The sequence below is a fragment of the Mycobacterium helveticum genome, assembly GCF_007714205.1.
GTDB classification, from domain to species: Bacteria; Actinomycetota; Actinomycetes; order Mycobacteriales; family Mycobacteriaceae; genus Mycobacterium; species Mycobacterium helveticum.
Map to the genome: position 1 here is coordinate 1 of NZ_VMQU01000018.1, position 56,949 is coordinate 56,949.

A 56,949-nucleotide genomic window follows, 5' to 3' on the forward strand; every position below is an offset into this window, starting at 1 on the left:
CACCCAGAAACAGGCGGCTACCAGGAAAAACGCCAAACTCGTCAGCAGGGAGCCGACTCTATGTCGGGAGTCCTGGGGCTACGGACAGAAAAGGTTGGTCGTGTTAGGTAACAGGACCTGCGTGGCGGCAGGGTCGGTCGTTGACGGTTCTCCGTACCTGTGTGCGTCACGAAGGTCGACCGAACCACTCCCCCAAAGTGGGGTTGTCCTATAGGGCTTTGGGGCAAGGTTGTTGCGTTAAATGACAACATTTTTCGGTATCACGCTGGGTTTGAACCCGTATCGGGGCATGCCGTAATTGAGCACCGCGCCGCGTTCTCCCGCAGCGGGCATCGGCATCCCTGGCATGCCGGGAATTCCGGGTGAGGCCTCCGGCGCGGCGCCCGCGCTAGCGGCGGGAATTGCGGCGGTGGATGGACCCGTCGCATTCGCGGAGGTGATTGCAGACCAACTCTGAGGCACCGACAAGGTCCCCACCAAGTCAGCGCGGTTGATCGCCGCCGACACCGCCCCCCCTACTGGCGACGGCGCAACCGTCGACACCACCGTCGATGATGGTCCCGGAACAGCCCCGCCCTGAACTGCCGAGGTGAAGCCAGCCGCATGACCCAACGAAGCAACCGCGCCGGCTCCGATCGGACCGACAAGTCCCACGTCGGCGCCCGATTCGACACCACCCAAAACCGCAGCCGGAAATCCGGTGTCTCCGAAGTCGGTGACGAAGGCGCCAAAGGCGTCGTGTGTAGAGCCGTCCAGCGTGTTCAGTAGCCCGGGAAGCCCCGTCGTGGCGGTGTCGGAATTCGGCGCGGTGACGCTCGACGAACCGGTCGACGTCGACGACGCGGGCCTGAGGGGCGATGCGAGTTGGTGCAGCGCTGCTGACAGCTCGGACATCTTGTTACCCACGCTGCCGGTGGCGTTGCTCGAGGCCTGGGTTGTTGCGGCGGCTTGGTTTGCTTGACCGGCCGGGTCGGTGGTTTGCGGGGGTCGGCTAAAGGGCCTGGGCTCCGAAGCTGCTGCGGACGAGCCTGCGTACTGGTACATCGCTGCTGCGTCTTGGGCCCACATTTCCTCGTACTGGGCCTCGGTGGCGGTGATGGCAGGCGTGTTTTGACCCAAAACGTTCGTCGCGACCAACGACGCCAGTTGGGTACGGTTGGCCGCGATCACCGTCGGTGGAACGTGCTCCGCAAACGCGGTCTCGTAGGCAGCCGCGGCAGACGTGGCCTGGTCGGCGATCTGCTCCGCCTGAGCGGCCGTGTCAGACATCCACTCGATGTAGGGGGTGACCGCGGCCGCCAGGGAACTGGAGGCGGCGCCCAGCCATTCTTCGCTGGTCAGGTAGGAGATAATTGATTCATAAGAACTTGCCGTCGAATATAACTCGCTGGCTAGCCCGTCCCAAGCCGAGGCGGCGGCCAACATTGGTCCCGATCTGGGACCAGCGTAAATGCGCGCGGAGTTGATTTCTGGCGGTAGCTCCCCGTACTCCACGATTCCGATCATTGCTCAACCCCTCCTGTCTTTACGCTGTTGCGCTAATTCCGATTGTCTGGGTAAAACCGCATACCTTCACGTCAAGACGACAGCGCTGATTGCAAGGATGGTCTCAAGCCGCCGGCTTGGAGCCCCGCGGTCCTTACCGTGTCTACCGACTGTAGGCCATCGGCCCGGGACGCGATCAGGCGTCGTTGTGGCAGTCGGTCACCGAGCCCGTCGGGAAATCACGGCCAGCAAACCTGGGTTCGCCTGATGCGGCACAGCGCCCCTACAGCCGGCGGGTTGCACGCATAAAGGTGTGTGCATAAGTTACACGGTGTGATCGCGGTGGGAGCGGGTCGGTGAGCGCGGGCCATTCGCACGCGCACGGGCATGCCTCGGCCGACGGCGATCGGCGGTGGCTGCTCGGTGCGCTGCTGGTGATCGTGGCCTACATGGTCGGCGAGGTCGCGGTCGGTGTGGTCGCGCGGTCGCTGGCGTTGATCTCCGATGCCGCGCACATGCTCACCGATGCCGGCTCGATCGCGTTGGCGCTGTGCACGATTCGGTTGGCGGCGCGTCCCGCGTCCGGGTTCATGACCTACGGGTGGAAGCGTGCCGAGATTCTTTCGGCGCAGGTGAACGGGCTGACGCTGTTGCTGTTGGCGGCATGGTTGGCAGACGAGGCGATCCGCCGGCTCATCCACCCGCCCCAGGTCACCGGCAGCCTGGTGTTGATCACCGCGCTGGTCGGCATCGTGGTGAACGTGGCGGCGACATTGATGATCGGCCGCGCCAACCGCACCAGCCTCAACGTCGAGGGAGCGTTCCAGCACATCCTCAACGACCTGTTCGCATTCGTCGCCACCGCCGTCGCGGGCGCGATCATGTTGCTGACCAGGTTCTGGCGGGCGGACGCCATCGCGACCCTGTTCGTGGTCGCGTTGATGGCGCGCGCCGGATTCGGTCTGATCGCCGCCTCCGTGCGGGTCTTCATGGAGGCCGCGCCGAAAGATCTCGACCCGGCCGCGATCGGCCGGGCCATGGCCGGCTGCGACGCGGTGGTCGAGGTGCACGATCTGCACATCTGGGAGATCACCGCGGGCTCCTCCGCCCTGTCCGCGCACGTGTTGGTCGAATGCGGAAGGGACTGCCACTCGGTGCGCGCCGACTTGGCGCGGCTGCTCGACGAGCAGTACGGCATCCACCACACCACCCTGCAGCTCGACCATGCCGGCAGCGACGACGCGGAGCGCGACCGGTCGGCGGCGCCGCACTGCGAGGAACCGCACGGCCCGGTGCACCGATCGTCCACCGCCTACTGACCCCGTGCGGCGGCCGTCACGCCGTGTCGAACAGGGTCATCAAGCCGTAGTCCATGTGGATCTGCTGATGGCAGTGCATCAGCGACCGGCCGGGCTGGTCGGCGACGAAGTCGACCTCCATGCTCTGGTAGCCGCCGAGCATCGCGACGTCCTTGCGTATCCCGGTGGTCGACGTCCCCGCAAAGCGGGTGATTTCGAAGATGTGACGGTGCAGATGCATGGGGTGCAGGTCGTCGCTGGCATTGCGGAAGCGGAGCCGATAGCGCTTGCCGCGTTGCAGGTCCAGCACGGGTGTCTCGGTGTCCATGGAAAACGGCGTGCCGTTGAGCGTCCATTCGTTGAAGCCGCCGTCGGCGGCGTTGCGCTTCTCGATCAGCATCTCGATGACCTGATCGGGCGGCGCGGCGGCCGGCGGGTTGGGCGCCGCGAACATGCGGTAGTCCCACGTGAACGGCGACGGTGGTGGCGTCCATTGCGGATCCCCGCCGCGCCCCGCGTATTCCACGACGATGCCCATGCCGTGGGCGCGGTCGTCGTCGGAGTGGTCCCCCAGCACCCACACACCGGGGTTGGTCATGGTCACGATCGCCGACACCCGCTCCCCCGCACCCAGCCACAACACCGGCACCGCCGCGGGATTGGGCACCGGATTGCCGTCCAGCGCGGTCACGGTGAACGTGTGGCCGGGTAGGGCCAGGCTGCGGTTCTCGGTTGCGCTGCCGTTGAGGACGTGCAGCAGCACCCGCTGCCCCGTCCGCACCCGGATCGGGTCGCCGTGGCCGAGCATGCGCCCATTGACGGCGAACGCCCCGTAGCCGACCTCATACCCGCGGGGGTCCCCGCGGCGGAGGGAGGCGTTCATCGCCGACTCGCCCCGGGCTTTGAGGTCCGGGTCCTGTGCGCCGGCCAGAAAATCCGCGGCCATGTCGCCGCCGCGGCCGAACGTGGGCTCGAACTCCTTGAGCGTCAGGAAGATTTCCTGGTCGTAGGCGCCCGGATGCTGCCGCGGTTCGATGTAGACCGGGCCCACCTGGCCGGTGTAGAGACCGGCCGACAGGTCGGCGCGCGGCACCACGTGGGTGTGATAGAAGCGGAAACCCGCCGGGCCGGGCACGAACGAGATGCGCCGCATCCCGTGCGGGGGGATGTAGGGGGTGCCTTCCTCGGCGGCGCCGTCGACGTCGGCGCCCACCACCTGGCCGTGCCAGTGCAGCTGCTCGGGGGTGTCGGTGTCGTTGTGAACGTCGACCCAGGTGCGCCGGCCCTCCGTCAACCGCACCAGCGGACCGGGGAACTGGCCGTTGTAGAGGCTGGTGGACACGATGCGGTCGGGGGCCAGCTCGACCGTACCGGTCCCGATTCGCAGCGTGTGGTCAGCCTTGCCGTTGGGTGGGGCGAGCGCCGCGGGCTGCGAACACCCCGCCGCCACTCCCGCGGCCGACACCGCCGTCCACCGCAGGAAGGCGCGTCGGTCAACGGCCATTTGCAATCTCCTCGATCCGTCCGCCGAACGGGTTGGCCCACGCCGCTCCCAGGGTCAAGGGGCGAGCGGCTTCGGCCTCTCCTCGGCGGTCCCCCAGGTATGCGTGCGCGAGTCCGACGACCCTCGTTTGCAATCGTGCCAAAAGGGAACTATCAGCAGCGGCAGAACTTGCCCGCCACACTGCTGATAGTTCCCTCAGGAAGGCCCACCATGGCCACGTCAGGCCGTCACCGTGCGCCGGTGCGTCCCCGACACCACGGCGGTGACGACGTGTCGGTCCAGCCGGCCCCGTACCGCCGCCATGAACTGATTGCCGCCGCGAGCGGGACCATGTTGCTGGTGGCCATCGGGGTTTTGTCCGGATGGGCCCACTACAGCCTGTCCGGTGCGCGCACGCTGTCGCCTCGCATCGCCGCGGCCGTACCGGCGACCGGCTCCGCCGCGCCGCTGACGTCCCCGCCGTCCCCGCACGCGGACGGGAAACTGCAGGCATGGCTGGCGCAGGCCGAGCCGACGCTCGACGCGCTGATCGCGGCCCGGCACGCGGTTACCGTCGCCGCGGCCGCCGATGACATCACCGCGACCGGGTCGGCCTGCCGGAGCGCCGACGGCGCCGTCGCCGGCGCTCAGCGTCACCTGCCGAGCCCGGATCCCGAACTGAACCTCGCTCTGCAGCAGGCCATCGAGAACTACCGCGTCGGACTGCGCCACTGCGTCGTGGGCGTGCAGAACCACGACGGCGGCGAGATCGCGCACGCGGCCAGTTACCTTGATCAGGGGAATGCGGAACTTCGGGCGGGACTGGCGATCATCGAGCGGGACCTGCGCGACGCGCGACCGCAGGACACCGGCGTGCTGACCGTGTAGCCGCGCGAGATCCAATCAGCCAAAAACGCTTACTCTGGCGATTGAGTTGGGCAATAGTTTGACACTGCGGCAGTTACCACCGACGTGGCTTCGGGAAACGTGATGGATTTAGGTCCCAGCGCGGAACGAATGTCGTGGCCAATAGAATCCGGCGTTCTGCCGTCCTTGCGATCGGCGCAGATTTGCCGCCCCAGCGCAACGATGGGCGCGTCATCGCCCGCCGGCCACGTGAAGCCCAGCGCGTGCATCTCCGCCAGGAAGGTGCCGTCGGGATCGCTCGCGTCGGCCAGTGCCGGCGCGGGATTGATCAGTAGCCCCGCACCCACCAGCGCGGGCGCAAGGAATGCAGTCAACCGGCCGAGTGAAATCATCGTCCTGAACTTTCTTTGCGGGTTAACAAAAGGATACCCGGTCCGGCGCCCGGGGGTGGCCCCAGTGTGAGCGACTGCACACTCGTGTAACTTTGCTGTAATATGCGGCATCAGTGCGTTTATCAGATTTAACACGGGAAAGTCGCTCTGGATCGTGGTGGCGGTCTTTGCCAGTCGGGCGGATCGAGAGCCCAATCGGTGGAAGAACGGCCTGCGGTCACCGGTGATGCAAGGTGGCGGGCGGGTAGCGAAGAGATGAATTTCGCGTGTCCGCGGATGTCTCGGTCAGCCGCCGGCCGGGGACCAGATCACCGGGTCGCCGGGGACGATGACGCCCGGCCCGACGACCTCGAGGTACGCCCCCGTGCAGGGCCGCCGCGCGTCGGAACCGCTTGTCCGGAAACGATTCTCGGCCCCCGGAGTGCGAAGCGCCTGCGGGGCGGGAGGGAGCGCCCCGTGCTCGAGCGTGGGAACCACGCACCGGGGCGTCGCCTCGATGACACGAAGTTGCGCCTCGCCGACGGTCAACACTGCTCCGGCCCAAACGTTTTCGTCATACGGCGGGTAGTCCGGTGGCGTTGCGATCACCAGATTCGGCCGGTAGCGCAGCGCCTCGACACCGATGTGCTGCAGCGTCGCGGTGGTGATTGCGTGTAGCGGAGCGTCGTCGGTGAACGACTCCCCCGGGGTCGCCTTGCCGATCTCCAGGACGATGCCCGCGACCTCGGCGTCGAGCCCCAGGTCGAGCAGTTGCTCGGGGTCGGGGCGTTCCACCGTGGCGCCGGGCCCGCGCCGGCTGATCAGCCGGACCGCCCGCCCCAACAGCCGCGAGAGCAATTCGTCGGCCGCCGGATCGTCGGCCGCGACCCGGGTCCCGTCGGGCAACGCGATGCTCACTCCCCCGCCTTCGCCGCGGGCCGTGCACTGCAGCAGCCCGCGCCAGAGCCGGGCCTGCTTGGCGCTGGCCACATGCCCCGTCGCCGTATCGAGCAGCGCCAGCCGCCGGTCCCCCTCGGCGCCGCGCTCGTCGACGAACAGCCTGTCCACGGTCTCCCCGAGCATCGACTTCACCGGGTAGCGGCACAGGGTCTCGACCCGCATCCGCCCCGGTGCGCGGCCCCCGCAGGTCGTCGGATCGGCCATGAGAACAACTCTAAGCGGGCACGCCCGGTCGGCAGGCCGCCGCCGCAGAGCAGCGGTTCGGCGGACGCGTTTCCGGCGCTGAGGCGAGCTCCCGCCGCCCCGGTGTGCGACCGCGAAGCCGGTCCTGTAGAAGAGTCTCGTGGAGGAGCCGAACCCCCGATCCTTCGACGCGCGGGCCCTGCGCGACGCGGTGGCCCGGCGGTTGCATCGCCGGACCGTCGCCCAGGGCCAGCTCACGCTGCCGGCCGTGCCGGCCCTCATCGACGAGTACGTCAGGATGTGCGGCCAGGTATTCGCCGGTGCGGGCGTTCAGTACACGGCCGAACAGTCCGCTCAACTCAGGAGTGTGCTGGAATCCGAGCTGGCAAAGGGCTATCGGGCCTCGCCCCGGTCCAACGTCGTCATCACCTTTCACACCCCGTTCGGCACGACGCTGAACTACCGCGTCAAGGCGCAATGGTGGACGCTCGAAGCCGACTACGACCACTGGGTCGAGACCCGCCCGGCGCCGCTGTTCGGCAGCGAACCCGACGCGCGGGTGTGGACACTGGCCGCCGAGGTGGCCGAGCCGGCGGCCTGCCGGGTGCTCGACCTCGGCGCGGGAACCGGGCGCAACGCCCTGGCTCTGGCGCGACGGGGCCACCCGGTGGACGCGGTCGAGATGACGCCCAAGTTCGCCGACATCATCCGCATCGAGGCCGACAAGGAATCGCTGGGCGTGCGCGTGATCCAGCAGGACGTCTTCGCGGCCATGGAGGATGTCGACTCGGAGTATCAGCTGATCATCGTCTCCGAGGTGGTGCCCGACTTCCGGACCACGTCCCAGCTGCGCGAGGTGTTCGAACTGGCCGCCCGGCTCCTGGCGCCCGGCGGGCGCCTGGTGCTCAACACCTTCCTGGCCCGCCCCGGCTACACCCCCGACGACGCGGCGCGGGAAATGGGCCAGCAGTGCAACACCATGATCTTCACCCGCGACGAGGTGGCGACCGCGACGGCCGGGCTACCCCTCGATCTCGCCTCGGACGACCCCGCCTACGACTTCGAGAAAGGCCATCTGCCCGAGACCGCCTGGCCGCCCACGGGGTGGTTCGAGGGGTGGGCGCGCGGATTGGACGTCTTCGACGTCGAGCCCGCGGACTCCCCGATCGACCTGCGCTGGCTGGTCTACCAGAAGACGGGTTAGCGCCGGGACACCGGCGACCCCCGGTGTTCGGTGCCGTCGACCCGGCATCGGGCTTCCAGGTGCCGCGGGGGTGATCCATCCACCCGCCGGTATGCGGCTCGGCAGACCCCTACAATTCGTCGGGCCCGTCGCCGGCCCACGAAGCCATGCTTCACCGGCCGGTCGGGCCCGGCTGCGGCCCGGACCGGTTTCGGAAGGCGCGTCCGCGGATACCTGAGGGACGACCTCGGTGGTGGGTGTCGGCGCGACCCGTAACCACGACCAGCAAGGATTCGGCACTCATGACATCCGACGACAGCGAACGGCTCGTTCGCCGCATCCTCGGCATCGACTGGCCGCGCCGATTCATGCTTGCGGTGTTCGTCTTGGTCGCCGTCGTGGGCGCGGTGCGGCTCACGTCGTCGCCGGTGGCCTGCCCGAGTGGCGGCTGCACCCGCCACGAAGCCGCCGTGAAGCCCACCGAGCCGGCGCGGGTGACCATCACCCCGCGCGACGGCGCGCGCGACGTCGACCCGGTCGGGCATGTGATGGTCAAAGCCGAAGCCGGGACCCTGACCGGGGTGCGCATGGTCAACGACGCCGGCAAGCCGATCCCGGGCATCACGACCCCGGACGACGTCGCCTGGAAGCCGACCGTGCCCCTGGGCTACGGACGCACCTACACGCTCACCGTCACCGCCCGCGGATCCGACGGCACCGACACCACGCAGGTGTCGTCGTTCTCCACCCTGCGACCCTCCAACCAGACCAAGGTGTACTTCGAGATGACCTCCGAGGCGCCCCTGCACGAGGGCGGCACCTACGGGGTCGGGACGGTCGTCGTCGCCCACTTCGACGAGCAGATCGCCGATCGGGCGGCCGCCGAGCGGCACCTGACGGTGACCACCGATCCCCCGGTCACGGGTTCGTGGTTCTGGATCGACGGCCAGAACGCCCATTGGCGTCCCGAGCACTACTACGCGCCGGGGACGACGGTCACCGCCGCCGCCGACATCTACGGAATCGCCATGGGCAACGGTATCTTCGGGCAGGAGGACGAGCGGGTGTCGTTCCGGATCGGCGACGCCCACGTGTCCATCGCCGACGATGCCACCAAACAGGTCAGCGTCTACGACAACGGCAACCTGGTGCGGACGATGCCCACCTCGATGGGCATGGGCGGCACCGAGGACGTCGGGGGCAAGACCATCTATTTGTGGACTCCCCCCGGGATCTACACCGTGCTCGGCAAGGGCAACCCCGTCATCATGGACTCCTCGACGTTCGGGCTGCCCAAGAATTCCCGTCTGGGTTACCGCGAGACCATCCACTACGCCACCAAGATCAGCATCGACGGGATCTATCTGCATCAGCTCGACGCGACCGTGTGGGCCCAAGGGCACCGCGACACCTCACACGGATGCCTCAACCTCAACGCCGACAACGCGAAATGGTTCTACGACTTCTCCGTGCCGGGCGACGTCGTCGAGGTCCGCAACACCGGTGGACCGCCACTGACCCTGGCGCAGAACGGCGACTGGTCCCTCGACTGGGATCAGTGGCGCAAGGGCAGTGCCCTGAACCCCAGGTAGCGGAGGTGACGCGTCAGCGGGCGAGATCCCACTGGCCGTAATCGGCCGCGAGGACGTCGTCGACGTCGACGTTGATGCCGCCCAGCAACGGGCCCGGGCTCGACGGGCTGTTGACCACGGCCTGATAGAGCACCGCCATGGGCTCGCGTTGCCCGCGCGACCACGCCTTCGTCTGCCAGGCCCACCGGTGCCCCGCAGTGCTCGAACTACCGATCACGCCGTCGCGGATCGCCCAGCCGCACACCTGGAAACTGCCGTAGACACCGGTGCGCCCGACGCCCATCACCGAGTTGAGACCGCGAAACCAGTTGAGCGCCAAGTCGTTCCAGGTGTTGGGGTTGATGTCCTCGTCGACGCTGAAGAAGATCGGGGCCGACGCGGGTCCGCCCGCCGCGGTGTGCAGCCGCAGCGCGGTCTGCGCGTCGGCCACGCCGCCGTCGTAACCGCGGGTGAAGTCCGACGGGGCGCCGGGCCAATTGGGCTTGCCGTACTGGTAATTGCTGACGATGTGCAGACCCGTCGCGCGCAGCGCGTCGGCGTACTCGCGAGTCAACGGCTTGGCTTGGAAGTTCGCGCCGGGCCGCGGCTCGGACACGTAGTTGATCACGCCGTCATAGCCGGCGGCCTTGATCTCCTCCGGGGCAATCCTGCGCTCGGCGAAATCGATCAGCTTGAGGTCGCCGGCCGACGCGGTCGGCGCGCCCGGCGTGGCGGTAGCCACCCCCGCACCCAGCAGGACCGGGGCGACGGCGAACTTGAGGACCTCGCGTCGTGAGAACGGCCGCGCGTCACCCGGTCCGCGGGGCGCGGCCGAATCGTGCATCGCGCGATGGTAACAAAGCCGGCCGCGCCGGCGGGGCCCCGAGACCGGCGGCCGGGAGGGCCCGCGTGCGCGCTACGGCTTGTGGGTCGGCCGCGCATCGTTTTGAATTCACTTGTGGCTGTCCGGCTCGCCCGTAGATCGGTGGCCGTCGCGTTGGCGGCGGCCGCGCTGGCGGCCGCGATGGTGCTGCCGTCCGAGACGCCCGGGGCCGCGTGGCCGGCCGCGGCGGCCGGTTGCCCCCCGGTGCAGGTCGTGTTCGCCCGCGGACGTCTGGAATCGCCGGGCGTGGGCGCCGTCGGCAACGCGTTCGTCGACGCGCTCAGGTCCAAGACGGGCAAGGACATCGGCGTGTACGCCGTGAACTATCCCGCCAACACGGAGGTGGCCATCGGGGCCAACGACATGAGCAAGCACGTCCGCTACATGATCGACAACTGCCCGAACACCAGACTGGTGCTGGGCGGCTATTCCCTCGGCGCGGCGGTCACCGACGTCGTGCTCGCGGTGCCTTTCTCCGCGTTCGGGTTCGACGACCCGCTCCCGTCGGACGCCGACCAGCACATCGCCGCAGTCGCCTTGTTCGGCAACGGGACCCAGTGGATCGGTCCGTTCACGAACCTGAACCCGGCGTACGGCGCCAAGACCATCGAGCTGTGCCACGGCGACGACCCCATCTGCAACCCGGCCGACCCCCACACCTGGAACGACAACTGGCCCCAGCACCTCGCGGGGGCATACATCCAGGCCGGCATGCCCAACCAGGCTGCCGACTTCGTCGCGGGCAAACTCTGAACCCGCACGTCGGCGGGCGCGCCGGCGCCGACCCGGGTGCGCGTTGCGTCGTTTAGCTGTTCGAACTATAGTCTGGACACATGTCCAGTTTGCTGTCGCGGAGTTCTCGGGTGCGTTGATGGGAACGGAGTGGGGGCCGCTCGTCCGTGGTGTTCCAGCAGCGGATAAGAGTTGAGTATGCGAATCGCCCTGCTGTCCTATCGCAGTAAGGACCATTGCGGCGGACAGGGCGTCTACGTGCGCCACCTGAGCCGCGGTCTGGTCGACCTCGGGCACGACGTCGAGGTGTTCTCCGGCCAGCCCTATCCCGAGCTGCTCGATCCGCGGGTGCGGCTGACCAAGGTGCCCAGCCTGGACTTATACCGCGAGCCCGACCCGTTCCGGGTGCCCCGTCCGAGTGAGATCCGGAGCTCGATCGATCTGCTGGAACTGCTCACCGTGTGGACGGCCGGCTTCCCCGAACCGCGGACATTCACCCTGCGCGTGGCGCGGCTGCTGGCCGACCGGGTCAACGATTTCGACCTCGTCCACGACAACCAGAGCCTGGGCACCGGGCTGCTCACCATCGCCGAGTCGGGTTTGCCGGTGGTGGCCACCGTGCACCACCCGATCACCCGCGACCGGATGCTCGACCTGGCCGCCGCGCGCTGGTGGCGCAAACCGCTGGTGCGTCGCTGGTACGGCTTCCTGGACATGCAGCAGGAGGTGTCGCGCCAGATCCCCGACCTGCTGACCGTCTCGTCATCGTCGGCGGCGGACATCGTCGCCGACTTCGGGGTCGCCCCCGAGCAGCTGCATGTGGTGCCGCTCGGCGTGAACACCGAACTGTTCATGCCGGGGTCCTCCCCGCGGCAACCCGGGCGCGTCATCGCCATCGCCAGCGCCGACACCCCGCTGAAGGGGGTCCGCACCCTGCTGCACGCGGTGGCCAGGCTCCGGGTGAACCGCGACCTCGAGCTGCGGCTGGTCGCCAGGGTGGAGCCCAACGGCCCCACCCACAAACTCATCGCCGAGCTCGGCATCTCCGACATCGTCCACATCACCAGCGGGCTGTCCGACGCCGCGCTGGCCGCCTTGTTCGCGTCGGCCGAGGTCGCCTGCATTCCCTCCCTCTACGAAGGGTTTTCGCTGCCCGCGGTGGAGGCGATGGCCAGCGGCACCCCGGTGGTCGCGAGCCGGGTGGGCGCGCTTCCCGAAGTCGTCGGGACCGACGGTGCCTGCGCCGAGCTGGTGCCGCCGGCCGACGTCGAGGCGCTCACCCGGGCGCTCGGCGGTCTGCTCGACTCACCCGAAAAGCGCCGCAGCATGGGGCGGGCGGGCCGCGAACGTGCGGTCAACGTGTTCAGCTGGGACGCCGTGGCGGCTCAGACCGTGGCGGTCTACGAGCGGGCGATCGCGCGCCGGGCCTCCGCCGGGGGCGAAGCCCGATGCTGACGGTGGACTTCGACCGGCTCGGCGTCGGGCCGGGCAGCAGGGTGATCGATGTGGGGTGCGGGGCGGGCCGGCACGCCTTCGAGGCATACCGGCGCGGCGCCGACGTCGTCGCGTTCGACCGCGACGAGTCCGAACTGCGCGGTGTGGAAACCATGTTGCGGGCGATGGGCGAGACCGGTGAGGCGCCTCCGGATGCATCGGCGAAGGCCGTTGCCGGCGACGCGCTCAGCCTGCCCTACGCCGACGAGACGTTCGACTGCGTCATCGCCTCGGAAATCCTGGAGCACGTGCCGCAGGACGACGCCGCGATCGCCGAGCTGATCAGGGTGCTCAAAGTCGGTGGCACGCTGGCGGTCAGCGTCCCGCGGTGGTTGCCCGAACGGGTGTGCTGGCTGCTTTCCGACGAGTACCACGCCAACGAGGGCGGCCACGTGCGGATCTACCGGGCCAGCCGGTTACGCGACAAGATCACCGGCGGCGGAGTGCACTGGACGCACGCGCACCACGCGCACGCGCTGCATTCGCCGTTCTGGTGGCTGAAATGCGCCGTCGGCGTGTCGAACGCCGACCATCCCGCGGTGACCGCCTATCACAAGCTGCTGGTGTGGGACCTGATGCAGCGGCCGAAGCTGACGCGGATCGCCGAATCGCTGCTCAACCCGCTGGTGGGCAAGAGCGTGGCGATGTACTTCACCAAGCCGCGGGCGACGGAAAGCGGAGTCACTCCGGGGTTTTCAGTTGCGTCGCGCTGAGCCGCCGGCGGTCGTGGGCGTCCTGACCGCCGAGCAGTGCCGCCAAACCGCGCAATCCATCGCCGATGCGCAGGAATCGTCGGGCGCCATCCCCTGGTTCCCGGGTGGCCACACCGACCCGTGGGATCACGTGGAGTGTGCGATGGCGCTCACCGCGGCCGGACTGCTGGAGCCCGCCCGCGCGGCGTTCGAATGGTGTCGCCGCATGCAGCGGCCCGACGGCTCCTGGCCCATCCAGGTTCGTGAGGGGATCGTCGAGGACGCCAACAGCGACAGCAACTTCTGCGCCTACATCGCGGCCGGCGTCTGGCACCACGTGCTGGTCACCGGGGACAAGGCCTTCGCCGAGGCCATGTGGCCGGTGGTGCACACGGCGATCGACTTCGTCATCGACCTGCAGATCGGCTACGGCGAGATCTGTTGGGCGCGAAGCGAAGCCGGTCCCCTGCCGGAAGCGTTGCTGACGGGCTGCGCCAGCGTCTTCCACAGCATCCGCTGCGCGCTGGCGCTCGCCGGCCTCATCGGTGAGCCGCAGCCCGAGTGGGAACTGGCGCTGGGGCGGCTGGGCCACGCAATCGTCGCGCACCCGGAGGCGTTCACCGGGAAAGACCGCTACTCGATGGAGTGGTACTACCCCATCCTCGGCGGCGCGCTGCGGGGCCCGGCGGCGGCCGAGCGGATCAAGCAGCGCTGGGACGACTTCGTGGTCGGCGGTCTGGGCATCCGTTGCGTCGACGACCGCCCCTGGGTGACCGGCGCGGAAACGTGCGAACTGGTGATGGCGCTCGACGCCATCGGTCAGCGGTCGACCGCGCTGCGGCAGTTCGCCGCGATGCAGCACCTGCGCGAGGGAGACGGCTCGTATTGGACGGGCTTGGTGTTCGCGGACGGCAAGCGGTGGCCCGAGGAACGCACCACCTGGACCGGGGCGGCGATGATCCTGGCCGCCGATGCGCTGTCGGACACGACCGGGGCCGGCGGCATCTTCCGCGGCGACGGCCTGCCGATGGGGCTGCAGACCGACTTCGACTGCGAATGCGTGGTTACCGGCCCGGGCCGCTGACGACCTGTCCGCCCGCCGCCCCGCCGGTGCGTTCGAGCACCCGCAGCGACCCGGTGGCCGAGACCTCCCGGAACTGGCCGGAATCCAGCGCGCGGCAATAGATGTGGTAGGGCGGTCGCCCGCCGTCGGCGGGGTCCGGGAACACGTCGTGGATCACGAGGGCACCCCCGGCGTCCACCCACTTGGCCCATCCGTCGAAATCCTGGTTCGCGGCGGCCTCGGAATGGCCGCCGTCGATGAACAGCAACTGCAGCGGTGAACGCCACCCCCGGGCCACCACCGGCGATTTGCCCACGACGGCGACGACGTTGTCGTCCAGTCCCGCCGCGTCGAGGGTGCGGCGGAACGTCGGCAGCGTGTCGAAGAGCCCGGTGGCCGCGTCGACCATCGACGCGTCGTGGAACTCCCAGCCGCGTTGATGTTCCTCGGAGCCGTGGTGGTGGTCGATCGTGTAGAGCACGCCGGCGGTCTGTTGCGCCGCCGCGCCCAGCAACAACGTCGACTTGCCGCAGTAGGTGCCGATCTCGACGCCCACGCCGCCGTCGAGGTACCGCAGCGCCGCCTCGTAGAGGGCGCGCCCCTCGTCGGCCGGCATGAAACCCTGCACCTGTTCGGACAGCGCGAACAGGCGCTCGGTCGAGGGGGCGTCGGTGCGGTTCATCAACCGAATTTATCGGTCGTCCCGGTTGGTGCGTCCGGCGGGCCGGCCAATCGGGGACGGCCGCGCCGCCGGTTGGCCCGAACCCCGCCGCGACAAGGCTTGCGGCCCACGGTGGCCGGTCGGGCGTCGCAACGTTCGATCCGCGAATGGGGACGAACGACCCTGCCCGGCGCGCGGTCCGGCTGCCTATTCTGCTCGTGGTCGCGGCGCCAGCCGGGTCGAGGGTGTGGCAGCAGAAGGGATCGGGCTGTGGGCTTCTTTCGGGTGGTGGCCCTGGACGTGGACGGCACCCTGACCTCGGCGGGCAGGATTCCGAAGGAGGCGTTGCAGGCCATCGAGCAGGTGCGTCGCGACGGTCTGCTGGTGGTGCTGGCCACTGGCCGGATCGGGGCCGAGCTGGCGGCAAGCTTCCCGCAGATCGCCAACCGTGTCGATGCGTTGGTGCTGGAAAACGGGGCGGTGGCCCGGATCGGCGGGAAGACCTATCCGCTGTCGACGCCGGTCGACCGGGCCCTGGACGCGGCACTGGATGAGCACGGCGTGGTAAGCCGGCGTGGCGAGGTCATCCTGGCCACCCAGGGTGAGTACGCCGCGACGGTCCTCGAGGTGATCGGCGAGCTGGGACTGGACTGTCAGATCGTGCGGAACCGGGCCGAGCTGATGGTGGTGCCCGCCGGGTTCACCAAGGGGACCGGCCTGGCCGCGGTGCTGGCACGGTTGCACCTGTCCCCCCACAACACGATCGCCGTCGGGGACGCCGAAAACGACCTCTCACTGTTCGGGTCGGCTGAGATCGGCGCCGCCGTGGCCGACGCGGTCCCGTCGTTGCGCGAACACGCCGATCTGGTGCTCGACCAGCCGGACGGTGCCGGGGTGGCCGAGCTGCTCGGCGGCGCATACCTCAGCGGGGCGCGGCGGTGGTGCCCGCCGCGGCGGTGGGTGCAGATCGGCATCTTCGACGACGGGACACCGGCGAAGGTGCCCGGTAGCCAGGCGCGCATGGTGGTGACCGGGCCGGCCGGGTCGGGCAAGAGCTACCTGGTCGGGTTGCTGGCGGAGGAATGGATGGACGCCGGCTACTGCGTGCTGCTCGTCGACCCCGAAGGGGACCATCGACAACTCGAGCAGCTCAACCGCGTCCAGGTCGTCGACGTCGAGGCGGGGCTGCCCGAACCGGTGGAACTGGTCGGATTGCTGCAGCCGCACACGGGGCTGGTCGTGGACCTCTCGGCGCTGCCCACCGCCGACAAGATCGACTATCTGCAACGACTGCGGCCGGCGGCCGAAGCCCAGCGGGAGGCCCGCGGATTTCCCCACTGGGTCATCTACGACGAGGCCCACCTGCTGGGCGCGGACCAGCCGCCGCACTGGACGCGGCGCGGTGGATACCTGCTGTCGTCGTTCATGCCCGCCTTGCTACCCGAGGGTGAAGTCGGCGAGACTGACATCGTGCTCACCGTCGGCGGCATCGACCCGGTGAGCAGCGTTGCGCCCGAACCGGTTCGGCGGGCATCGATCCAGTTCGGCACGGCTGCGCCCCGTGCGTTCACGATCGCGGCACGTCGCACCGGCCATGTGCGGCACAGCCACAAGTACGCCGACGTGTTGCTGCCCAAGGAGCGCCGGTTCTACTTCCGCCCGACCGACGGGCGCGCCATCCCGGCGGCGGGGACCATGCACGAGTTCCGCACCGCGCTGGGGAATCTCGATCCGCGGGCGCTGCAGTATCACCTCGAACGCGGCGACTTTTCCCGCTGGCTCGGCGACACCATCGCCGACATGGACCTCGCCGCGCAGGTCAGCGCCTGGGAAGATGAGTTGGCGGCGCGTCGCGCCGCCGACGTGCAACGCGTACGGCGCCAGTTGATCCACGCCATCGAAGACCGCTATTCCGCCTCCACGGAGCGCGGCTGACGAAAGACGGAACCATGCGCTCGCATGTCCGGATAACCACAACTGAAAGAGGAGCCACTATGTCATCGACTGCGTCATCGACTGCGTCATCGACGTCACCGCTACCGCACACCGCCACGCCCCCGGCGTACCCCGGCACCGCGCGACGAGGCGGGCACCGACTGCGGCCGGCCATCGTCGCCGCGAGCCTCCTGGTGACCGCCGTGACCGGTGCGGCCGCCCTCACCGACACGGTTCGCCCGTCAGAACGGACCCCGCCCGCGACCACAACGGCGCGCGGCATGGCGATCGCGCTCACCTCGGCCGAACCGATCGTCATCGACCAGGGCATCTCCATCACGCCCGCACCCGGCTGGGATCTCGTGGATCGGGGCACGAACTGGGTCACGCTGGCCGACACCGACGCCGGCACGCGGATGCGGGTCACGGTCAAGCCCGCCGCCGGGACCGACGTCGTCGCCGCGCTGCAGGCCGACGTCGCCAATGAGGTGGCCAACACCGTCCTGACCAATCTTGCGCCGTCGAGCGGGATCGATACCAAGACCGTGCAGGGCAGGAACTTTCAGCAGGCAGCCCGGATGGACTACACCGCGGACAACACGGTGGGAATCGACACCACCCCCATCCTCGGCGTGTTCATGGAGTTGCTGAACCCCTCGAACCGGATGTCCGCGTTCATCGACGACCGGGAAGCGAGCGTCTCGCCCGCCTATATAGGCAGCGCCGCCCAGGCGATGATCAACTCCATGCTGTGACGGTTCGCGGATCCGGGTGAAAAACCACGCGGCCCGGGTCAGCAGTTGACGCCGGGGATGCAGCCCGTGTCCCCCGGCGAGTCGCTGTCCGGTGGCGGCGCCGACGGCGGGCTGGAGGAAGGGGTCGACGAAGGAGTCGTGGTGGGCGAGTCGAGGGGGCCGCCCGCAAACCCGAATCCCGAAACGGCCAACGCCGCAGCGACCATAGCCGCACCGGCGAGGAGCCTGACCGCCTGCCGTGCCTGTGAACCCATCAGCATCTCCGTTTCATCCTGGTTGCCAACCTTTCACCCCGCAAGCACCTCCGTGCGCGCGTCCATGAGGTAAACTGCGCCTTAACGTTTCATCGCCCGGCGGCGCCAGAGGTAGGGCCATTGGTCCCGGCAGGTGAGGACTTTAGGTTCCGGCGTCGGCGATTCTGGCGGCTGTACGGTCGGGCTCAGCGGTTCCGGCGCGCTCGGCCGCACGTGGTTGGTCATCGTCGTGCCTGTGACGGGCGGGAAAGCTTGGTGCGCAATGCGTTCAGTGCATCTCGTGCATTCGGGGGCCGGGTACCGGAGGATATGATGGAGTGTCCTGTCTGCTCGACCCCGCAACCAGACGCGGCCCGCTTCTGCGCCCGTTGTGGCACGCCGTTGCATCCGGCGATCGACCGGTCCGGGCATTTCGCCGCCCATCCCGAGGAACCGGTACGGGCGCTGGCGGTGATGAGCACGTTGATGCCGCACCTCGCCGGTGGTCGGCACCACATCTACCGCACCGCGATCGCGGTGACGTTGCTGGTGGCGTTGGTCGCCGCGGCGTTCGGGGTGCTGTCGGTGGCGTTGGTGCTGGCGGCGATCGCGCTGCCGGCGGCGGTGCTGACCTACGTGTACGACCACGATGTGTGGCCCCGGGAATCCGTCACCGTCATCGGTGTGGCGGTCGTGCTCCCGGTGCTGTTCGGCGTGGGCGTGGGGGTGCTCGAAAGCCACTTCACGGCGCCGGTGCTGCTGGCCGCGCCGGACCACCGGATACCCGCGCTCACCCACGTTCTCGAGTTGGGCGTGCTCGTCCCGGTTGTGGGCTTTGTCGCGGTGCTGATCGCGCCGATGGCGATCACCGCTCGCGCAGCATTCAAGCACCCCGTCGACGCCGTGGTCGTCTGCTCACTCAGTGGGGCCGCACTGTCACTGGGGCTGAGCGTTGTCGTGCAGCGCGGGGCGTTCAGCCGCATCGAGGCGACCGCCGGGGATCCGGCGCACGTGGCGTTCATCGCCCTGACGCTCGGCTTCTTGCAGCCCATCATCTTCGCCACGGCGGCAGCCATGGCCGTGGTTCCGCTGCGCGGCGCCGGGGTCGGTGTCGCAGCGGGAGTCGCCAAAGGTCTGGGTTTGGTGGTGCTGTACGAGTTGGCCACCGTCTTGCTGACGCCCTACGGCACCAGGGGCATCGTGCTCACCACGCTGGCGGCGCTGGTGCTGGCCGCGGCCGGAATTCTCGGCACGCGCGCGGTGTTGCACACCTCGCTTCTGGCGGAAGCCCGGGCGGCCCTGACCGGAGAGGCCGCGTTGGCAGGTGCCCCGGCCGCCGGTCAGATTTGCGCGCACTGCGGCGCGGCACTGGGTGCCGGCGCCGCGTTCTGCCAGGTCTGCGGGACGGCCACGGCCGCAATGGCACGCCATCCGGACGCGCCGGCGGGCCCCACGGGTGCCGCGCCGACGGCCTGACCACGACAGCAAACGGGAGCCAGAGCCATGATGTCATCCACGCCACCGAAAGCGCCTCCGCCCGTGCGGTACCCGGGCGGCAGCGCACGCGTCGGCCGCCGGCCGCGCCCGTTCGTCGTCGCCGCGACCGCCGCGATCGTTCTGAGCGGCACCACCAACGCGCCCGAACTGCCGCGAACGGTGCCCCGCGGCCATGCCGTCACAGCGGAAGCGACTGCACCAGAGACGATTTCATCGACATCAGGGAGAGAGCGGGGCGCGGCGATCAGGCTGATGTCGGCCGGCCCGATCGTCATCGCCAACGGCATCTCGCTCACCCCGGCACCGGGCTGGACGCTCACGAACCGGGGCCCGAACTGGGTCACGCTCTACAACGCCGATTCCACCGCGCGCATCCAGGTGGAGGTCAAACCGGCCGGCGGGGCGGATATCCTCGCCGAGCTGCAGGCCGACATCAACAGGTTGACCAGTACGCCGACCACCGGATTGACCAATGTGACGAACTTGACCGGGCCTTCCGTAAAAGCGCGGCACGGCGCCAACTTCCAGCAGCAGGCCTCCATCGACTACACCGCCGACATATCGACACAGCAGGGCACCATTCCCGTCCTCGGTGTCTTCGACGAGCTGTTGAACACCTCGACCCTGCTGTCGGCCTTCATCGACTACAGGGAGGACGGCGAGGCCTCCACCCATTCCGCCGACTCCGGAGGAATGATGATCAACTCGATGCTCTGAGGGCGCACCCGTCCTCTGGGATCGCATGGCGCACAGGACTTCCGCCCCTTATCTGCGGATGCGGTGCTGCGCTGGAGGGCGTGTCGAGGAGAAGACCATGAGCACCCGGAACAGCTAGGCGCGCTGCGGGTTCGGGTGTTCGCGGCGCGGCTGATGGTCGAGCCACCAATAGGCGGCCAGCTTGACCCGGTCGTTGAACAGGAACCAGCCCACCGCGTAGGCCCACACCAGACCGGCCCAGCGCCACCCCAGCGGTGTCATCGCCACCCCGTCGACCGCGATCAGCGTCGCGACGGTTTGCGCCGTGATCACCGCGCCCAGCAGCAGCGGTGCGGGAGCGGGCCGGGACCAGAAGGGGCCGCGGGAGCGGGTGAGGAAGATGGTCAGCTGTCCGGCGACCGACAGCTTCAAATAGATCATGGTGCGGATGAAGTCGTGGTTCAGTCCGAAAACCCGGGCCGCGAGGAAGAACAGGACGAAGGTGGCAACGACGCCGATCACGCCCAGCACGGTGGCGATGGTCAGCACGGCGCGCATGTCCCACTTGACCGGCATGGCGGAACCGCGCACGTGGTCGTAGGCGATCGACAGGATCGCGCCGTCGTTGAGCAGCGCCAGGAACACGATCATCGCGGCGGTGACCGGGCGGAAGTTCATGAAAACCACGGCCAGGGTGATCAGCAGCAACACCCGGATGGTTTCGGCGATACGGTAGGTGGCGTAGCTGGTGAGCCGGGCGAAGATCTCCCGGGCCAGCCCGATCGCGGTCACGATCACCGACAAGCCGGGTGCCAGCAGGACCACGTCGGCGGCCGCGCGGGCCGCGTCGGTGGATCCGGCCACCGCGATACCGGCGTCGGCCTGTTTGAGCGCGGGGGCGTCGTTGACGCCGTCGCCGGTCATCCCGACGATGTGCCCGCGGGCCTGCAACAGCCGCACGATGCGGTACTTGTGCTCGGGAAACACTTGGGCGAACCCGTCTGTTGCCTCCACCCGGGCGCCCAGATCGTCGCCGTCAGCGGCGTCGTCGAGCATGCCGGCATCGAGGATCTGCTCCCCCAGGCCGACCTGACGGGCGATCTCGCGGCCGATGGCGACCTGGTCGCCGGTGACCATCTTGACGTCGATGCCGAGGTCTCTTGCGGCGCTGATGGTCGCCGCGGAGTCGTCGCGCGGCGGGTCCGCCAGAGCCAGGACACCCAGCAGCCGCCAGCAGCCGTCGCCGTCCGTCTTGGCGACCCCCAGGGACCGGTACCCGTGGCCTGCGAATCGTTCGACCACACCGTCGATTTCGGCGGTGGCGCCGTCGTCGTCGCCGTCGCACAGGGCGGCGATGACCTGGGGCGCACCCTTGCTGACCCGAAAAGTCCGGCCGTCGGGGTCGCGCACCGTCGCCTCGGTGCGTTTGCTGACCGGGTCGAACGGGACGAACTTGTCCACCCGGGCCACGGGTAGCGGGCCCGCGGCGGCCACCACCGCCAAGTCGATGAGGTCGTTGTCTTCGACGCGTGAGGCCAGCGCCGCCGCCGTGAGCAGTTCGTCGTCGCCGCCGGCGGTGGTGCTCCAGCGGGCGGCGAGCGCGAGACGGTTCTGGGTCAACGTGCCGGTCTTGTCCGAGCACAACAGGTCGATGCCGCCGAGCTCCTCGACCGCCGGGAGATGACTCACCACGGCCTCGTGACGCGCCAGTTGGCGGGCGCCGATGGCCATCGTCACCGACAGCACCGCCGGCAGCGCCACCGGAATCGAGGCGATCGTGACCACCAGCGCGAACTCCAGGGTCTCCAGCACGGGATTGCCCCGGATCAGCGAGACCACCACCGTCAGGGTGACCAGGACCAGCGCGATCACGATCAGGTAGTTCGCGATGCGCAGCACCGCGCGCTGAAAATGGCTGACCGTGCCCGCGGCCTCCACCAGCGCGGCGGTCTTGCCCATGTACGACGACACTCCGGTGGCGCATACCAGCGCGTCGGCCTCGCCGCGCACCACCACCGACCCAGAGAACACGGCGTCGCCCTGTCCGCGGCTCACTGCCAGCGACTCGCCGGTCAGCGCGGACTGGTCCACGTCGAGGGTGACGTCGTCGAGAATCCGCAGATCGGCGGGCACCACATCGCCGAGGCGCACCCGCAAGACGTCGCCGGGCACCAGGTCGCGCACGGCCACCGTCGCCCATGCGCCGTCGCGCAGCACCCGCGCCTCTGACACCAGCCGCCGCTTGAGCGCGGCGATCGCGTTGGCCGCCTGGTGTTCCTCGAAATACGCCACCAGGCCGTTCATCGCCAGCAGCACCCCGATGATCACCGCGTCGGTCCAGTGTCGGGCGGCCACCGACAACACCAGCGCGACCTCGATCATCCAGGGGATCGGCGCCCAAAAATAACCCAGAAACTCCAGCACCGGATTGCGATGCCGTTCGCCGATCTCGTTGGGCCCGTAGCGCTCCAGTCTTTGCCGGGCCTGGGCTGTCGTCAAACCCGCTGCGGAGCTGTCCAGTTCGGCGAGCAGCTGCGGCAGCGGTAACTCGGTCAGCTTGTCGGTGGCCTGCGTCAACCCCGTCTCCCCTCACGGTCCATCGCGTGTCGAGTTCACACTCGCATCGTCGTCGCAGACCAGATAGGGCCGAACGCCCCCTATCGGATGGACCGTGTTCGGCCGCCGGCGTCGTGTGTCAACCGACGGCGTCCCGTGTGGACCCTTCGACGGCGATCGGCAGGCCGACCAGCGACGGGCGGCGCGATCGCAGGCCTCCGCGAGCACGCCGACCGCGGCCGAACTCAAATCGACGAAGAGCGGCTTGGCGCCGGCGCGGCTGTGCCGGAAGGCAAAGCCCGCCAGGGCGGTATCGCATTGCGTCAACGCAGCAGAGCGTCAACGTAGCAGAGCGTCAACGGTGCAGAGTTTTTCGTTCACGGGCCAGGTGGGTGCGGTAACTCGTCGTCGCGGGCGGCGAATTCGTCGGGTTCAGGCCGGTGTGTCGGAGCTGGAACAGCCGCCGAAAGCGCGAAGTCCGGACGCGCCGTCGCGGGAGGTTCCGCCTCGTCGTCGGACCCGCGCGGAGGGATGGCGCAGCATCGCCGCACCACGCTCGCGTGCACGTCGCTGAGCCGCGATCCACACCGGGTGGGAGTCAAGGAAAATAATCGTCGCCTCTGAAGTGTTCGCCACGATTGTCAACTCCTTCCGAAGCAATGCGAAAGCAATGCGAATCGGCTTGTGAGATGTGGGGCAGATGTGGTTATTGAATCGTGATTCCAGGATGCCCGACCGACCCTGAGACCAAACCCCTCCCAACATGAGAATCAGCCATGAATTTGCGGCAAATCCCGAGCCACTGCTGTCGCCGCCGGTTGTCCGACCGGCCACGAGTCTGGATCGTAGCGGCGGCCACCGACACAATTTTCGACTCGGCATGAACGGCTGGCGCCGGCTCGGGCCGTGATCGGACTGCTATCGTCCCTTGCTTATGCCGGAGATGGACCGCCGCCGCATGATGTTGACGACCGGGATCGGCGTGCTGGCAGCCGCGCTGCCCGGCCCCGAGGCCCGTGCGGACCGATTGCGAGGGGGCCGCGCCGCGGGCCGCATCCCACCGCCAACCGCGCCCAGCGGGCAGTCCGGCAGCTACGTCTTCCAGGACGAATTCGACGGGCCGGCGGGCTCGGCGCCCGATTCGTCCAAGTGGGCGGTGGCGCAGGCCCGCGAAACCATCAAGGACCCGACGTACTGGGAGCGGCCCGAGAACATCGGCCAATACCGCGACAACCGGCAGAATGTCGTCGTCGACGGCAAGTCCAACCTCGTCCTGCGTGCCGCCAAAGACGGCCCGACGTACTACAGCGGCAAGGTGCAAAGCCTGTGGCGGGGCGGCGTCGGCCACACCTGGGAAGCGCGAATCAAGCTGAACTGCCTGACGCCGGGCGCCTGGCCCGCCTACTGGCTGGGCAATCAGGACGAAGGCGAGATCGACGTCATGGAATGGTACGGCAACGGCAAGTGGCCCTCGGCCACCACGGTGCACGCGAAAGCCAACGGCGGCGAGTGGAAGACCCACAACATCGCGGTGGACAGCGCCTGGCACACGTGGCGAACCCAGTGGGACCAGACCGGGATCCGCTTCTGGAAGGACTACGCCGACGGCGCGCAGCCCTACTTCGACGTCCCGGCGAACTCGCTGCCGGACTGGCCGTTCAACGCGCCCGGCTACACGGTGTTCACGGTGTTCAACCTCGCGGTCGCCGGTTCCGGCGGCGGCGACCCGGGACCGGGGACCTACCCCGCGGACATGCTCGTCGACTGGATACGCGTCTGGTGAGTCAGCCGAACTCGAGCAACGTGTAGGCGCCGCGGAACGGCCGCATCGGCGCACACCGCCAGAACGCGGGGAACAACGTCCCGAAGAACACACCCCGTCCCCTGGGCATCGGCAGGTCGTGCACCGCCTGGATCCCGGGCATGGTGTCGGCCAGATCCGCGAGCTGGCGCGACGAAAGGCTGAACGGCATCGGCGGCACCCGGTAGCGCCTGGAGGACCGCATCCCCCGCGGCGCGAGCTTCTTGACCAGGATCGGCGGCAGGTCGAAGAACATCTGCCCGCCGGGAAACCGCTTTGCGCACTCGGCGATCAGGCCCAGCGACTCGTGCGGTTGCAGGTACATCAGCAGGCCCTCGGCGGTGATGAAAACGCCGTGGGTGGCGTCGATCTCATCCATCCAGCTGTAGTCCAGCGCGGATTGCGCCAGGTACGTGATGCGCTCCGAATGCGGCAACAGCCGCCGTCGCAGTTCGATGACCGGCGGCAGGTCCACCGACACCCAACGAAATCGCGCGTCGGCCAGTGCGCTGCTGACGCGCCAGAAGCTGGTCTGGAAGCCTTCCGCCAGGGCGACGACCGTCGCCCGGGGCCGCGCCGTGAGGTACTCGATCGCGCACCGGTCCACCGCCAGGGACCGCAGCGCCATCTCCTGGCCTCTGCGCCGGAACTTCTCGAAGTCGAAGTCGATGGATTGGACGAGTTCGATCGCCATCGGGTCGTCCAGGATCGCATCCGGGCGCCCGGCCTGGTAGGCCCTGCCGTACAGGGTCAGCAGCGCCGTTTCCGAGACGCCGGTCAACTGCCCGGCGTCCACTTTCTCCACTTTGTCGTCTTTGTCGTCTTTGTCGTCTTTGTCGTCTGTGTGACGACTCATCAGCTCTCCCCGATCAACGACGGAGCAGGCGTCCCACGACCGCGAGCAACAACGTCGCCGCGAGCGAGACCAGCAGCATCGACACCAACGGAATGTAGACGTGCACGTTACCGCGTTCGATCCGGATATCGCCGGGAAGCCGGCCGAACCAGGAGAAGCCGCCCGCCCAGATGAGAACGCCGGCCACGACGACCAGGATCCCGGCCACCACGACGACGGGGCCGATGCTGCGTCCCATCACGACTCGACGGGGATCGCCACCTCGTTGCGGCGCCGGCACGGCAGCGTCCACGGCGGATCATAAAACCAGGCATCGGCCCCGCCGGTCGGTGTGATGTCGTTGTCGCGCAGGACCTTTCTGAGCTCAGCGGTGCGGTCGGCAACGGCCCGTGGGCTCCGGTCACCGCTGAATTTCAGCACAGCCACCGTCTGGGGCGGCACGGTCACCAAGCGGACCTGGTCGTCATTGGGTGTGGGCAGGGTGTCCATGGTCCACTTCGACGGCATGAAGAAGCGGATCACCCAGCCGCCTTCGGCGTCGGCCGCCTGGGCGACGGGCGCGGTCATCGCGATCTGTTGGCCCGCGGCCGCGTGCTGGCTGACCGGCGCCGTCATCGCGATCGCCTGGCCACCGCGGTTGCCGCCGAAGATGTAGCCCGCGACCCGGCGGAAGCCCACATTGCGGGCTCGCTCCTGGTCACCCGGCACCGTCGTCTCGGCGGCAATGCGCGGTCCGTAGCTCCGGATCTCGACGGTGTCGGTGAGCTCCTGGCGCGTGTAGCCGGGCTCCTCGGTGCCCAGGCGGATGCCGACGACCGCAACCAGCGATTCGGCGACCTGTTCGGCGAGCTTGGTCAGTTTCATCACAATGCCATTCCCTCAGTGTCGATTGAGAAACCACAGGTGGCCGGCCAACGCCGTCGCGAACGCGCACCACAGCGGGTACAGGAGCAGCGGAGCGGCTCGGCCGCCCTGCGCGTCTACGGCCCGGCGCGCCAGGTCGGCGCTGCTGACGGTGAGCGCCGCGGCGGCCGCCGCGGACAGGCCCAGCCCGCGGCGCTGAAAGAACAGCCATGACCAGCCGGCGTTCAATGCGAGGTTGAGCGCAAGGGCCCTGACGTATTGGCGACGTTCCGGCTTTCGCCCGCGGCGCTCCAGTTCGTCGAGTGTGTTGGACGAGACGACCGCGATGTCTGCGTAGAGCACCGGCCACACGATCGGAAAGACTTGCTGTGGAGGCTGGTACGGCGGCTTGCGCAGCGATCGGTACCACGGCGACGCGGCCGGACGGCTCGCCAGCCCACCGACGACGGCGGCCGAGGTAACGGCCGTGGCGGCGGGGATCAGAGTTCGTGCCTGCATGTCACACTCCCGGTGAAAGTGATCGGTAGGTGGATTCACCCATTTTCGTCGGCCGTTCGGCAAGGGGCAATATCCTTCGATTGCGATGTCACCCGCCTCTTGTCCCGGGCATGCGATGCGGGTAACCGCAAAATGACTCTTCCGGCCACGACTCTTCCGGCCACCGATTGGCCGTCCGGGTCCATCGTCGGTTCGGTACCAGTCGGCGCGATTGGCGGGTGCGGGTGTCGACCCCTCGGCCTCGTGCCGGACTGCACCGTAGCCGAAGTCGCGGCGCCCACCGGATTCGGTTGTGTCACAAACGAACAAAACGCCCGATCCGGTTCCGCCCCGTCAGCGCGGCCATGGCGGCCGGCGGGCTGGTCCTCCGGCCGGCGGGCCACTACGAGAGCTGTTGGAAAACGGAGCCTTTCGGGTTTGCGGCCATCGGTCTCCGACCCGCCCGGACCGGAGCCCCTTACCCTTCGCGACCCGTGATCGACCGGCCGGCGCGCAGAGGTTCGAGGGGACACGGCATTCCCGCTATGGACAATGCGCGTCACTATGCGGCGCGTTCGTTGTCAACACGCAAAGTAATTAAGCGTTGACGAATTCGGATTAGTGGCGAAATCCCGTTCAACCGCTTACCGGGTTTCCGCGGTTGCCCGCGCAGGCCCCAAGCACCTGGCGCCACCGAAAAGCCACCTCCAGGATTACGGCGCCAGTTGTGGCTCGTGGCACGGGCCCATTCGTCTCGTGCCACGAGTCAACACGCAGACGATGCGAAAGGTCCTGTCCGAATGCATGAAAGCAATCGGCACCCAACCGCGGCGGTCCGGGTGCCGGTTGCCGATGCTTGAGCCGACGATGCGGACACCGGAAGGTGCGTGGAACCTGGAGCGCCACCGCGTGCTTCCGCCACGTGGCTGCGGGGTCCGTGCCCGGAGGGCCACCGTCGCGGCACCGGCCCGCCCTGCAACTCTGGCGTACCTGAGCCACCTTTGATTTTGAGCCGGCCAGCGGATAACCGTCGACCCGGATTTGTGAGGTAACCATGAGATTTTGCACCAATTTATCGAAACGGTATGTGCATGAGGCCGAAGTGATTTACCGTCGTGATCGGGCCGTGATCGAACTGTGATGGCGGCGTGATACGTTAGTCAAAGGATTGTGCATGCCATATATGGTTTCCACGCCGGACGCACTAGTGGCGACGGCAGCAAACATCGCCGAGACCGGTTTCAGCCTGAGCGTGGCCAGCGCGGCAGCGGCCGGTTCGATAACCCGGGTGATACCAGCGGCTGCCGACGAGGTGTCTGCGGCCATCGCGACGCTCTTCGGCTCGTACGGTCATGAATATAGAGCCCTGATGGCCCAAGCGGCGGCATTTCACGCGCAATTTGCGCGTGAAATCACTGCCGGCGCCGCGTTGTATGCGAACGCCGAGGCGGCCAACGCGTCGCGTTTGCAGAGCGTGGCGCAGGAGGCGCGCAGCATGGTGACCGTTCTGACCGGTGCCTCCGGTGCCCAGGCGGCGGCCAAGGGCGGTGCCAGCGGTCACAGCGGCTCCGCAGGGGCGAGGGTCAACGGCACCGGGTTTCGAGCGGAGGGGGTCCTCGCGAGGACCGGCCTGTCTTCAACCGGTGGTAGCGGCGGCCAGGTCCGCACCAGCGCGGCGGCCCTGAATGTGAACGGCGCCACGACAAGCACCGCCACTTCCGCGTCCACGGCGATCGCGGCCAGCGGGGTGGCGTCGTCCGCCGGCACCGGCGGGACCGGCTTGGGTGCGACGTATACGGTGTCGTCGCAGTGGGCCAACGGGTTCACCGGCGACTACACGATCACCAACAACGGTTCGACTCCGCTAACCAACTGGCAGGCCCAATTCAGCCTGCCCGCAAACGAATCCATCACCAATGCGTGGAATGCGCAGGTGGTGCACTCGGGCACCCAGTACACGCTGACCCCCGAGAGCTACAACACCACGATCGCCCCCGGCCAGTCGGTCTCCATCGGTTTCCAGGCCAGCCAAACCGGCTCCTACTCCCCGCCCACGCACTTGCTGGTCGACGGGCACTCAATCGGAACCGGCAGCACGGGCACCGGAACCGGCAGCACGGGCACCGGAACCGGCAGCACCGGCACGGGCACAGGCACGGGAACCGGCGCCGGCAGCGCGGGCACCGGAACCGGCACAGGGGGCACGGGCACGGGAACCGGCGCCGGCAGCGCGGGTACCGGTACGGGTGGCGCCGGAACCGGAGCCGGAAGCACGGGCACGGGCAGCACCGGCGCCATCGGCACGGGAACCGACGCCGGCGGCACGGGCAGTGCGGGCGGGACCGGCTTGGGTGCGACGTATACGGTGTCGTCGCAGTGGGCCAACGGGTTCACCGGCGACTACACGATCGCCAACAACGGGTCGACTCCGCTAACCAACTGGCAGGCCCAATTCAGCCTGCCCGCAGACGAATCCATCACCAATGCGTGGAATGCGCAGGTGGTGCACTCGGGCACCCAGTACACGCTGACCCCCGAGAGCTACAACACCACGATTGCCCCCGGCCAGTCGGTCTCCATCGGTTTCCAGGCCAGCCAAACCGGCTCCTACTCCCCGCCGGCGCATTTGCTGGTCGACGGGCACTCAATCGGAACCGGCAGCACGGGCACCGGAACCGGCAGCACCGGCACGGGCACGGGCACCGGAACCGGCAGCACGGGCACCGGAACTGGTAGCGCGGGTACCGGAAGCGGCAGCACGGGTACGGGTACGGGCAGCGCCGGAACCGGCAGCACGGACACCGGAACCGGAACCGGCAGCGTGGGCACGGGAAGCGGCAGCGCCGGAACCGACGGCACGGGCACCGGAACCGGCAGCGCGGACACCGGAACCGGCAGCACGGGCACCGGCACGGGCAGCGGCACGGGCAGTGCGGGCGGGACCGGCTTGGGTGCGACGTACACGGTGTCGTCGCAGTGGGCCAACGGGTTCACCGGCGACTACACGATCACCAACAACGGGTCGACTCCGCTAACCAACTGGCAGGCCCAATTCAGCCTGCCCGCAAACGAATCCATCACCAATGCGTGGAATGCGCAGGTGGTGCACTCGGGCACCCAGTACACGCTGACCCCCGAGAGCTACAACACCACGATCGCCCCGGGTCAGTCGGTCTCCATCGGTTTCCAGGCCAGCCAAACCGGCTCCTACTCCCCGCCCACGCATTTGCTGGTCGACGGGCACTCAATCGGAACCGGCAGCACGGGCACCGGAACCGGCAGCACCGGCACGGGCACAGGCACGGGAACCGGCGCCGGCAGCACGGGCACCGGAACCGGCACGGGCAGCACCGGAACCGGAACCGGAACCGGAACCGAAGATACTGTGATCACCACCCAGTACGGAAAGACGACGATCGAAAACTCCTACCTGGTCCAGAACAACGCCTACAACAACCCCAACGGGCAGTCCATCGACGTCTCCTCCACGGGGTTCACCATCACCGGCGAGAACGGCTCCGCCCCCACCAACGGCGCCCCGCTGGGATATCCGTCGGTCTATCTCGGCACGGCCTACGGCGCCAGCTCGCCGGGCACGCCCCTGCCCGAGCAGTTGAGCCAGATCCACACCGCCACCAGCAGCATCAGTTACACCTACCCCACCCACGGGATCTACGACGCGTCCTATGACATCTGGCTGAATCCGACGCCCATCACGACCGGGGTCAACCACCAGGAGATCATGATCTGGTTCAACCACCAGGGCCCGATCCAGCCCGTTGGCTCCCCGGTGGGCAACAGCACGATCGACGGGCGCAGCTTCACAGTCTGGGATGGCAGCAACGGCTCGAACAACGTGGTCTCCTACGTCGCGACCTCGCCGATGAACTCCTGGAACAACTTCAACGTGCTGGGATTCGTCGACCACACGGAAACCATTGAGCCGGTAACCAACTCGTGGTACCTCACCAGCATCCAAGCCGGCTTCGAGCCGTGGAGCGGCAGCGTCGGCGCGTCGGTCAACTCATTTTCGGCGAGCGTCAACGGCGTCAGCTAGTGAGCGATTCGCTGCTTGCAGTGGATCCTTGCCGCGAAGCGGCGTCGGCCGAAGCCTGCGGGGCAAGCAGGGCCACCGCGCTCCACGGTCTGTCGCCCGGGTGCCGGAGATCGGGCTGGGGCAGTCGCGCCGCGAGGCGCATCAACGGCGGCAGCCGACGGAACCGGCGGGCGGCCGCGAGCAGCGACTCGGCATGCACGGTGCGCCAGCCGAGATCTTCGAACCAGGAAAGCCCGTTGTCGGGGGCGAACCTGAACGGTGCGTTCTCGAGCATGCCGGCCATCTTCTTGTTCATCATCGCCTTGAGGCCGGGGCCGGCGAAGTCGAGCATCCACCAGGCGACCTCGGGCCGCCGGATCGCCGCCGAGAGCGCGACGACGTCGCAGTCCTCGAGATACATCAACAGGCCCTCGGTCAGCACCAGGGCCTTCGTGGCACCGTCCAGCGCGTCGTCGAAGAAGGCGCCGCGTGCGCGCGGGTCGGCCAGATCGACGGCGGTCCGGGTCAACCGGCAGCGCGGAGTCTGGTCGGCGAGCAGCCGCGTCTTTTCCTCGAGCAACGCGGGCAGGTCGGCCTCGACCCAGGTGAGGTCAAAGGGAAGGTCCAGACGGTAGGGCCGAGTGTCCAGCCCCGCGGCCAGGTTCAGCACCCGGTCGCAGCCGTCGGCGATTGCTTCGGCGATCGCGTCGTCGATGATCTTGGTGCGCGCGACCAGCCACCACCCGTTGCGGTTCGACCGCGGCACCGCGGCGACGATCGCCCGGCCGTGGTCACCGGCCAGGCGTTCGGCCAGCGGGTCGCGGAACAGCGCGTCCGGACGGGCCGACTCGGTGGCCCGGTGCAGCGCCGTCCACCGCGCCGTGTCGGATACATGGGTGATCGAGCTTCCGGGGCCGGTCATACGTTGCGTTATAGCACCCGCCGCTCACCTGCCGGCAAACCATGCGGTCCTCACCGCGCGGGCCTGCGGCGGTGGGAACGGGGTGCTCGAGGTGCCCACCTGGCCGAACTTGACCGTCCACACCGGCGCCGCGCGATCGATGCAGGTTCCGGCGCCTTGGCTGGGCAGCCACAGGACCGCCAGATGAGCATCGGGGTCGCCGCAGCCGTACACGCCCACGTAGCCGTCGTCCCGCCCGCCCCACGCGCCACCGTTGCGCAACAGGCAGCGGGTGCCGTCGTCGAGAACCAGCGCGAACGGGTCCGGCGTCGCGACCGGCTGCACCGGCGGCAGCGGACCGCCGTAGCCCACCCGGTGCACACGCATGTCCCAGGGATTCGCGATGCACAGCAGCGATCCGGGCGTCGCGGGCCAGCAGGTGCCGGCATCGGCCGCGCTCGGCGAGCAGTAGTAGATGTCGCCGGCCACCGCCGACGGCGACGGGGTGGTGCACTGGTCGACGGTGGTGACATTGCCCTGCGGCGGCGCCTCCTGATAGCCATTGACCGGCTGGCCGTCGGGGCCCACAGCCACGGTGGTGATCACCTCGGTGGGCGGTGGATCGGCAATCGCCCGCGCGCCCGGCCAGCAGAAGGCCGCCGTGGCGGCGACACCGGCGGCAACGGATGCGGCTCGCGAGACCATGCCTAACCCACCTTCCGTTCGGCCCTCGGGTGCAGCGTAAGACGCGCGACGTCGCGCGTGTCCGGAATCGTGCGTCTCCGGTCCGGTACCGTCCGCTAATGCCCGACGACGACGCAGCCGTCCCGCACCTGCACCGGGGGTTGTCCAACCGCCATGTCCAGCTGATCGCGATCGGCGGCGCGATCGGCACGGGCCTGTTCCTGGGGTCGGCGAAAACGATCTCCCACGCCGGGCCGGCGGTGGTGCTGGTGTACGGCATCGTCGGGTTCTTCATGTTCTTCGTGCTGCGCGCGATGGGCGAACTGCTGCTGTCGAACCTGAACTACAAGTCGTTCGTCGACTTCGCGGCCGACCTGCTCGGACCCGCGGCGGCCTTTTTCATGGGGTGGTCGTACTGGTTGGCCTGGGTGGTCACCGGCACCGCGGAGGTGGTCGCGATCACCGGCTACTTCCAGTTCTGGTGGCCCGGGTTGCCCTCGTGGTTACCGACGTTGCTCACGGTCGGCCTGATCCTTGTGGTGAACCTGTCCGGCGTCCGCCACTTCGGGGAGATCGAGTTCTGGTTTGCCTTGGTCAAGGTCGCCGTGATCGTCTGCTTCATCGTCGCCGGCGCCGTCCTTTTGGCGACGAATTACGTTTCACCGCAAGGCCACCGCGCGACCATCGAGAACCTGTGGAAGGACGGCGGATTCTTCGCCACCGGGTTCACCGGCGCGATCAGCGCGTTCCAGATCGCGTCGTTCGCCTTCGTCGGGGTCGAACTGATCGGTATCGCGGCGGCCGAGACGGTCGACCCGTGCCGCACCCTCCCCCGCGCGATCAACGCCGTTCCGTTGCGGGTGGGCATCTTCTACATCGGCGCACTGCTGGCCATCCTCACCGTGGTGCCCTGGCGGGACTTCGCCAGCGGGGAATCGCCGTTCGTGATGATGTTCTCGCTCGCCGGGCTTTCGGCCGCGGCGTCGATCGTGAACTTCGTCGTGATCACCGCGGCGGCCTCCTCGGCGAATTCCGGGGTGTTCTCCACGGGCCGTATGCTTTTCGGCCTGGCCGACGAAGGCAGCGCCCCGGCGCCGTTCGGCCGGCTCAGCCGCGACGGGGTGCCGTCGCGCGCGTTGCTGGCCACGGCGGCGCTGATGCTGGCCGCCATTCCCCTGCTCTACGTGCGTGGTTCGGTGATCGGCGCGTTCACGCTCTTGACGGTCGTCGCGTCGCTGCTGTTCATGTTCGTGTGGGCGCTGATCGTCGTCAGCTACCTCGTCTACCGTCGCCGGCACGCGCGGCGGCACGCCGACTCGGCGTACAAGATGCCCGGCGGCGCGGCGATGTGCTGGGCGGTGCTGGTCTTCTTCGCGTTCGTGGTCGGGACGCTGTGCATCGACCCGGGAACCGCCGTCGCCCTGGGGTGGATTGTGCTGTGGTTCGCCGTCCTGGCGGTCGGCTGGCTGATGGTGCGCCGCCGGCCCGGTCACGCCGAGCGGTACCGCCGGTTCCGCGCCGAGATCAACGCGGACGTGCGGGACCGATAGCCCCCGCTGCAGCTGGGCCCACACCGACTTGATCTGCAGGTAGGCCTCGATGCCCTCGCGGCCGAACTTGTGGCCCCACCCGGACTGCTTGTCACGGCCGCAGGGCACCGCGTGGTCGAACACGAACTGGCAGTTCAGCCTCCCCGCCGCGGCGGCGGCGCCGGTGGGGTGCGACCGGGTGGGGTACTCTGCCGTCGCTACCCGACTGAGGAGGGCCCCGATGGGATGCTGCGAATTCCCGGCCGCGGCGCAGGGCTGCGACGGCGCGTTCACCGTCGACTCCTCGCGGGTCACCTTCGGGCGCGGCTGTCTGGCGGAGTTGGGCGACCGGGCCCGCGCGCTGGGTTTGCGGCGGGTCGCCCTGTTCTCCGATGCGCGCGTGGCCGGACTGCCCGTCTTTCGCGGGGCGCACGACTCGCTCGTCGCGGCCGGCCTGGACGTGATGACCTACACCGACGTCCATGTCGAGCCCACGGACGAATCATTCGCCGCGGCTGCGCGTTTCGCGCGAGAGTCGAACCCGGACGGCTACGTGTCCCTGGGCGGCGGGTCGGTCATCGACACCTGTAAGGCGGCCAACCTCTACGCCACCCATCCCGCCGACCTGCTGGCCTACGTCAACGCGCCGGTCGGCGAGGGCAAACCCGTGCCCGGCCCGCTGAGGCCCCACCTCGCCTGCCCCACGACGGCGGGCACCGGCAGCGAAGTCACCGGGATCGCGATCTTCGACCTGCTGGCGCTGTCGGCGAAGACGGGCATCGCCTCGCACGCGCTGCGTCCCACCGAGGCGCTCGTCGATCCCGACTGCACCGCGAGCCTGCCGCCGGAGGTCGTCGCCGCGGCGGGACTCGACGTGCTGTCGCACGCGTTGGAGTCCTACACCGCGCGGCCCTACGTCCATCGGCCGGCTCCCGAACGCCCGAGCCTGCGGCCGATGAGCCAGGGCGCCAACCCGTGGAGCGACCTGGGCTGCCGCGAGGCGTTACGCGTGCTGGGACAATTCATCGAGCGCGCGGTGCGCGACGCCTCCGACAGTGAGGCCCGCGAGCAGATGATGTGGGCCGCAACGCTTGCCGGCATCGCCTTCGGCAACGCGGGCGTACACGCGCCGCACGGCATGGCCTACGCGGTGGCCGGGTTGGTGCGCGACTTCCGCCCGGCCGGCTACTCCGCCGACGAGCCACTGGTGCCCCACGGCATGGCCGTCATCCTCAACGCGCCCGCGGTTTTCCGGCGCATCGCGGCGGTGAGCCCGGAGCGCCACCTCGAGGCCGCCCGGCTGCTCGGCGCGGACACCCGCGGCGCCGCCGCGGCGGACGCCGGCGAAGTCCTCGCGACGGAGCTCATCCGCATCATGCGCGCGGTGGGAATGCCCAACGGCCTCGGCGGGGTGGGTTATGCCGACACCGATGTGGCGGCGCTCGCGGAGGGCGCCTACCCGCAGCAGCGCCTGCTGCAGAACGCGCCGCTAGAGATGACCAAGCCGGTCCTGGCGGACCTGTTCCGCCAGGCCCTGCGCTACTGGTAGCCGCGGGTTCTCCGACGTTGCGCTGTGCCGCAACCGGTTACGAGCCGACCAACTCGGGATGGAACTTGGCGGCCATGCGGCGCATCCCGTCGCGCCAGTCGACGCTCGTCTCGCCCACGAGTGCGCGCATCCGGGCGGCGTCCGTGGGGTTGCCGCGCAGCGCCTGCGCGCTCTCGTCGAATACGGGTTCCTTGCCCACCAGCGCGCCCAGGTAACCGCACCACTCCTGAATGCTCACGGTCTGGTCGCTGCACCAGTTGACCGTCGTCGCCGGAACCGACGCCGCTTCCAGCAGTTTGGGGATGGTCGCGATGATGTCGTCCTCGTGGATCGGGTTGTAGCGGGCCGGTCCGCCGGGCGGCACCGGGATCGGGATACCGGCCAGCATCATCTCCATGTGGTAGAAGGGCCACCCGCCGTTGTCGCCGTAGGGGACGTTGAGCCGGGCGATCGTGGTGGGCACGCCGAGAACGCGCGCCATGGAGCGGGCGACGACCTCACCGGCGATCTTGGAGATCGAATAGGTGGGGAACAATGGCTTGTGGTTGTCCCCCAGGGCGGCGAGCTCGCTGCGCGGTTCGTCGTCGGGCGGGTCGTAGACGGCGGCCGAGGAACAGTGCAGAAACGCCTTGGCGCCACGACAGTGCGCCATGAGAAGTCCGACTGACTCGGCGTTGGCCCCGAGGTCCTTGTCCCAATCTCCGCTCTTGGCCACGGCCAAGTTGAGAACATACTCGAAATCGTCTGGGAGTTCGCTGAACTCACCCGCCGCCAGGTTGACTGCAACGCACCGGATCCCGGCTTTCTCCAGACCCTCCCGAGCGGCGGGATCGGTGAAGCGAGCAATCCCCCACACCTCGTTCTCGGCCGCGAGTGCTCGGGCGATGGGGGTGGCGATTTGACCTGTCGGACCTGTGATCAGGATTTTTGAGCCGTGCATGCGCTGATGGTAGGCCACCTCGTGACGACACCCGCAGTGTGTAGGCAACTATTTCCGCCGCCGTGCCGGCCGCGTGCGTGACGGCGCAGACGGTGACGCCGCCGACTTTTCGCCGCCGGACACCCACGAACACGGGCGCGATGCTGTTGCGCGCTTTGGCAACCGAGTGCGTACTGTTTGGGTTCATGGACGACCGCGACAAAGATCCGGCGGTGGTTTTGCCCTATCTTATAGGCAGATCGCTTGCCGCCACCGAGGTCTACGAAGCATTCGGTTACCGCAAATCCGCGTACTACAAGGCGGCTCGTGAGGGCAGGCTCATCACGGCCGACAATCTGATCAGGGTCGCCACCTACTTCGGTCTGAACCCGGTCGACCTGCAGGTGCGCTACGGGTTGATCCCGCCCGAAGCGGTCACCGACTACGTCGAGTCCGCGCCGCACCCTGCCCGGCTGCGGGATCTGCGCCCGGACCCGCGCAAGCCGTCGATCTGACGGCGGCTCGGCAACCGGTCGGGCGCGAGCAATGAAGTGCATGCTCGTCGTCACGACTGCGGCTGCCGTATCCGCACCTTCTGGTTCGGTGCCTACTGGCTGGTGCTCGGGGCGATGCTGGTTTATCTCTTTCGCTACGCCGGCCGGGTGCTGCTGATCCTGCGGAAGGAGCCGCGCTCCAGGGCCACCGCCCACCTCTATCCGACCTCGGCCGGCTTCGGTGTGGCCGCGACCGTGATACACGTGGACTGGCAGGCCAGCGGTCGAACGGTTCGCGGTCGGCGGAAACCCTTCGCGGTAGCCGACTCTCGGGGCGGCCACGCCGCCGACCCCGGCCGCATTCACTTGCCGTGCAACGTCGTCCGCGTCGGGTGATCCGACCGGTCCCCGCCGGCTGATCCCGAGGGCCCGGCCGAGCGGCGTTTAGGGCCGATGGTCCCTAGCCTCGGCGTTGTGCGTACGCGATCATTCGACTCATGACCGAACCGGCCCCACCGCCCCATCCGGGCGGACGGCTCCCCCGAGACGACGATCGGCCCGGCCCGCTGCTGGGGGTCGTGGCAGGTGTGGGCATCGGTGGCAGGTGGGCCAGCCGCCCCATGGTGCGCGGCGCCCGCTGACGGCCCCGGCCCGCAAGGCTCAGTTTCGTCCAACACGGCGGCCACCCGAAGCCGGAACCGCCCGACCGAGGAGGAGGTCCTCATGTCCCGTAGCGCCGGAGCGCGGTATGAGTGCGAGGAGTGCGGAGCGGTGCTCGTCTACGAGAAGCCCTGCCCATGCACCTCGGAGAACGAACACTCGGAGGTCTGCTGCGACAAGCCGATGAAGCAACTGGTGCAGGCGAATTAGCGGCGACCCGGCGCGCCGGTCGTGCGCAATAGAACCATGAAGTACGAAGCCCGCCGGGCTATTCGTTACTCCTGGCGACGATCACCGGTATGCGTGCGGCATTGACGACGGCCCTGCCGACCGAGCCCAGCAGCATGCCGCTGAACCCGCCGCGGCCGCGGCTGCCGACGACCACCAGCTGAGCGGTCTCCGCCTGTTGGAGCAGCCGGGGCGCCGGCCGGTCACTGACCACGATCTTGCTCACCGACACGTCCGGATGGCGTTGCTGCCATTCCGCGAGCCGTTCGGCCAGGACCTGCTCCTCGCGCACCTCGAAGTTCGCCCACTCGACGGGGGCCTGGCCGGGGCGCCCGAATCCCAACGCGCCCACGTCGCTCCACGCGTGCAGTGCCACCACTCCCACGCCACGGCGGGACGCCTCGTCGAAGGCGATCTCGGTCGCGAGGTCCGAGGCGGGCGAGCCGTCGACGCCGACCACCACGGGTGCGTGCGGGCTCACGGCCGCCGGCGAGTCCTCGTCGTGGATGACCGCCACCGGGCACTTCGCGTGGTAGACCAGGCCGGAGCTGACCGACCCGAGCAAGGCGCGGGCCACCGCGGTCTGACCACGGCAGCCCACAACCACCATCTGGGCCTGCTTGGTGAGATCGACCAGGGCGGGCAGTATCGGGGCGTCATACAGCACATCGCTGGTGATCTGGTAGGCCCCATGCGGCTGGGCCGCCTCGGCGGCCAGTTTGTGCGCCTCCTCGAGGATCTGGTGCGCGTGCTGTTCCTGCCAGGACGCGTACTCGCCCGGTGGCGGCGCCGGTGGCACGGGGCCGAAGAATTCGGTGATCACCGGGGCCACGTGCACCAGCCTCAAAGGGGCCTCGTGCACCGCGGCGTCTCGCGCCGCCCATTCGACGGCCGCCACCGACGACGGTGAGCCGTCGACACCGACCAGAATCTCCGCGGACGTCTGTCGAGGTGACACCCGAGTCTCCCTTCGCGAGCGCACGGCCGAAACGGCGATGATGCTCGACCCTAGGCGGCCGCGCGCGTTGCGACAGGAGGCCTTGGTCCCTACCTCAAGAGCACTACTGCCTCGTGGCGGCGGCGCCGGCGGGGTCGGCGGACGTGGACCGGGGGCGCCGGATCAGTACCGGCCGAAGGCGATCGCGACGTTGTGTCCGCCGAATCCGAACGAGTTGTTGATGGCGTAGTTGTACGTGCCGGGCCGGGGTTTGCCGGCGACCACGTCCAGGTCGATCTCGGGGTCGAGGTTCTCCAGGTTGAGCGTCGGGGGCACGATCTGGTCGCGCAGCGCGAGCACGGTCAGGATCGATTCGACGGCGCCCACGGCGCCGACCGAGTGGCCCAGCGCGGCCTTGGGCGCATACACCGCGGCGTGGTTGCTGCTGCCCAGGGCTTTGTTGATGGCCTTGCTCTCGGCCAGGTCGCCGACCTGGGTGCCGGTGGCGTGGGCGTTGATGTGGTCGATGTCGGCGGGGGTCAGGCCGGCCAGTTGGATGGCGCGGCTCATCGCGTGCCCGGCGCGTTCCCCGTTGGGGTCGGGGGCGACCATGTGGAACCCGTCGGAGGTGATGCTGGCCCCCATGATGCGGGCCAGGATGTTGGCGCCGCGCGCCTTGGCGTGTTCTTCGGTCTCGATCGTCATCAGCGCGCCGGCCTCGCCGAACACGAAGCCGTCGCGGTCGCGGTCGAAGGGGCGGCACGCCCCGGGCGGGTCGTCGTTGTTGGTCGACATCACGATGCGCATCTTGGCGAACGCGGCGATCGGCACCGCCTCGATCCTGGTCTCCACCCCGCCGCAGATCGCCATGTCGGCCTCACCGAGCACGATCTGCTGCCAGGCCCGCAGGATGGCCTCCGATCCCGACGCGCACGCCGACACCGTCGTGAACACGCCGGCCTTGGCGTGCCGTTCCAGGCCGATCGCCGCGGCCGCGGCGTTGGGCATGTACTTGTGCACGACCAACGGCGACACCGCCCCCGCCCCGCGGGCCCGCATGTCGTCGTAGCTGAAGACCAGTTCCTCGCCCGAGCCGAGCCCGGTGCCGACGGAGACCATCAGCCGGTCGGGGTCGACCTCGGGATGGCCCGCGTTGTCCCACACCCGCCGGCTGACCACGGTGGACATCCGTTGCAGGTAGCTCGTGCGCCGCATCTCGGCGCGCGTCAGTTCGTGGTCGAAATCCTCCAGAAGGTGCCCGCCGATGCGGACCGGCAGGTCGAATTCCTCGACGAATGCGTCATCGAGGGTGCGGATTCCGCTCTGGCTGTCGAGCAGGCACTTCCATGTCGCCTCCGCGTCGGTCCCGAGCGCGGTCGTCATGGCAACGCCGGTGACCACCACGCAGGGAAAACCTGTTCCCGTAGCCAACGCTGCCATCGGTGTCGCCGGACCTTTCTCGGGGTGCTCGGAACGCTGCGCGACAAGCGCAACCCACGAGTCATCGAAGCATGCCCGGGGGACCCGCCGACAGCGCCGACAGCGCCGACGAACCGTGCCGGTGCCAGCGTCGATGCCAAAAGCCCAGCAAGCACACCATTTTGCGCCACCGACCCGGTGCTCCCCGCGGTGTGAACTCTTCGTTTGGTGGCTGACGGTCGTGGGTGAATTCGCGCTCTGCCATCGCGGCCCCGGGAAAAAGCCGTCGGGGGAACCCCGCCCCGGGCCACTAGGATCGGTTGTGTCGCCAGCGATCCGGGCCTGCCGGCCAACGACGTGCGGCCGCGGACGAACTCACGGGAGCAGACGCACATGGAGATGTCCATTGATCCGGCCGCCGGCGCCATCGGGGCGAAACTGATCGAGGTGGCGAGCCGCGCGCTGGGCTCCGGTGCCGCCGCGTTGCCGGCCGTGACCGGGTTGGCGCCGGCCGCGGCCCGGCGCTTCGCGGGCCTGCGAGCGCCGCATCGCATCAAAACAGGCTTCGGGCCGACCGGGAGATTCCTTCCGCGCTCATCGGGTGCTGGTCGGCGAAGGCCGCGAGGTCTCGGGCGTCCAGTCCGCGCGAGACTGCGAGCCCGATCTGGCCGATGAGGTTGCCTGCGTCGATTCCGACGACCCAACCGCCCACCAGCCGCAGTGAACCCGTTTGGAAGAACAGCCGGATCTCGCCCTGGGTTTCGCCGAAGATCTGAGCCCGGCTGTCCTCGGCAAATGAGTAGGCACCCTCTTCGATCGAGACTCCCGCTGCCGCCGCAGATGCGCGGGTCAGACCGACGTAGGCGGCGGCGGGAAGCGTGAAGACCGTTGTGGGAGTTGACAGAAAGTCCACGGCGTCGGCGTGGCGATCACCTGCCATGATGTTGGCCGCGGCGGCCACGGACTGGCGGACCGCGGCGTGAAAGAGAGGAGTTCTCCCGTTGACGTCGCCGCAGGCGTAGATGTGGCGCAGATTGGTTTGCAGGGTGGGATCGGCCTGCACGCCGTGGGCGCCGACCGTAACACCGATCTCGCGCAGGCCCGCGGGAATCACCGGGTGGCGGCCGAGCGCCTGAAACGCTTGTGCCGCCGACCTGTGCTGTTCCGCGGTTCCGTCGAAGAAAACCACCCGCACGCCCTGCGAGGTTGGTTCGACCCGCCGCACCTCGGCCCGCAGGATGATCTCGATATTCGGGTCCAAGAGCGGAGCCAGCAGCGCGACCATGTCGGGATCCATCCCGGGCAGTAGCTGGGCTTCCCTTTCCACCACGGTCACCCGAGTCCCGAAGGCCGAAAAAAACGACGCAGTCTCCAAACCCACGTAACCGCCGCCGATCACCAGCATGGAGGCCGGCAGCGTCGACACCGACGGGCGAAGTGCGTAGAGATCCCGGCTGCTGAGGCAGTGCTCCAGGCCGGGGATCGGTGGAACGGAAATGTCCGAGCCGCTCGCGATGATGATATTGCGCGCGTTGAATCGGCGAAGCCCCTCCGGGGTGTCCACCGCTACCGTGTGCGGATCGTCGATGCGGGCGGTTCCCGTGAGCAGGGCGACATTGGGTGCTGCCCGCAACTCCGCGTCGTGCTGCTCATAGCGACGGGTCTGCACCTGGTCCTTGTGGGCGACCACCTCGGAGTAGTCGACGGAGACCTCCCCGTGCAGCCCACTTTTGTGAAAGCGTCGGTGCCGCAGGAGGTGATGGGCGATTTCGCGCACCGCTTTGGACGGTACACAGCCCTCGGCCAGACAATTTCCGCTCATCAACCCCTTGGGATCGACCATCACGACCCGGCGTCCCGCCGCTGCCAGCCGGAAAGCCGCGGGGTAGCCACCGCCGCCCGCACCGATAGTGAGCACATCGACGTCATCCATCCGAAAATTCTCCCTCGTTCAGCACCCGACAAACGGGCCCTCGGGTAGCAGCCCGGATCGCCCGGGCTTTCTGAAGTGCGTCCGGCCCCTCCTATTCGCCGGGGAAGTGGTCCATCAGCAAGTGGGTGGCCGGCACCCCGAAAGCCGGGGGCTTCCCTCCGGTGCGGAAGTACATCTCTTTGAACGCCAGCTTCATCGCATAGGGAGCGTGACCCATTTTGAACACTGAGGTGTCGCCGCCGAACCAGGTGTTCGAGTAGATGTAGAAGCCTTGGTGCGCGCCGATGTCGCCGAAGCAGAGAATTTCGGGCTGGTAGTCCGGCCCGGCGTCGTCGGGGGCCAGTACGCCGACGTCGATGGCGATCTGGCGGGCCACGATTCCTGCTTGCTGGTGTCCCAGGCCTCCCAGCTTGGGCACCGTGAGTGCCGCCGCGTCGCCGACGGCGAACAGCTCGCGATGCCCGGGGTTGCGCATCCGGCGGTCGGTGAGCACGAAACCCATCTCGTCGGTGACCGGCAAATCCTTCAAGAACGGGTGCGGCACCCAGTCCGGCAGGACGATCTTGATCTCCGCCTCCAGGCTCGCGCCGTTGCGGAACTCGATCCCGTCGGCGGTAAGACGCACGACGTCGTCGGTCTTGTTCAGATAGCCGAATCCGCGCTCGGCCGCCATCTTCAAAAATCCGGTGACGATCTGTTCACCGGCATCCTCGGCGATCATCGCCGCGGGGGTGAACAGCGTGATGCGATGCGCGTCGCCCAGACGGTGTTCACCGAGCCAGTGCGCCATCGCCAGCCCGAGCTCCAGAGGCGGGCCCTCACAGGCGGCGAGCCCAACGGGCAGCCAGTCCGGTTTGCCCTGCAGTCCCTGATGGAACCGGGCCGAGCCGATGGCGATCGGCCCGCCCTTGTACGCCGCGAGACGGCGACGCAGCTTGTTGCCGTAGTAGCCGCTGGAGACCGTGTCACCGTGCTCCCCGAAGCCTTCGATCTGGTCGTAGGCCAGCCGGTTGCCGAGTGCGATCACCAGGTAGTCGTAGCCGAGCACCTCGGTCGCCGAGCCCGGACGGTCGCTCGGGACCACGTGCACGCGCCGGGCATCGGGGTCGATGGCGATCACGTCCGCGTTCAGGAAGGTGTTGCCGTCGCGGTCATGGATCTTGGGTGTGTCCAGCAGCATCGATTCGAGGGGATCGCGATCGGCGAGCACCTCCATCTGGATGTTCGGCATGAACGTCAGATAGGGGTTGCGGTCGACGACGGCGAGATCGACGGCGTCACCGGCGTGCTCACGAATGAATCGCGCCGTGGTCAGCCCGGCAAAGCTGCTCCCCAGTACCAGGACCCGCGGTTTGGCCTCGGTCATCGCGGTCGCTCCCTTCCCTCATCGATTGCGTCGCGCAGACCCGCCGCATGGCCGGCAGCCGAAGACGGGGTTCGCGGATACCGGCGATGATTCCTGGATTCGCTGTCGCGCTGGTGATCTCGATATCCCGTACCCGGAAACCATGGCATCCATGTGTCACGGTAACATCCCAGGGATGCGTACTCAGGAGGCTTTAGTCCCGGGCGTTCGGGGCTGAACGGCCCTTCCGATCCGATCGGAGTCAGCGTCGAACCTGAAAACCGATGCCTAACATCGATCGGCTTCCCAGTCGGTCCGGGTCTTTGGGCCCTATGAACGGCCTCGCCCTGGGTGTTTCGATCGGTCTGAGCGTTCACGCAGTCCGGCCGCCGAACCAACGCTCGACCTGAAAAAGCCTGGTGTGCAAGCCATCACAATCGGCAGCGTCACCGTCGTCGAACGGAGCAACTCATGAGCACCCGCATCCGCAACGTGACAGTCCTGGGCGCCGGCGTCCTCGGCTCGCAGATCGCCTTCCAGTCGGCCTTCAAGGGCTTCGCCGTCGTCTCCTACGACATCAACGCCGACGCACTGGAAGCCGCCACAAAACGCTACGACACCCTGGTGACTACTTACACGGAGGAGGTTCCCGACGCCAGGGATGGAGCGGCGGCCGCGGCGCTGGATCGGATCACCTTGACCTCGGATCTCGCCGAAGCCGCGGAAAACGCCGATCTGATCATCGAGGCGATTCCCGAGGTCCTCGCACTGAAACGGGAAATGTACACAAAGCTCGCCGCGCTGGCACCGCCGAAGACGATCTTCGCCACCAATTCCTCCACGCTGCTGCCCAGTGACCTCAAAGATGCCACGGGCCGCCCCGACCGATTCCTGGCGCTGCACTTCGCCAACCGGGTCTGGCAGTTCAACACCGCCGAAATCATGGGCACTGCCGATACCGACCCCAAGGTCTTTGCCGAGGTCGTCGAATTCGCCAAAGCCATTGGCATGGTGCCCATTGCATTGCACAAAGAGAAAGCGGGGTATGTGCTCAACTCGCTGCTGGTGCCGTTCTTGAACGCCGCGGCCGGGCTGGCCTTCGGCGGCTATGCCGACCCGCCGGACGTCGACAGCACCTGGCGCATCGCCACCGGCGCGCCGCTGGGCCCGTTCCAGATGCTCGACATCATCGGCCTCAACACTCCTTACAACATCATGGTCCACGGGGATGCCGAATCTCAGCAGATCGCCGCCTGGCTCAAGGAAAACTACATCGACAAGGGCAAGCTCGGCCTCGCCGCCGGCGAGGGCTTCTACACGTACAAGTGATGGACCGGAGGAAAAACGTCGTGTACTACAGCAGCGGTAACTATGAGGCCTTCGCCCGCCCCCGCAAACCCGAGGGCGTTGACGACAAGACCGCCTGGCTGGTCGGCGCCGGCCTGGCGTCGATGTCGGCGGCGGCGTTCATGATCCGCGACGGCCGGCTGCCCGGCACCAAGATCACCATTCTGGAGCGACTCGCGCTGCCCGGCGGGGCGCTCGACGGCATCAAAGAACCGAAGCGGGGCTTCATCATTCGCGGCGGCCGCGAGATGGAGGATCACTTCGAATGTCTGTGGGACCTGTTCCGCTCCGTGCCGTCCATCGAGATCGAGGGCGCCAGCGTCCTCGACGAGTTCTACTGGCTGAACAAGGACGACCCGAACTACAGCCTGTGCCGCGCCACGGTCAACCGCGGCCAGGACGCGCACACCGGCGGTTTGTTCGAGCTGAACGCCAAGGCGCAGAAGGAGATCGTCAAGGTCTTCCTCGCCTCGCGCGCCGAGATGGAGAACAAACGCATCAACGAGGTGTTCGGCCGCGACTTCCTCGACAGCAACTTCTGGCTGTACTGGCGCACGATGTTCGCGTTCGAGGAGTGGCACAGCGCGCTGGAGATGAAGCTCTACATTCACCGGTTCATTCACCACGTCGGTGGACTGCCCGACCTGTCGACGCTGAAGTTCACCAAGTACAACCAGTACGAATCGCTGGTCCTGCCGCTCTACCGGTGGCTGCTCGATCAGGGCGTGACGTTTCACTTCGACACCGAAGTCACCGACATCGACTTCGATATCAACACAGACCGCAAGCAGGCCACCAGAATTCACTGGACACGCGACGGCGTGCCCGGCGGGGTTGACCTCGGCCCCGACGACCTGGTGCTGACCACCATCGGCTCGCTGACCGAAAACTCCGACAACGGCGACCACCACACCCCCGCCATGCTCAACACCGGCCCGGCGCCGGCATGGGATCTGTGGCGGCGTATCGCGGCCAAGGATTCCTGCTTCGGGCGCCCGGACGTGTTCGGTGGCCACATCCCGGAAACCAAATGGGAATCGGCCACCGTCACCACGCTGGATCGGCGGATCCCGGAATACATTCACAAGATCTGCAAGCGGGATCCGTTCAGCGGCAAAGTCGTCACCGGCGGGATCGTGACGGCAAGAGACTCCGCATGGTTGCTGAGCTGGACGGTCAACCGGCAGCCCCATTTCAAGCAGCAGCCACCCGATCAGATCGTGGTGTGGCTGTATGGACTGTTCGTCGACGTGCCGGGCGACTACGTCGACAAACCGATGCAGGACTGCACCGGGGAGGAGATCACCCGGGAATGGCTCTACCACCTGGGCGTCCCCGAGGACGAGATTCCCGAGCTGGCCGCCAACGGCGCCAGGACGGTGCCGGTGATGATGCCCTACGTCACCGCGTTCTTCATGCCCCGCGCGGCCGGTGACCGCCCAGACGTCGTTCCCGAGGGTGCCGTGAACTTCGCGTTCATCGGCCAGTTCGCCGAGACGACCCGCGATTGCATCTTCACGACCGAATACTCGGTGCGCACGGGCATGGAGGCCGCCTATCGGCTGCTCGGCGTGGACCGCGGCGTGCCGGACGTGTTCAATTCGACCTACGACATCCGCAGCCTCCTGGCCGCCGCCGTGCACCTGCGCGACGGCAAGGACGTCGACATCCCCATCCCGGAGATCCTGCGTCAACGCCTCGTCGAGAAGATGAGCCGCAACGAAATCGGCGAGCTGCTCGTCGAATACGGCTTGATCAAAGGCTGACTCATCCCGATGCGCGCGTTCGTTTTGCAGGATCCGGCGGGTGCAGGCGCCCGCCTTGCCGGTCCGGCATCGGGCTCAGGCCGGGGCGCCCAACGGGTCAGAGCCCGGGCTGGTCGTCGATGATGCCGAGCCATATCTGTGCGGCGTCGATGGCGACCTTCTCGCTGATGAAGGCGTGCTGCGTCCCGGTGTAGACGTCGCGGAACGCGCGCTCGAGGCGGCTGCCCTCGCGGATCGCGCTGGTCCCCGCCACCAGATGCGCCCACTCGGCGCAGCCGCGAGCGGTGTCGGTGGCGTAGACGGCCGCCACTCGCATGTCCGCGCGCAGGGCCGGTGTCATCTCCTCGCCCGCCCCGACCGCGGCTTCGGCGGTGGTGAACGCGTCGAGCACCAGCAGTCGAGCGGCTCGCCAGGCCGCACGATGGTGCGCCAGGCCCTTCTGGAAGGTCGGGCGGCTGGCCAGCGACGCCATGTCGCTCATCCGGAATTTCGTCGCCGCCAGGTCCTGGACGTCGTCGAGCATGCTTTTGGCGACGCCGAGCGCCCATGACGCGTGGCCCGCGGCGGTGACCGGCATCAGCCCCATGCGCGTGGCCGGCGAGGTACCACGGCACGGCCGGCGGGTGAAAAGTTCGAAGGTGCGGCTCGCGGGCACGAACACCTCCTGGACGCTGTAGTCGTAGGACCCGGTGCCCTTGAGGCCCTGCACATGCCAGCCGTCGTTGAAGCTGATCTGTGCGCGCGGCACCACGGCGACCTGCATCTCGGGCAAACCCTCTGCGGCCCAGCGTATTTCGCCGTTATCCATCGGCAAGAACCCGGCGGCGACGTACTGAGAGTGTCCGGTGCCCGAGCCGAAGCTCCACGAACCGCTCAACAGGTAACCGCCGTCCACCGCGTTGCCCTGGCCGTTCGGGAAGAACTGGCCACCCAGGGTGACCCGGTTGTGGTTGGCCGTGAAGACCTCGGCGAACCCCTCGTCGGGCAGGTAGGCCGCCGCGGCGAACGACGACGGCAGGTTGGCGATCCCGATCCATCCGAAGGAGCCGTCCTGCCAGGCCATCTCGATCCAGGTCTCGATCATCTCGGCGAATGACGGTTCGACACCGCCGGCCGCGGCGGGGTTGAACGCCGACATCAGCCCCGTGGCCCACATCTGTTCGACGATCGCCGGGGTGAGGGTGCGCATCCGCTCGGACTCGGCGGCCTCGGCCGTCACGAGATCGCGCATGCCGCGCGCCAGCGAAACAAGCCGGTCCGTGTCGGCTATCGAGGTCATCGGCCCAATCCCGTCGTTGATCACGTCCGTGAACCGTACCAATCGCTCAGGCAGATCCGCTGGCAACGCGCGTCGTCGGGCATCGGAGGCCTGATGCCCAACACCATGGCCACAGCCGTCGGCGCACTACTCGGAGCACACCGTAATCACCGACTGCCCTAACGTGGGCAGCGTGCGCTGGATCGTCGACGGGATGAACGTGATCGGGAGCCGCCCGGACGGGTGGTGGAAGGACCGCGGCCGCGCCATGGCGGCGCTGGTGGACAGCCTCGACCGCTGGGCGTCGAGCCGGGGCGAGGACGTGACCGTGGTGTTCGAGCGACCGCCGGCGACGCCCATCGCCGCCACGGCCATCGAGGTCGCGCACGCGCCGCGGGCGGCTGCGAACTCGGCCGACGACGAGATCGTGCGGCTGGTGGGGGCCGACGCCCGACCGGGCGACATCCGGGTCGTCACCTCCGACAGGGCGCTGGCCGGGCGGGTCACCGGCCTCGGCGCCTCCGCCTATCCCGCGGAACGGTTCCGCGACCTCATCGACGCGCCGGACCCGCGCGGCTCGTGAACACCACCAACCGGGTGTGCGAACTCGCGCACATCGACGTCCCCGTCCTGCAGGCCCCGATGACCTATATCGCCGGCGCCCGGCTGGCCGCGGCGGTGTCGAACGCCGGCGCGCTCGGCATCATCGAGACCACCTCCGAGCAGGGCCGAGCCGACCTGCGGCGGGTGCGGGCCCTGACCGACCAGCCGGTGGGCGCCAACATCGCGCTGCTGATGAACTGCGACCCGTCAGTCGTCGATCTCCTTGTCGCCGAGGGCATCCGCTTCGTCACCACCTCGGCCGGCGACCCGGCGCTGTTCACTGGCCGGCTGCACGATGCGGGCATCACGGTGTTCCATGTGGTGGGCACCCTGGCCGCGGCGCGCAAGGCCGTCGACGCCGGGGTGGACGGGCTGGTGGTCGAGGGCGTCGAGGGCGGCGGGTTCAAGAACCGGTTCGGGGCGTCGACCATGGTGCTGCTGCCGTTGGTGGCGGCCCACGTCGACGTGCCGATCGTGGCCGCCGGGGGTATCTGCGATGCGCGGTCCATGGCGGCGGCCTTCGTGCTCGGCGCCGAGGCCGTGCAGATGGGCACGCGGCTGCTCGCCTCGGCCGAATCGCCGGTGCACGGCAACCTCAAGCAGGCGGTGCTGGACGCCGACGAGACGGCAACCGTGCTGCTGCCCCTCGACGGCAAGCGCATGATGCGCGTCATCCGCACGCCGGCCGCCGAAAAGCTCGATGCCGCGACGTCACCCGCAGAGGGCGGGGCGGCGCTGCAACGGGTGCAGCGGCTCTACTTCGACGGTGACATGGACGCCAGCGTCGCCAACACCGGTCAGGTCGCCGGGCGCATCGACGACCTCGCGCCGGCCGCCGACCTCATCGCGGGGATGTGGGTCGGCTGCCGTGCGGTGCTGGCAGCCACGGCGGATCGGCTCGGGCCGGCCGAACCGGGCAGAGCCGGTCGCTGACGGGCCGGGCGGTCAGCCTGCCGCCGCGAGCGCGGCGTCGTAGTCGGGCTCCCGGGCGATCTCGGGCACCAACTCCGTGTGGGCGACGTTGCCGTCCGCGCCGATCACCACGATCGCCCGGGCCAGCAGCCCGGCCATCGGGCCGTCGGTGATGGTGACGCCGTAGTCCTCGCCGAAGCTGTCCCGGAACGCCGAGGCCGTCTTGACGTTCTCGATGCCCTCGGCACCGCAGAAACGCGAAAACGCGAACGGCAGGTCCTTCGACACGCACACCACGGTGGCCCCGCCCGCCGCGGCGCGCTCGTTGAACTTCCGCACGCTGGTCGCGCACACCGGGGTGTCCACCGATGGAAAGATGTTCAGCACCACGGGCTTACCGCGGTACTGCGCGCTGGTGACCGGACCCAGGTCGCCACCGGTCAGGTTGAAGGTCGGTGCCGGGGACCCGACGGCGGGCAGCTCGCCGACGGTGTTGATCGCGTTTCCGTGCAAGGTTATCTGTGCCATGCGCACAGTCTGCCAAGCCCGGCGGGACGCCCCGGGGTCAGGGCTTGGTTAGGCGCATCCGGTCAGACGCCGGGCTGCAGGATCTCGGTCGAGGCCAACTGGCCGCCGGCATGCATCCAGGCCGCGATCACCCCGGGCGCGTCCCGGTTGGGGTTGTAGATGTCTTCCTCGCTGGAGAACAGGCCGCCGCCGGCGTAGACCAACCGGGTCCAGTTCGGGAACCAGAACGGCTCCCCCTTCGGGTCGGTGGGGTGGTCGAGCAGGTTCTTGATCATGACGACGACAGCGTCGTTGTCCTCGTCGTAGGCGATCCAGTCGTTGGGAAAGCGCATGTGCGGGAAGGGCGCCATCACCGCGACGATCCAGTCCCGGACCGCCTCCCGCCCGCGGAACACGCCGTAGTGGTGTTCGGTGTAGACGACGTCCTCGGTGAAGAGGTCGGCAAAAGGTCGCCAGTCGCCCGAAGCGCTGCAGCCCTCGACGACGGTGGTGTAGTGCCCGACGGCCCGCTCGACTTCGGCCCTGCTGAATTTGCCCATGGCGGACAGACTAAAACGCGTTTCGCTGACCGGGCTTGTTGAACGGGGAGATCGCCTGAATGTGTTGGCTTTGGTCGACCTGCGCGGCAGCATCGTCTCGATGTCGGGCCACCTCGTCAACGTCCGGCAGCCGGTGGGCCACGACTGCGCCTCCAAGGCCGCCGTCATCCGTCTGACCAAGGCCCTGGCCGTGGAGCCGGCGCCCCGCAACATCCGGGTGAACAGCGTCAGTCCCGGCTATATCCGCACCGAACTCGTCGAGCCCCTGGCCGACTATCACCGGCGGTGGGAACCGAAGATACCGCTCGGGCGCATGGGCCGGCCCGACGAGCTCACCGGCCTCTACCGCTACCTGGCCAGCGAGGCGTCCAGCTCCATGACGGGCTCCGACGTCGTGATCGACGGCGGCTACACCTGCCCGTGAGTGTCGGTCAGGAGCCGGTGGCGATCCACTGCCGCGCCTGCTCCATCCCGGCGGCGGGAAAGTGCCGGATCTCGGCCGACACGAAGTGTGCGGCGAGGTGTTCGGCCACATCGCCCAGGTGCGAGTCGGTGACCACCGCGACCTTTTTGACGTGCCTGTGATGGTCGCGCACGAAGCGGAAGTGGGTGACCATCGACCCGAAGCTGTCCCACCCCGGGAACGACGATGCGCTGATGATCAGGCCGGCGAGGTCGCCGTGGGCCTCGATCTGCGGGTCGACGGCCTTGGCGAGTTCGACGAAGTCCGCCTTGTCGAGAGCCGACTTCGGTCGCACCTCCAGGATGGAATGCTCGGTGTCCAGGTCGTAGTCGATCATCGTGTGCTCCTGAGGGATCGTCGGTCCGCCGCTGTGGCCATCATGTCGAGAGCCGGCGTTCCCGATAAGGGTCCAAAGGCATCGGTCGACGGCGCGAAGTGCCCTTCACCCCTCCAGCTGACCGGCGATCCCCCGCTCGATGGCGGCCTGCGTCGAGGCAGGGAGCACGACGATTCCGTCGAGCTCCCTGCCGGCCCGTTCGTAGGCGCCCTGCCGCTCGTGCGGCGCCGCGGCCGGATCCGACGCGACCCGCAACAGGCTCTGTGCGCGCGCGATGCGTTGCTGCTCGGCCCCGGAAAAGTCGTTGCGGCGCCGCCGTTTGGCCTCCGCCTCGGCGATGTCGAAGGCGGTGACGTAGTCCTCGACGGCGGCCCGGTACCGCGCGGCGGCGTCGGGGTCGTCGAGCAGGTCCTCGGCTTTGACCGGACGCAACAGGTCGGCCCGGAGCCTGGCCTTGTGAAACGCGACGGTCAGCGGGTCGCGCATGTCGGTCATGACCGGGAAGTCCAGCAGCTTCGCGACGTCGAGTTCGTAGTCGACCCAGCGGGCGTCGGTGCGGCTGTGCGCCTCCAGGACGCGCCGCAGCGACCGCCACTGCGCGGCTTGATCGGCGCCCGTCGGGCGAGCTGCCGCGGCCGCGTCGGCTCCCGCCGAATCCGGGGCGGCGGTGCGCTGCCTCTTGTACGCCTTCACCGCGGCGACGACCACGCCCGCCAGCGGCAGGATCACGATCAGCAGTTCCGCCAGCCGGAAAATGAGGCCCACCCGGCCAGGATGCCACTCCTGCGCCCCCGCAATGTCCCGAGCGCCACCCGGGCGTCGACGAGTGGGCGGCCACGTGCCGGAAGCCGCCGATGTCGTGTCAATGTGGATGGGTGACAATGGCCGACGCGGCAAAGCTTGCCTTCCAGATCAGCCTCTTCGCGGTGATCCTCGGGTACGGCTTGACGGCGCGACGCGGTTCTCCGACGTGACCTACGTGCTGCGCCTTTCCGATCTGCTGGCCCGTTTCCTGCTGGCCGTGCTCGTCGTCGCGCCGGTGATGGCCGCCGTCCTGGTCAGCAGTCCGGGCTCGGCCTGGTCGTGGTGCTGGCCGTTCTCGCGCTCCCCGTGACAGCAGTGGCGACACCGCTGCTGGGGCACGTGTTCGGCCGTCAGTACGTGGTGAGCGCCTGGCACATCACGGAGCTGATGGTCACCTCGGTGCTGGCACCGCTCGTCGCCGGCATGACGATCCGGGTGCGACGGCCGGAACTCGCCGAACGCATAGCCGGCCCCATCGAACGTGTCCAGCGATGGGCGCTCCCGGTGGCCATGATCGTGCTGCTGATCGCCGCGGCACCGGCCATGTGGACGCTCATGGGCAATTGGACGCTGGTCGCCATGGTGCTGTTCGTGACGATCATGGTCGCCATTGGGCATGTGCTGGGTGGCCCCGATCCCCGGTACTCGGTGGTGCTGGCCTTCGCGACCAGCTGCCGCCACCCCGCCGCCGCGCTGACGGTTGCCGCGGCGAACGTCCCCGACGCCGACGAGTGCGGGGCCGTCGCCCTCTACGGCCTGGTCACCGCCGCGATCGGCGCGCTCTACACCCGCTGGCTGCGCCGGCGCTCGGTGCTCGCCTGCCGGTGCCGATGAGGAACGCCCCGGCCGGCGTCGCCGACGTCGGGGCCCACCCACTTCGGCGGTGGCGCATCGGGATCCGCCAGGATCAGTCTCCCGAGTCAGTTTTCACGTCGGTTGCCCGGTCGACAAGGAAGCGGTGTTTTTCCTGCTCCAATGAATGACAAGAAATTGTCCTGGCGCACTCGCGGCAGAGAGTAGCTCATAGTCAAACTCAATGTCACCGAAATCGCGGTGCCTGAACTGCTTCACTTTACCGTCGGTCACACCGACGTCGTGGCTTTTCCATAACCGGACGAAATCGCTGCTCTCTTTCGAAAGTTCGAGGATGATTTCGGCCACATCCGGATGATCAACATCTACGCCCACGATACGGTGCACCGTGGCGACGGCGGTTTTGGCGTACGATTCCCAATTTACCCAGAAGTTTTTCGCCTCGGGATCCAGGAAAAGTAGGCGGAGGATATTTCCAGTGATCGTGAATGGACTGAAGAGCAGCGACGCTTGGGGGTTTGCGGCCAGCACATCGCATCGACGGTTGACGATATAGGCCGGACCGAGCGTCCACGCCTGCATGAGGAGAAGGAGATATTCGACGGGGCCTTGTTGCGAACCGAGCTCTTGCCGACGTCGGTGTTGTGGGATCGCGAGGTCGTACAGATAGCCCGCCTCGTCGGGAGACAGGCTGAGCGCAATCACCAAGGCTTCCAACACCTGAACTGAAGGATGGGTTTCTCGTCCTTGCTCCAACCGCGCGTAGTAGTCGGGACTGATCCCGGCGCGCGCGGCCACCTCCTCGCGGCGCAACCCGGGCGTGCGCCGCCGCCTGCGCGATTCGCCATCGCAACCGGGCCGGGGTGTTGTCGCCTCGCGACGCGCACGAAGAAATTCTCCCAGTGTCGTCGCCACGAGACGATGGTAACCAGTGCGTTATCCTGGTTGTCAAATTCCTAGGTTAAGTTCGCTCTGTCTGCGACCCGCAGTCCCCAGCGACAATCTGCAGTCGTGGCAGCAACCGACCGCTCGCTCGCTTTGCGGGCTTTTCGCGCCACCCGCAGATTGGGATTTCGACAGTCGATCCGCGTTCCGTCAACCGTGTGGAACTTTTGTCCAGGGAATCGGCCGGCGTCCCGATTGCGTTGCCTCGTGAACTGAATTTCATAGTGCTTGCTGACTGGACGGAACGCGAGTGAAAGGGCGGTGCGACGTTGTTGGGCATCCTCAAGCGCATATGGATTCCGCTGGTGATCGTCGTGGTCGTGGCCATCGGGGGATTTGTGGCCTACCGGCTACAAGGGATCTTCGGCTCCAACCGCGTGTCGGAAGCCGGCCCAGTCGAACAGATCGTGCCGATCAATGTCAAGAACGTCACGTATGAGGTCACCGGTCCCCCGGGCACTGCCGGAGTTGTCAATTATCTGGACGCGGATGCGCAACCTCAGCAGGCGAATTTCACCACGCTGCCGTGGTCGTACACGGTGACCACAACCCTGCCCGGGGTGTTCACCAACGTGGTGGCCCAGGGTGACAGCAACACAATCGGTTGCCGGATCGTCGTGAACGGCATCGTTCGAGACCAACAGTCCGCGACCGGCCTCAACGCGCAGGTCTTCTGCCTGGACAAGGCCGCATGAACGGCGGCACTGCCGAACCGCCGGCTTTCGCACGGGCATTGCGGCGCTTGGCGGTGCCGATTGTCTTGGGCTGGCTGGTTTTGACGATCGTCGTCACCGTCTTCGTGCCTCGACTCGACGCGGTTGAGCGGGAAAACTCGGTCGGCCTGCTGCCCCGGGATGCTCCGTCGCTGATCGCGATGAAGCAAATGGGCAAGGTGTTTCACGAATTCGACTCGGACAGCGTCGCGATGGTGGTGCTGGTGGGTGACAAGCCGTTAGGTGACGCCGCACGCCGCTTCTACGACGATCTGGTGCGCCGGCTCGAGCGCGACACCAGGCATGTCGAGAAAGTGCAGAACTACTGGGGCGAACTGGTCACGGCGGGGGGCGAACAGAGCGCCGACAGCAAGGCCGCGTACGTGCAGGTCAACCTCGCCGGCGACCAGGGCTCGACGAGGGCGGACGAGTCGGTGCACTCGGTGGAGGACATCGTGGCGCGCTCACATCCGCCGGCGGGAGTCAAGGCGTACGTCACCGGTCAGGCGCCGTTGACCACCGATACCACGGAAGCCGGCGACAGGGGTCTGGCGAAGCGGACGGCGATAACGATCGCGGTGGCCGCGATCATGTTGCTCATCGTTTATCGCTCGATTGTCACCGTGCTGATCGTGTTGGCCGTGATCTTCATCGAATTGGCCGCGGCGCGCGGAGTCGTGGCATACATCGGCAGCTTTCACCTGATCGGCTTCACCACCTTCGCGGTCAGCCTGCTCATGTCGCTGGCAATCGCCGCGGGCACGGATTACGCGATCTTTTTTCTCGGCCGCTATCACGAGGCCCGCCAGAGCGGCGAGGACCGCGAGACGGCCTTTTATACGACATATCGTGGGGTGGTCCACGTCGTTTTGGGTTCGGGGCTGACCATTGCCGGCGCGATGCTCTGTCTGCGGTTGGTGCGGCTGCCCTATCTCAATACCTTGGCAATTCCGTGCGCGGTGGCGTTGGTCGTCGTGATCGCGGCCTCGCTGACGTTGATTCCCGCTCTCATCGTCATCGGCGGGCGTTTCGGTCTGCTCGAAGCCAAGCGAAAAATGAATGTCCACGGCTGGCGGCGCCTGGCGACGGCGACCGTCCGCTGGCCTGCACCGATCCTGGCCAGCGCTGTGGTCGTCTCGATTGTGGGGGGCGTGACGCTGCCGGGGTACCGCACCAACTATGACGACCGCTACTACGTGCCGGCGGGCCTGGTGTCCAATGTCGGCGACCGCGCTGCCACTCAGCATTTCACCCACGCCAGGCTGAATCCCGACCTTTTGCTGGTCGAAGCCGATCACGACCTGCGCAATCCGGCGGACATGCTCGACCTGGACAGGATCGCCCAACATATCTTCCGGGTGCCGGGCATCGCGCGGGTGCAAAGCATCACCAGGCCGCTGGGATACAACATCGAGCACGGCACCATACCGTTCGCGATTGGCATGGAGCCGGTTCCCATCAGAGAAAACCTGCGATATCTGAAAGACCGCCTCGACGATATTCTCAAACTGAGCCGCGACGACCTCGGCACCCAGATCGCGACTCTGGAGCACATGTACACGGTGCAACAAGAGCTGACGAATTCGATAAGCGACAGTGCTCGGGTCACAGCTGATACTGCCGCTATTACGGACAAAATACGCGACCATGTGGCAGATTTTGACGATTTCTGGCGGCCGATCCGCAGCTATTTCTACTGGGACAAACATTGCTTCGACATCCCCATGTGTTGGTCGTTACGCTCCATCTTCGACGCTTTGGACGGCTTCGACAAACTCGCCGAGAACTTCCATTCTCTTGCCAAGGATCTCCAGAACAGCGCCGATGCGTCCCAAAAACTGGTCGCGTTGATCCCGCCGTTGATCGCCGTCGCGAAGTCGATGCAGACCACGTTCCTAACGCTGTACAGCAGCTTCTCGGGCCTGGTCACTCAGATGGATCGCATGACCGACACCAGCACACTCATGGGCAAATTTTTCGACCAGGCTAAAATCGACGGCTTTTTCTATATCCCGCCAGAGGTATTCGACAGTCCAGATTTCAAGACAGGCCTAAGACTGCTGGTCTCTCCCGACGGCAAGTCCACCCGGATGATCATCACGCATGACATCGACCCCGCGAGCCCCGAGGCAATTTCACATGTCGACGCAGAACTCAAAGCCGCGCGCGAGGCGGTGAAAGAAACGCCGTTGGCCAGTGCGAAATTGTACCTCGGCGGCACAGCCGCGGCCTACAAAGATATTCAGGAGTCCACTAAATACGACGTTCTGACCGAGGCCATTGCCGCGCTGATCCTGATATTCATCGTCATGCTGGTCATCACACGCGCGCTGGTCGCCTCGATGGTGATTGTCGGCACGGTGGTGCTGTCGCTGGCGACGGGCTTCGGGCTTTCCGTGCTGATCTGGCAGCATCTCGTCGGCTTGGAATTGCATTGGATTGTGCTGCCGTTCTCCGTCACCATCCTGCTGGCCGTGGGATCCGACTACAACTTGTTGCTGGTCTCGCGGTTCAAGGAAGAAATCGGCGCAGGCGTGAAGACGGGCATCATCCGTTCCGTGGGCGGCACCGGCGGAGTTGTGACCGCCGCCGGCCTGGTCTTCGCCTTCACCATGGGCTCTTTGGTCGTCAATGAGCTGTACACGCTCAAGCAGGGCGGCACCACCATCGGCCTGGGCCTGCTCGTCGACA

The 56,949-nt window shown here is 67.8% G+C and carries 52 protein-coding genes and 1 pseudogene (1 of these 53 only partly in view); 29 read left to right on the plus strand and 24 right to left on the minus strand.

Annotated elements, in window-relative coordinates; genetic code table 11:
- Positions 1-237: 237 nt before the first annotated feature.
- Positions 238-1,506: a PPE family protein gene (locus FPZ47_RS06315; protein ID WP_281291813.1), complete on the minus strand. Its 1,269-nt coding sequence runs from the start codon at positions 1,504-1,506 to the stop codon at positions 238-240.
- Between the two features lie 335 nt (positions 1,507-1,841).
- Here FPZ47_RS06315 and FPZ47_RS06320 point away from each other — a divergent pair, with 335 nt between their 5' ends.
- A complete protein-coding gene (locus FPZ47_RS06320) occupies positions 1,842-2,804 on the plus strand; it encodes a cation diffusion facilitator family transporter (protein WP_144949896.1) in 963 nt (320 codons plus the stop codon).
- Between the two features lie 16 nt (positions 2,805-2,820).
- On the opposite strand, the gene FPZ47_RS06325 is transcribed toward FPZ47_RS06320, so the two are convergent.
- Positions 2,821-4,293 carry a multicopper oxidase family protein gene (locus FPZ47_RS06325; protein ID WP_144949894.1) on the minus strand — a complete coding sequence of 491 codons (1,473 nt, stop codon included), beginning with the start codon at positions 4,291-4,293 and terminating at the stop codon, positions 2,821-2,823.
- 234 nt (positions 4,294-4,527) lie between these two features.
- Between FPZ47_RS06325 and FPZ47_RS06330 the strand changes: the two genes are divergently transcribed.
- The gene (locus tag FPZ47_RS06330; RefSeq protein WP_144949892.1) at positions 4,528-5,154 is read left to right on the plus strand and encodes a hypothetical protein; all 627 of its coding nucleotides are present in this window, start codon (positions 4,528-4,530) and stop codon (positions 5,152-5,154) included.
- Positions 5,155-5,183: 29 nt separating this feature from the next.
- Here FPZ47_RS06330 and FPZ47_RS06335 read toward each other — a convergent pair whose 3' ends face one another.
- Positions 5,184-5,525, minus strand: coding sequence for a DUF732 domain-containing protein (locus FPZ47_RS06335; RefSeq protein ID WP_144949890.1), 342 nt, complete (start codon positions 5,523-5,525; stop codon positions 5,184-5,186).
- A 285-nt stretch (positions 5,526-5,810) separates the two neighbouring features.
- Complete coding sequence (locus FPZ47_RS06340; RefSeq protein ID WP_246133314.1) at positions 5,811-6,668, minus strand: MOSC domain-containing protein; 858 nt, start codon at positions 6,666-6,668, stop codon at positions 5,811-5,813.
- A gap of 139 nt (positions 6,669-6,807) precedes the next feature.
- On the opposite strand from FPZ47_RS06340, the gene FPZ47_RS06345 reads away from it, so the two are divergent.
- Both FPZ47_RS06345 and FPZ47_RS06350 read left to right on the plus strand, forming a co-directional pair.
- Positions 6,808-7,851 (plus strand): class I SAM-dependent methyltransferase, encoded by a 1,044-nt coding sequence (locus FPZ47_RS06345; RefSeq protein WP_144949888.1) that lies wholly within the window; start codon positions 6,808-6,810, stop codon positions 7,849-7,851.
- A 281-nt stretch (positions 7,852-8,132) separates the two neighbouring features.
- Positions 8,133-9,422 carry a L,D-transpeptidase gene (locus tag FPZ47_RS06350; protein ID WP_144949886.1) on the plus strand — a complete coding sequence of 430 codons (1,290 nt, stop codon included), beginning with the start codon at positions 8,133-8,135 and terminating at the stop codon, positions 9,420-9,422.
- 13 nt (positions 9,423-9,435) lie between these two features.
- Here the strand turns inward: FPZ47_RS06350 and FPZ47_RS06355 are convergent, their stop codons facing one another.
- Positions 9,436-10,245, minus strand: coding sequence for a DUF1906 domain-containing protein (locus FPZ47_RS06355; protein ID WP_144949884.1), 810 nt, complete (start codon positions 10,243-10,245; stop codon positions 9,436-9,438).
- Positions 10,246-10,425: 180 nt separating this feature from the next.
- On the opposite strand from FPZ47_RS06355, the gene FPZ47_RS06360 reads away from it, so the two are divergent.
- From FPZ47_RS06360 to mmpH, 4 genes are all read left to right on the plus strand, one after another.
- On the plus strand, positions 10,426-11,037 hold the full coding sequence (locus FPZ47_RS06360; RefSeq protein WP_246133318.1) for a cutinase family protein: 612 nt from the start codon (positions 10,426-10,428) through the stop codon (positions 11,035-11,037).
- Positions 11,038-11,214: 177 nt separating this feature from the next.
- Positions 11,215-12,471, plus strand: a complete 1,257-nt coding sequence (gene manT, locus FPZ47_RS06365) for an MMP alpha-(1->4)-mannosyltransferase (protein WP_144949879.1) — start codon at positions 11,215-11,217, stop codon at positions 12,469-12,471.
- Positions 12,465-13,223 (plus strand): class I SAM-dependent methyltransferase, encoded by a 759-nt coding sequence (locus FPZ47_RS06370; RefSeq protein ID WP_144949877.1) that lies wholly within the window; start codon positions 12,465-12,467, stop codon positions 13,221-13,223. The genes manT and FPZ47_RS06370 overlap by 7 nt, the downstream gene beginning before the upstream one ends.
- Complete coding sequence (mmpH, locus tag FPZ47_RS06375; RefSeq protein WP_144949875.1) at positions 13,210-14,286, plus strand: MMP endo-(1,4)-3-O-methyl-alpha-D-mannosidase; 1,077 nt, start codon at positions 13,210-13,212, stop codon at positions 14,284-14,286. The genes FPZ47_RS06370 and mmpH overlap by 14 nt, the downstream gene beginning before the upstream one ends.
- Here mmpH and FPZ47_RS06380 read toward each other — a convergent pair.
- Complete coding sequence (locus tag FPZ47_RS06380; RefSeq protein WP_144949873.1) at positions 14,267-14,947, minus strand: class I SAM-dependent methyltransferase; 681 nt, start codon at positions 14,945-14,947, stop codon at positions 14,267-14,269. The two genes, mmpH and FPZ47_RS06380, sit on opposite strands and share 20 nt — an antisense overlap.
- 249 nt (positions 14,948-15,196) lie before the next feature.
- Between FPZ47_RS06380 and FPZ47_RS06385 the strand changes: the two genes are divergently transcribed.
- The 4 genes from FPZ47_RS06385 (at position 15,197) to FPZ47_RS06400 (ending at position 20,063) form a co-directional block, all read left to right on the plus strand.
- Positions 15,197-16,861 carry an HAD family hydrolase gene (locus FPZ47_RS06385; RefSeq protein WP_144949871.1) on the plus strand — a complete coding sequence of 555 codons (1,665 nt, stop codon included), beginning with the start codon at positions 15,197-15,199 and terminating at the stop codon, positions 16,859-16,861.
- A gap of 59 nt (positions 16,862-16,920) precedes the next feature.
- Entirely contained in the window at positions 16,921-17,616 is a 696-nt protein-coding gene (locus tag FPZ47_RS06390; protein WP_246133313.1) for a hypothetical protein, read from the plus strand.
- A 566-nt stretch (positions 17,617-18,182) separates the two neighbouring features.
- A complete protein-coding gene (locus tag FPZ47_RS06395) occupies positions 18,183-19,325 on the plus strand; it encodes a zinc ribbon domain-containing protein (protein ID WP_144949869.1) in 1,143 nt (380 codons plus the stop codon).
- Positions 19,326-19,598: 273 nt separating this feature from the next.
- A complete protein-coding gene (locus FPZ47_RS06400) occupies positions 19,599-20,063 on the plus strand; it encodes a hypothetical protein (protein ID WP_144949867.1) in 465 nt (154 codons plus the stop codon).
- Between the two features lie 114 nt (positions 20,064-20,177).
- Here the strand turns inward: FPZ47_RS06400 and FPZ47_RS06405 are convergent, their stop codons facing one another.
- Complete coding sequence (locus FPZ47_RS06405) at positions 20,178-22,619, minus strand: plasma-membrane proton-efflux P-type ATPase (protein WP_144949865.1); 2,442 nt, start codon at positions 22,617-22,619, stop codon at positions 20,178-20,180.
- Positions 22,620-23,532: 913 nt separating this feature from the next.
- Here FPZ47_RS06405 and FPZ47_RS06415 point away from each other — a divergent pair.
- Entirely contained in the window at positions 23,533-24,381 is an 849-nt protein-coding gene (locus FPZ47_RS06415) for a glycoside hydrolase family 16 protein (RefSeq protein WP_144949861.1), read from the plus strand.
- A 1-nt stretch (position 24,382) separates the two neighbouring features.
- Here FPZ47_RS06415 and FPZ47_RS06420 read toward each other — a convergent pair whose 3' ends face one another.
- From FPZ47_RS06420 to FPZ47_RS06435, 4 genes are read right to left on the minus strand one after another with little or no spacing between them, the layout of a single operon-like run.
- A complete protein-coding gene (locus FPZ47_RS06420; protein ID WP_144949859.1) occupies positions 24,383-25,255 on the minus strand; it encodes a class I SAM-dependent methyltransferase in 873 nt (290 codons plus the stop codon).
- A gap of 13 nt (positions 25,256-25,268) precedes the next feature.
- Entirely contained in the window at positions 25,269-25,493 is a 225-nt protein-coding gene (locus tag FPZ47_RS06425) for a DUF2905 domain-containing protein (RefSeq protein ID WP_144949857.1), read from the minus strand.
- Positions 25,493-26,119 carry an SOUL family heme-binding protein gene (locus FPZ47_RS06430; RefSeq protein ID WP_210419843.1) on the minus strand — a complete coding sequence of 209 codons (627 nt, stop codon included), beginning with the start codon at positions 26,117-26,119 and terminating at the stop codon, positions 25,493-25,495. The genes FPZ47_RS06425 and FPZ47_RS06430 overlap by 1 nt, the downstream gene beginning before the upstream one ends.
- Positions 26,120-26,134: 15 nt before the next feature.
- Entirely contained in the window at positions 26,135-26,617 is a 483-nt protein-coding gene (locus FPZ47_RS06435) for a TspO/MBR family protein (RefSeq protein ID WP_144949853.1), read from the minus strand.
- 1,153 nt (positions 26,618-27,770) lie between these two features.
- Here FPZ47_RS06435 and FPZ47_RS29275 point away from each other — a divergent pair.
- Complete coding sequence (locus FPZ47_RS29275) at positions 27,771-30,653, plus strand: cellulose binding domain-containing protein (RefSeq protein WP_246133312.1); 2,883 nt, start codon at positions 27,771-27,773, stop codon at positions 30,651-30,653.
- Here FPZ47_RS29275 and FPZ47_RS06460 read toward each other — a convergent pair.
- Both FPZ47_RS06460 and FPZ47_RS06465 read right to left on the minus strand, forming a co-directional pair.
- A complete protein-coding gene (locus tag FPZ47_RS06460; protein WP_144949851.1) occupies positions 30,646-31,554 on the minus strand; it encodes a class I SAM-dependent methyltransferase in 909 nt (302 codons plus the stop codon). The genes FPZ47_RS29275 and FPZ47_RS06460 overlap by 8 nt on opposite strands.
- A 24-nt stretch (positions 31,555-31,578) precedes the next feature.
- Complete coding sequence (locus FPZ47_RS06465; protein ID WP_144949849.1) at positions 31,579-32,238, minus strand: hypothetical protein; 660 nt, start codon at positions 32,236-32,238, stop codon at positions 31,579-31,581.
- A gap of 98 nt (positions 32,239-32,336) precedes the next feature.
- Here FPZ47_RS06465 and FPZ47_RS06470 point away from each other — a divergent pair, with 98 nt between their 5' ends.
- Together FPZ47_RS06470 and FPZ47_RS06475 are read left to right on the plus strand one after the other, a co-directional pair.
- Complete coding sequence (locus tag FPZ47_RS06470; RefSeq protein ID WP_144949847.1) at positions 32,337-33,767, plus strand: amino acid permease; 1,431 nt, start codon at positions 32,337-32,339, stop codon at positions 33,765-33,767.
- A gap of 220 nt (positions 33,768-33,987) precedes the next feature.
- The gene (locus FPZ47_RS06475; RefSeq protein ID WP_144949845.1) at positions 33,988-35,295 is read left to right on the plus strand and encodes a hydroxyacid-oxoacid transhydrogenase; all 1,308 of its coding nucleotides are present in this window, start codon (positions 33,988-33,990) and stop codon (positions 35,293-35,295) included.
- Between the two features lie 37 nt (positions 35,296-35,332).
- Here the strand turns inward: FPZ47_RS06475 and FPZ47_RS06480 are convergent, their stop codons facing one another.
- Entirely contained in the window at positions 35,333-36,235 is a 903-nt protein-coding gene (locus FPZ47_RS06480) for an NAD-dependent epimerase/dehydratase family protein (RefSeq protein ID WP_144949843.1), read from the minus strand.
- 185 nt (positions 36,236-36,420) lie between these two features.
- On the opposite strand from FPZ47_RS06480, the gene FPZ47_RS06485 reads away from it, so the two are divergent.
- The 4 genes from FPZ47_RS06485 to FPZ47_RS28285 all read left to right on the plus strand — a co-directional run bounded on the left by FPZ47_RS06485 (position 36,421) and on the right by FPZ47_RS28285 (position 37,578).
- A complete protein-coding gene (locus tag FPZ47_RS06485) occupies positions 36,421-36,729 on the plus strand; it encodes a hypothetical protein (protein ID WP_144949841.1) in 309 nt (102 codons plus the stop codon).
- A gap of 36 nt (positions 36,730-36,765) precedes the next feature.
- Positions 36,766-37,104 carry a hypothetical protein gene (locus FPZ47_RS06490; RefSeq protein ID WP_144949839.1) on the plus strand — a complete coding sequence of 113 codons (339 nt, stop codon included), beginning with the start codon at positions 36,766-36,768 and terminating at the stop codon, positions 37,102-37,104.
- Positions 37,105-37,205: 101 nt separating this feature from the next.
- Positions 37,206-37,349: a hypothetical protein gene (locus FPZ47_RS28280; protein WP_168209375.1), complete on the plus strand. Its 144-nt coding sequence runs from the start codon at positions 37,206-37,208 to the stop codon at positions 37,347-37,349.
- A gap of 82 nt (positions 37,350-37,431) precedes the next feature.
- Positions 37,432-37,578 carry a hypothetical protein gene (locus FPZ47_RS28285; protein WP_168209376.1) on the plus strand — a complete coding sequence of 49 codons (147 nt, stop codon included), beginning with the start codon at positions 37,432-37,434 and terminating at the stop codon, positions 37,576-37,578.
- A 58-nt stretch (positions 37,579-37,636) separates the two neighbouring features.
- Here FPZ47_RS28285 and FPZ47_RS06495 read toward each other — a convergent pair whose 3' ends face one another.
- The 4 genes from FPZ47_RS06495 to FPZ47_RS06510 form a co-directional block, all read right to left on the minus strand.
- Positions 37,637-38,554 carry a universal stress protein gene (locus tag FPZ47_RS06495; protein WP_144949837.1) on the minus strand — a complete coding sequence of 306 codons (918 nt, stop codon included), beginning with the start codon at positions 38,552-38,554 and terminating at the stop codon, positions 37,637-37,639.
- Between the two features lie 162 nt (positions 38,555-38,716).
- On the minus strand, positions 38,717-39,973 hold the full coding sequence (gene kasB, locus FPZ47_RS06500) for a 3-oxoacyl-ACP synthase KasB (protein WP_144949835.1): 1,257 nt from the start codon (positions 39,971-39,973) through the stop codon (positions 38,717-38,719).
- Positions 39,974-40,505: 532 nt separating this feature from the next.
- Positions 40,506-41,885 carry a dihydrolipoyl dehydrogenase gene (locus tag FPZ47_RS06505; protein ID WP_144949832.1) on the minus strand — a complete coding sequence of 460 codons (1,380 nt, stop codon included), beginning with the start codon at positions 41,883-41,885 and terminating at the stop codon, positions 40,506-40,508.
- A 91-nt stretch (positions 41,886-41,976) separates the two neighbouring features.
- Positions 41,977-43,251 (minus strand): NAD(P)/FAD-dependent oxidoreductase, encoded by a 1,275-nt coding sequence (locus FPZ47_RS06510; protein WP_144949830.1) that lies wholly within the window; start codon positions 43,249-43,251, stop codon positions 41,977-41,979.
- 450 nt (positions 43,252-43,701) lie between these two features.
- Between FPZ47_RS06510 and FPZ47_RS06515 the strand changes: the two genes are divergently transcribed.
- Positions 43,702-44,559, plus strand: a complete 858-nt coding sequence (locus FPZ47_RS06515) for a 3-hydroxyacyl-CoA dehydrogenase (RefSeq protein ID WP_144949828.1) — start codon at positions 43,702-43,704, stop codon at positions 44,557-44,559.
- A 20-nt stretch (positions 44,560-44,579) separates the two neighbouring features.
- Entirely contained in the window at positions 44,580-46,343 is a 1,764-nt protein-coding gene (locus FPZ47_RS06520) for an oleate hydratase (protein ID WP_144949900.1), read from the plus strand.
- Positions 46,344-46,440: 97 nt separating this feature from the next.
- On the opposite strand, the gene FPZ47_RS06525 is transcribed toward FPZ47_RS06520, so the two are convergent.
- On the minus strand, positions 46,441-47,622 hold the full coding sequence (locus FPZ47_RS06525) for an acyl-CoA dehydrogenase family protein (RefSeq protein WP_144949898.1): 1,182 nt from the start codon (positions 47,620-47,622) through the stop codon (positions 46,441-46,443).
- Positions 47,623-47,794: 172 nt separating this feature from the next.
- Here FPZ47_RS06525 and FPZ47_RS06530 point away from each other — a divergent pair, with 172 nt between their 5' ends.
- Entirely contained in the window at positions 47,795-48,184 is a 390-nt protein-coding gene (locus tag FPZ47_RS06530) for an NYN domain-containing protein (RefSeq protein ID WP_144949826.1), read from the plus strand.
- Between the two features lie 14 nt (positions 48,185-48,198).
- On the plus strand, positions 48,199-49,137 hold the full coding sequence (locus tag FPZ47_RS06535; protein WP_246133317.1) for an NAD(P)H-dependent flavin oxidoreductase: 939 nt from the start codon (positions 48,199-48,201) through the stop codon (positions 49,135-49,137).
- Positions 49,138-49,149: 12 nt separating this feature from the next.
- Here FPZ47_RS06535 and tpx read toward each other — a convergent pair whose 3' ends face one another.
- Together tpx and FPZ47_RS06545 are read right to left on the minus strand one after the other, a co-directional pair.
- On the minus strand, positions 49,150-49,644 hold the full coding sequence (gene tpx / locus FPZ47_RS06540; protein ID WP_144949822.1) for a thiol peroxidase: 495 nt from the start codon (positions 49,642-49,644) through the stop codon (positions 49,150-49,152).
- Positions 49,645-49,706: 62 nt separating this feature from the next.
- Positions 49,707-50,183: a nuclear transport factor 2 family protein gene (locus FPZ47_RS06545; protein ID WP_144949820.1), complete on the minus strand. Its 477-nt coding sequence runs from the start codon at positions 50,181-50,183 to the stop codon at positions 49,707-49,709.
- A gap of 67 nt (positions 50,184-50,250) precedes the next feature.
- Between FPZ47_RS06545 and FPZ47_RS06550 the strand changes: the two are divergent.
- Positions 50,251-50,607, plus strand: a pseudogene (locus tag FPZ47_RS06550) (SDR family oxidoreductase); the annotation flags it as partial.
- A gap of 7 nt (positions 50,608-50,614) precedes the next feature.
- Here the strand turns inward: FPZ47_RS06550 and FPZ47_RS06555 are convergent.
- Together FPZ47_RS06555 and FPZ47_RS06560 are read right to left on the minus strand one after the other, a co-directional pair.
- Positions 50,615-50,983 (minus strand): SpoIIAA family protein, encoded by a 369-nt coding sequence (locus FPZ47_RS06555; protein ID WP_144949818.1) that lies wholly within the window; start codon positions 50,981-50,983, stop codon positions 50,615-50,617.
- A 105-nt stretch (positions 50,984-51,088) separates the two neighbouring features.
- The gene (locus FPZ47_RS06560; RefSeq protein ID WP_144949817.1) at positions 51,089-51,748 is read right to left on the minus strand and encodes a hypothetical protein; all 660 of its coding nucleotides are present in this window, start codon (positions 51,746-51,748) and stop codon (positions 51,089-51,091) included.
- A 205-nt stretch (positions 51,749-51,953) separates the two neighbouring features.
- Here FPZ47_RS06560 and FPZ47_RS29280 point away from each other — a divergent pair, with 205 nt between their 5' ends.
- Together FPZ47_RS29280 and FPZ47_RS06565 are read left to right on the plus strand one after the other, a co-directional pair.
- Complete coding sequence (locus FPZ47_RS29280) at positions 51,954-52,097, plus strand: hypothetical protein (RefSeq protein WP_246133311.1); 144 nt, start codon at positions 51,954-51,956, stop codon at positions 52,095-52,097.
- 5 nt (positions 52,098-52,102) lie between these two features.
- The gene (locus tag FPZ47_RS06565; RefSeq protein ID WP_246133310.1) at positions 52,103-52,621 is read left to right on the plus strand and encodes a hypothetical protein; all 519 of its coding nucleotides are present in this window, start codon (positions 52,103-52,105) and stop codon (positions 52,619-52,621) included.
- 93 nt (positions 52,622-52,714) lie between these two features.
- Here the strand turns inward: FPZ47_RS06565 and FPZ47_RS06570 are convergent, their stop codons facing one another.
- The gene (locus tag FPZ47_RS06570; protein ID WP_144949815.1) at positions 52,715-53,515 is read right to left on the minus strand and encodes a helix-turn-helix transcriptional regulator; all 801 of its coding nucleotides are present in this window, start codon (positions 53,513-53,515) and stop codon (positions 52,715-52,717) included.
- 299 nt (positions 53,516-53,814) lie between these two features.
- Here FPZ47_RS06570 and FPZ47_RS06575 point away from each other — a divergent pair, with 299 nt between their 5' ends.
- Both FPZ47_RS06575 and FPZ47_RS06580 read left to right on the plus strand, forming a co-directional pair.
- Positions 53,815-54,240 carry an MmpS family transport accessory protein gene (locus tag FPZ47_RS06575; protein ID WP_144949813.1) on the plus strand — a complete coding sequence of 142 codons (426 nt, stop codon included), beginning with the start codon at positions 53,815-53,817 and terminating at the stop codon, positions 54,238-54,240.
- Positions 54,237-56,949, plus strand: partial view of an MMPL/RND family transporter gene (locus tag FPZ47_RS06580; protein ID WP_144949811.1) — the 5' portion only. It continues 164 nt past the right edge of the window; the window shows 2,713 of its 2,877 coding nt (coding positions 1-2,713); it begins with the start codon at positions 54,237-54,239; its stop codon lies beyond the right edge, outside the window. Before FPZ47_RS06575 ends, FPZ47_RS06580 begins: the two co-directional genes overlap by 4 nt.

Excerpts from the sequence above, each read along its gene's own strand:
- FPZ47_RS28285 (WP_168209376.1), top strand. The coding sequence starts at position 37,432 with ATGTCCCGTAGCGCCGGAGCGCGGTATGAGTGCGAGGAGTGCGGAGCG.
- FPZ47_RS06515 (WP_144949828.1), top strand. The coding sequence starts at position 43,702 with ATGAGCACCCGCATCCGCAACGTGACAGTCCTGGGCGCCGGCGTCCTC.
- FPZ47_RS06465 (WP_144949849.1), bottom strand. The coding sequence starts at position 32,238 with ATGGTCTCGCGAGCCGCATCCGTTGCCGCCGGTGTCGCCGCCACGGCG.
- FPZ47_RS06505 (WP_144949832.1), bottom strand. The coding sequence starts at position 41,885 with ATGGATGACGTCGATGTGCTCACTATCGGTGCGGGCGGCGGTGGCTAC.
- FPZ47_RS06425 (WP_144949857.1), bottom strand. The coding sequence starts at position 25,493 with ATGGGACGCAGCATCGGCCCCGTCGTCGTGGTGGCCGGGATCCTGGTC.
- FPZ47_RS06415 (WP_144949861.1), top strand. The coding sequence starts at position 23,533 with ATGCCGGAGATGGACCGCCGCCGCATGATGTTGACGACCGGGATCGGC.
- FPZ47_RS06435 (WP_144949853.1), bottom strand. The coding sequence starts at position 26,617 with ATGCAGGCACGAACTCTGATCCCCGCCGCCACGGCCGTTACCTCGGCC.
- FPZ47_RS06340 (WP_246133314.1), bottom strand. The coding sequence starts at position 6,668 with ATGGCCGATCCGACGACCTGCGGGGGCCGCGCACCGGGGCGGATGCGG.
- FPZ47_RS06525 (WP_144949898.1), bottom strand. The coding sequence starts at position 47,622 with ATGACCTCGATAGCCGACACGGACCGGCTTGTTTCGCTGGCGCGCGGC.
- FPZ47_RS06335 (WP_144949890.1), bottom strand. The coding sequence starts at position 5,525 with ATGATTTCACTCGGCCGGTTGACTGCATTCCTTGCGCCCGCGCTGGTG.
- FPZ47_RS06555 (WP_144949818.1), bottom strand. The coding sequence starts at position 50,983 with ATGATCGACTACGACCTGGACACCGAGCATTCCATCCTGGAGGTGCGA.
- FPZ47_RS06480 (WP_144949843.1), bottom strand. The coding sequence starts at position 36,235 with ATGCACGGCTCAAAAATCCTGATCACAGGTCCGACAGGTCAAATCGCC.
- FPZ47_RS29275 (WP_246133312.1), top strand. The coding sequence starts at position 27,771 with ATGCCATATATGGTTTCCACGCCGGACGCACTAGTGGCGACGGCAGCA.
- FPZ47_RS06395 (WP_144949869.1), top strand. The coding sequence starts at position 18,183 with ATGGAGTGTCCTGTCTGCTCGACCCCGCAACCAGACGCGGCCCGCTTC.
- FPZ47_RS06315 (WP_281291813.1), bottom strand. The coding sequence starts at position 1,506 with ATGATCGGAATCGTGGAGTACGGGGAGCTACCGCCAGAAATCAACTCC.
- FPZ47_RS06390 (WP_246133313.1), top strand. The coding sequence starts at position 16,921 with ATGTCATCGACTGCGTCATCGACTGCGTCATCGACGTCACCGCTACCG.
- FPZ47_RS06420 (WP_144949859.1), bottom strand. The coding sequence starts at position 25,255 with ATGAGTCGTCACACAGACGACAAAGACGACAAAGACGACAAAGACGAC.
- FPZ47_RS06350 (WP_144949886.1), top strand. The coding sequence starts at position 8,133 with ATGACATCCGACGACAGCGAACGGCTCGTTCGCCGCATCCTCGGCATC.
- FPZ47_RS06510 (WP_144949830.1), bottom strand. The coding sequence starts at position 43,251 with ATGACCGAGGCCAAACCGCGGGTCCTGGTACTGGGGAGCAGCTTTGCC.
- FPZ47_RS28280 (WP_168209375.1), top strand. The coding sequence starts at position 37,206 with ATGACCGAACCGGCCCCACCGCCCCATCCGGGCGGACGGCTCCCCCGA.
- FPZ47_RS06470 (WP_144949847.1), top strand. The coding sequence starts at position 32,337 with ATGCCCGACGACGACGCAGCCGTCCCGCACCTGCACCGGGGGTTGTCC.
- manT (WP_144949879.1), top strand. The coding sequence starts at position 11,215 with ATGCGAATCGCCCTGCTGTCCTATCGCAGTAAGGACCATTGCGGCGGA.
- FPZ47_RS06485 (WP_144949841.1), top strand. The coding sequence starts at position 36,421 with ATGGACGACCGCGACAAAGATCCGGCGGTGGTTTTGCCCTATCTTATA.
- FPZ47_RS06370 (WP_144949877.1), top strand. The coding sequence starts at position 12,465 with ATGCTGACGGTGGACTTCGACCGGCTCGGCGTCGGGCCGGGCAGCAGG.
- FPZ47_RS06360 (WP_246133318.1), top strand. The coding sequence starts at position 10,426 with ATGGTGCTGCCGTCCGAGACGCCCGGGGCCGCGTGGCCGGCCGCGGCG.
- FPZ47_RS06545 (WP_144949820.1), bottom strand. The coding sequence starts at position 50,183 with ATGGGCAAATTCAGCAGGGCCGAAGTCGAGCGGGCCGTCGGGCACTAC.
- FPZ47_RS06355 (WP_144949884.1), bottom strand. The coding sequence starts at position 10,245 with ATGCACGATTCGGCCGCGCCCCGCGGACCGGGTGACGCGCGGCCGTTC.
- FPZ47_RS06430 (WP_210419843.1), bottom strand. The coding sequence starts at position 26,119 with ATGAAACTGACCAAGCTCGCCGAACAGGTCGCCGAATCGCTGGTTGCG.
- tpx (WP_144949822.1), bottom strand. The coding sequence starts at position 49,644 with ATGGCACAGATAACCTTGCACGGAAACGCGATCAACACCGTCGGCGAG.
- FPZ47_RS06475 (WP_144949845.1), top strand. The coding sequence starts at position 33,988 with ATGGGATGCTGCGAATTCCCGGCCGCGGCGCAGGGCTGCGACGGCGCG.
- FPZ47_RS06380 (WP_144949873.1), bottom strand. The coding sequence starts at position 14,947 with ATGAACCGCACCGACGCCCCCTCGACCGAGCGCCTGTTCGCGCTGTCC.
- FPZ47_RS06400 (WP_144949867.1), top strand. The coding sequence starts at position 19,599 with ATGTCGGCCGGCCCGATCGTCATCGCCAACGGCATCTCGCTCACCCCG.
- kasB (WP_144949835.1), bottom strand. The coding sequence starts at position 39,973 with ATGGCAGCGTTGGCTACGGGAACAGGTTTTCCCTGCGTGGTGGTCACC.
- FPZ47_RS06460 (WP_144949851.1), bottom strand. The coding sequence starts at position 31,554 with ATGACCGGCCCCGGAAGCTCGATCACCCATGTATCCGACACGGCGCGG.